The 57358-nt window shown below is 67.2% G+C and carries 50 protein-coding genes and 1 pseudogene (2 of these 51 running past the window's edge); 19 read left to right on the top strand and 32 right to left on the bottom strand.

Features of this window, described 5'->3' with window-relative positions; translation table 11 throughout:
• The 3 genes from FBZ89_RS04965 to FBZ89_RS04975 all read right to left on the bottom strand — a co-directional run.
• Window positions 1–199, bottom strand: the start of a protein-coding gene (locus tag FBZ89_RS04965; protein ID WP_145748893.1) for an FAD:protein FMN transferase. It extends 665 nt beyond the left edge of the window; the window shows 199 of its 864 coding nt (coding positions 1–199); the start codon lies at window positions 197–199; its stop codon lies off the left edge, out of view.
• On the bottom strand, window positions 180–701 hold the full coding sequence (locus FBZ89_RS04970; RefSeq protein ID WP_145748894.1) for an FMN-binding protein: 522 nt from the start codon (window positions 699–701) through the stop codon (window positions 180–182). Before FBZ89_RS04970 ends, FBZ89_RS04965 begins: the two co-directional genes overlap by 20 nt.
• Before the next feature lie 84 nt (window positions 702–785).
• A complete protein-coding gene (locus FBZ89_RS04975; RefSeq protein ID WP_145748895.1) occupies window positions 786–1763 on the bottom strand; it encodes a DUF6662 family protein in 978 nt (325 codons plus the stop codon).
• Between the two features lie 573 nt (window positions 1764–2336).
• On the opposite strand from FBZ89_RS04975, the gene FBZ89_RS04980 reads away from it, so the two are divergent.
• The 10 genes from FBZ89_RS04980 (at window position 2337) to FBZ89_RS05025 (ending at window position 14494) form a co-directional block, all read left to right on the top strand.
• Window positions 2337–3452: an FAD binding domain-containing protein gene (locus tag FBZ89_RS04980; protein WP_145748896.1), complete on the top strand. Its 1116-nt coding sequence runs from the start codon at window positions 2337–2339 to the stop codon at window positions 3450–3452.
• A 5-nt stretch (window positions 3453–3457) separates the two neighbouring features.
• Complete coding sequence (locus FBZ89_RS04985; protein ID WP_246172041.1) at window positions 3458–4546, top strand: HlyD family secretion protein; 1089 nt, start codon at window positions 3458–3460, stop codon at window positions 4544–4546.
• Complete coding sequence (locus tag FBZ89_RS04990; RefSeq protein ID WP_145748897.1) at window positions 4543–6102, top strand: MFS transporter; 1560 nt, start codon at window positions 4543–4545, stop codon at window positions 6100–6102. Before FBZ89_RS04985 ends, FBZ89_RS04990 begins: the two co-directional genes overlap by 4 nt.
• Before the next feature lie 13 nt (window positions 6103–6115).
• Complete coding sequence (locus tag FBZ89_RS04995) at window positions 6116–6337, top strand: hypothetical protein (protein ID WP_145748898.1); 222 nt, start codon at window positions 6116–6118, stop codon at window positions 6335–6337.
• A gap of 80 nt (window positions 6338–6417) precedes the next feature.
• Window positions 6418–7113 carry a helix-turn-helix domain-containing protein gene (locus FBZ89_RS31860; protein ID WP_145748899.1) on the top strand — a complete coding sequence of 232 codons (696 nt, stop codon included), beginning with the start codon at window positions 6418–6420 and terminating at the stop codon, window positions 7111–7113.
• A 268-nt stretch (window positions 7114–7381) separates the two neighbouring features.
• A complete protein-coding gene (poxB, locus tag FBZ89_RS05005; protein WP_145748900.1) occupies window positions 7382–9118 on the top strand; it encodes a ubiquinone-dependent pyruvate dehydrogenase in 1737 nt (578 codons plus the stop codon).
• 55 nt (window positions 9119–9173) lie between these two features.
• The gene (locus FBZ89_RS05010) at window positions 9174–10697 is read left to right on the top strand and encodes an FAD-dependent oxidoreductase (RefSeq protein WP_145748901.1); all 1524 of its coding nucleotides are present in this window, start codon (window positions 9174–9176) and stop codon (window positions 10695–10697) included.
• On the top strand, window positions 10690–10935 hold the full coding sequence (locus FBZ89_RS05015) for a DUF2783 domain-containing protein (protein ID WP_145748902.1): 246 nt from the start codon (window positions 10690–10692) through the stop codon (window positions 10933–10935). Before FBZ89_RS05010 ends, FBZ89_RS05015 begins: the two co-directional genes overlap by 8 nt.
• A gap of 70 nt (window positions 10936–11005) precedes the next feature.
• Complete coding sequence (locus FBZ89_RS05020; RefSeq protein WP_145748903.1) at window positions 11006–13582, top strand: excinuclease ABC subunit UvrA; 2577 nt, start codon at window positions 11006–11008, stop codon at window positions 13580–13582.
• 39 nt (window positions 13583–13621) lie between these two features.
• Window positions 13622–14494 (top strand): CPBP family intramembrane glutamic endopeptidase, encoded by an 873-nt coding sequence (locus FBZ89_RS05025; RefSeq protein ID WP_145748904.1) that lies wholly within the window; start codon window positions 13622–13624, stop codon window positions 14492–14494.
• Between the two features lie 289 nt (window positions 14495–14783).
• Here the strand turns inward: FBZ89_RS05025 and FBZ89_RS05030 are convergent, their stop codons facing one another.
• The 7 genes from FBZ89_RS05030 to FBZ89_RS05060 form a co-directional block, all read right to left on the bottom strand.
• Window positions 14784–15626 (bottom strand): hypothetical protein, encoded by an 843-nt coding sequence (locus FBZ89_RS05030; protein WP_145748905.1) that lies wholly within the window; start codon window positions 15624–15626, stop codon window positions 14784–14786.
• Between the two features lie 2 nt (window positions 15627–15628).
• The gene (gene trxA, locus FBZ89_RS05035; RefSeq protein WP_145748906.1) at window positions 15629–15952 is read right to left on the bottom strand and encodes a thioredoxin; all 324 of its coding nucleotides are present in this window, start codon (window positions 15950–15952) and stop codon (window positions 15629–15631) included.
• A gap of 15 nt (window positions 15953–15967) precedes the next feature.
• Window positions 15968–17419 (bottom strand): metalloprotease TldD, encoded by a 1452-nt coding sequence (gene tldD / locus FBZ89_RS05040; protein WP_145748907.1) that lies wholly within the window; start codon window positions 17417–17419, stop codon window positions 15968–15970.
• A complete protein-coding gene (locus FBZ89_RS05045) occupies window positions 17416–18774 on the bottom strand; it encodes a TldD/PmbA family protein (protein ID WP_145748908.1) in 1359 nt (452 codons plus the stop codon). The genes tldD and FBZ89_RS05045 overlap by 4 nt, the downstream gene beginning before the upstream one ends.
• On the bottom strand, window positions 18771–20345 hold the full coding sequence (locus FBZ89_RS05050; protein WP_145748909.1) for an ABC transporter ATP-binding protein/permease: 1575 nt from the start codon (window positions 20343–20345) through the stop codon (window positions 18771–18773). Before FBZ89_RS05050 ends, FBZ89_RS05045 begins: the two co-directional genes overlap by 4 nt.
• Before the next feature lie 224 nt (window positions 20346–20569).
• Window positions 20570–22840, bottom strand: a complete 2271-nt coding sequence (locus FBZ89_RS05055; RefSeq protein ID WP_145748910.1) for a TonB-dependent siderophore receptor — start codon at window positions 22838–22840, stop codon at window positions 20570–20572.
• Window positions 22841–23100: 260 nt separating this feature from the next.
• Complete coding sequence (locus tag FBZ89_RS05060) at window positions 23101–24075, bottom strand: LysR family transcriptional regulator (RefSeq protein ID WP_145748911.1); 975 nt, start codon at window positions 24073–24075, stop codon at window positions 23101–23103.
• A gap of 647 nt (window positions 24076–24722) precedes the next feature.
• Between FBZ89_RS05060 and FBZ89_RS05065 the strand changes: the two genes are divergently transcribed.
• The 6 genes from FBZ89_RS05065 (at window position 24723) to FBZ89_RS05090 (ending at window position 33010) form a co-directional block, all read left to right on the top strand.
• The gene (locus FBZ89_RS05065) at window positions 24723–26393 is read left to right on the top strand and encodes a methyl-accepting chemotaxis protein (RefSeq protein WP_145748912.1); all 1671 of its coding nucleotides are present in this window, start codon (window positions 24723–24725) and stop codon (window positions 26391–26393) included.
• A gap of 100 nt (window positions 26394–26493) precedes the next feature.
• Window positions 26494–27825 (top strand): carbohydrate porin, encoded by a 1332-nt coding sequence (locus tag FBZ89_RS05070; protein WP_145748913.1) that lies wholly within the window; start codon window positions 26494–26496, stop codon window positions 27823–27825.
• 144 nt (window positions 27826–27969) lie between these two features.
• Window positions 27970–29439 (top strand): sensor histidine kinase, encoded by a 1470-nt coding sequence (locus tag FBZ89_RS05075; protein WP_145748914.1) that lies wholly within the window; start codon window positions 27970–27972, stop codon window positions 29437–29439.
• Window positions 29424–30803, top strand: coding sequence for a sigma-54-dependent transcriptional regulator (locus FBZ89_RS05080; RefSeq protein WP_145748915.1), 1380 nt, complete (start codon window positions 29424–29426; stop codon window positions 30801–30803). The genes FBZ89_RS05075 and FBZ89_RS05080 overlap by 16 nt, the downstream gene beginning before the upstream one ends.
• Before the next feature lie 90 nt (window positions 30804–30893).
• A complete protein-coding gene (locus tag FBZ89_RS05085; protein WP_145748916.1) occupies window positions 30894–31610 on the top strand; it encodes a hypothetical protein in 717 nt (238 codons plus the stop codon).
• Between the two features lie 149 nt (window positions 31611–31759).
• Window positions 31760–33010: an MFS transporter gene (locus tag FBZ89_RS05090; RefSeq protein ID WP_145748917.1), complete on the top strand. Its 1251-nt coding sequence runs from the start codon at window positions 31760–31762 to the stop codon at window positions 33008–33010.
• A gap of 65 nt (window positions 33011–33075) precedes the next feature.
• Here FBZ89_RS05090 and hypF read toward each other — a convergent pair whose 3' ends face one another.
• From hypF to FBZ89_RS05200, 22 genes are all read right to left on the bottom strand, one after another.
• Window positions 33076–35427 (bottom strand): carbamoyltransferase HypF, encoded by a 2352-nt coding sequence (gene hypF / locus FBZ89_RS05095; protein ID WP_145748918.1) that lies wholly within the window; start codon window positions 35425–35427, stop codon window positions 33076–33078.
• Entirely contained in the window at window positions 35427–36881 is a 1455-nt protein-coding gene (locus tag FBZ89_RS05100; RefSeq protein WP_145748919.1) for a nickel-dependent hydrogenase large subunit, read from the bottom strand. Before FBZ89_RS05100 ends, hypF begins: the two co-directional genes overlap by 1 nt.
• Window positions 36878–37903, bottom strand: coding sequence for an NADH-quinone oxidoreductase subunit B family protein (locus FBZ89_RS05105; protein ID WP_145748920.1), 1026 nt, complete (start codon window positions 37901–37903; stop codon window positions 36878–36880). Before FBZ89_RS05105 ends, FBZ89_RS05100 begins: the two co-directional genes overlap by 4 nt.
• On the bottom strand, window positions 37887–39227 hold the full coding sequence (locus tag FBZ89_RS05110) for a sensor histidine kinase (protein ID WP_145748921.1): 1341 nt from the start codon (window positions 39225–39227) through the stop codon (window positions 37887–37889). Before FBZ89_RS05110 ends, FBZ89_RS05105 begins: the two co-directional genes overlap by 17 nt.
• Window positions 39228–39230: 3 nt before the next feature.
• Window positions 39231–40733, bottom strand: coding sequence for a sigma-54-dependent transcriptional regulator (locus tag FBZ89_RS05115; protein WP_145748922.1), 1503 nt, complete (start codon window positions 40731–40733; stop codon window positions 39231–39233).
• Between the two features lie 12 nt (window positions 40734–40745).
• Window positions 40746–41735: a hydrogenase expression/formation protein HypE gene (hypE, locus tag FBZ89_RS05120; RefSeq protein ID WP_145748923.1), complete on the bottom strand. Its 990-nt coding sequence runs from the start codon at window positions 41733–41735 to the stop codon at window positions 40746–40748.
• 71 nt (window positions 41736–41806) lie between these two features.
• Window positions 41807–42949 (bottom strand): hydrogenase formation protein HypD, encoded by a 1143-nt coding sequence (hypD, locus tag FBZ89_RS05125; protein WP_145748924.1) that lies wholly within the window; start codon window positions 42947–42949, stop codon window positions 41807–41809.
• Window positions 42946–43218, bottom strand: a complete 273-nt coding sequence (locus tag FBZ89_RS05130; RefSeq protein ID WP_145748925.1) for a HypC/HybG/HupF family hydrogenase formation chaperone — start codon at window positions 43216–43218, stop codon at window positions 42946–42948. The genes hypD and FBZ89_RS05130 overlap by 4 nt, the downstream gene beginning before the upstream one ends.
• A gap of 11 nt (window positions 43219–43229) precedes the next feature.
• Window positions 43230–44123, bottom strand: a complete 894-nt coding sequence (gene hypB / locus FBZ89_RS05135; RefSeq protein WP_145748926.1) for a hydrogenase nickel incorporation protein HypB — start codon at window positions 44121–44123, stop codon at window positions 43230–43232.
• Complete coding sequence (gene hypA / locus FBZ89_RS05140) at window positions 44123–44464, bottom strand: hydrogenase maturation nickel metallochaperone HypA (RefSeq protein ID WP_145748927.1); 342 nt, start codon at window positions 44462–44464, stop codon at window positions 44123–44125. The genes hypB and hypA overlap by 1 nt, the downstream gene beginning before the upstream one ends.
• A complete protein-coding gene (locus FBZ89_RS05145) occupies window positions 44464–45426 on the bottom strand; it encodes a hypothetical protein (RefSeq protein WP_145748928.1) in 963 nt (320 codons plus the stop codon). The genes hypA and FBZ89_RS05145 overlap by 1 nt, the downstream gene beginning before the upstream one ends.
• Entirely contained in the window at window positions 45423–45995 is a 573-nt protein-coding gene (gene hybE, locus FBZ89_RS05150) for a [NiFe]-hydrogenase assembly chaperone HybE (protein ID WP_145748929.1), read from the bottom strand. Before hybE ends, FBZ89_RS05145 begins: the two co-directional genes overlap by 4 nt.
• Window positions 45992–46216 carry a rubredoxin gene (locus FBZ89_RS05155; protein WP_145748930.1) on the bottom strand — a complete coding sequence of 75 codons (225 nt, stop codon included), beginning with the start codon at window positions 46214–46216 and terminating at the stop codon, window positions 45992–45994. The genes hybE and FBZ89_RS05155 overlap by 4 nt, the downstream gene beginning before the upstream one ends.
• Window positions 46213–47064: a hydrogenase expression/formation protein gene (locus FBZ89_RS05160; RefSeq protein ID WP_145748931.1), complete on the bottom strand. Its 852-nt coding sequence runs from the start codon at window positions 47062–47064 to the stop codon at window positions 46213–46215. The genes FBZ89_RS05155 and FBZ89_RS05160 overlap by 4 nt, the downstream gene beginning before the upstream one ends.
• 10 nt (window positions 47065–47074) lie before the next feature.
• Complete coding sequence (locus FBZ89_RS05165; RefSeq protein WP_145748932.1) at window positions 47075–47518, bottom strand: thioredoxin domain-containing protein; 444 nt, start codon at window positions 47516–47518, stop codon at window positions 47075–47077.
• Window positions 47515–47847: a HypC/HybG/HupF family hydrogenase formation chaperone gene (locus FBZ89_RS05170; protein ID WP_145748933.1), complete on the bottom strand. Its 333-nt coding sequence runs from the start codon at window positions 47845–47847 to the stop codon at window positions 47515–47517. The genes FBZ89_RS05165 and FBZ89_RS05170 overlap by 4 nt, the downstream gene beginning before the upstream one ends.
• Window positions 47847–48596, bottom strand: a complete 750-nt coding sequence (locus FBZ89_RS05175) for a HyaD/HybD family hydrogenase maturation endopeptidase (protein WP_246172043.1) — start codon at window positions 48594–48596, stop codon at window positions 47847–47849. The genes FBZ89_RS05170 and FBZ89_RS05175 overlap by 1 nt, the downstream gene beginning before the upstream one ends.
• A gap of 239 nt (window positions 48597–48835) precedes the next feature.
• Window positions 48836–49558, bottom strand: a complete 723-nt coding sequence (cybH, locus tag FBZ89_RS05180; protein ID WP_145748935.1) for a Ni/Fe-hydrogenase, b-type cytochrome subunit — start codon at window positions 49556–49558, stop codon at window positions 48836–48838.
• A 14-nt stretch (window positions 49559–49572) separates the two neighbouring features.
• A complete protein-coding gene (locus tag FBZ89_RS05185) occupies window positions 49573–50154 on the bottom strand; it encodes a HupE/UreJ family protein (protein WP_145748936.1) in 582 nt (193 codons plus the stop codon).
• Between the two features lie 18 nt (window positions 50155–50172).
• The gene (locus tag FBZ89_RS05190) at window positions 50173–51972 is read right to left on the bottom strand and encodes a nickel-dependent hydrogenase large subunit (RefSeq protein WP_145748937.1); all 1800 of its coding nucleotides are present in this window, start codon (window positions 51970–51972) and stop codon (window positions 50173–50175) included.
• Window positions 51972–53072, bottom strand: a complete 1101-nt coding sequence (locus FBZ89_RS05195; protein WP_145748938.1) for a hydrogenase small subunit — start codon at window positions 53070–53072, stop codon at window positions 51972–51974. The genes FBZ89_RS05190 and FBZ89_RS05195 overlap by 1 nt, the downstream gene beginning before the upstream one ends.
• Window positions 53073–54561: 1489 nt before the next feature.
• Window positions 54562–55455 carry a LysR family transcriptional regulator gene (locus FBZ89_RS05200; RefSeq protein WP_145748939.1) on the bottom strand — a complete coding sequence of 298 codons (894 nt, stop codon included), beginning with the start codon at window positions 55453–55455 and terminating at the stop codon, window positions 54562–54564.
• Between the two features lie 93 nt (window positions 55456–55548).
• Here FBZ89_RS05200 and FBZ89_RS05205 point away from each other — a divergent pair, with 93 nt between their 5' ends.
• The 3 genes and pseudogenes from FBZ89_RS05205 to FBZ89_RS31440 form a co-directional block, all read left to right on the top strand.
• Window positions 55549–56370 (top strand): NAD-dependent epimerase/dehydratase family protein, encoded by an 822-nt coding sequence (locus FBZ89_RS05205; RefSeq protein WP_145748940.1) that lies wholly within the window; start codon window positions 55549–55551, stop codon window positions 56368–56370.
• Entirely contained in the window at window positions 56367–57107 is a 741-nt protein-coding gene (locus FBZ89_RS05210; RefSeq protein WP_145748941.1) for an SDR family NAD(P)-dependent oxidoreductase, read from the top strand. The genes FBZ89_RS05205 and FBZ89_RS05210 overlap by 4 nt, the downstream gene beginning before the upstream one ends.
• Window positions 57108–57276: 169 nt before the next feature.
• Window positions 57277–57358 (top strand): annotated as a pseudogene (locus FBZ89_RS31440) (IS3 family transposase); its annotated part runs 463 nt beyond the window's last position; the annotation flags it as partial.

The following is a 57358-nucleotide window of genomic DNA, read 5'->3' on the forward strand; positions in this document are numbered from 1 at the left end:
GCCGGTTCAGGCGCGACAGCTCGCTGTCCGGGTCATGGAAACTCATCAGCGCCTGCACTTGGGTGACCGCCGCGAAGGCGGCCGCCAACGCCGCCTCGACGCCACCGCCATGGGAGCTGTCGCAGGCGTCGATGCGGACCTCGACCAAGGTGCCCAGCAAGGGGCGGGCGCGGCGCGCCTCAGGGCTTGAGGGCGACATTCCAGGTGGCCAGCAGGCGGCGCACGCCGTCCGTCACATGCTTGGACGACAGGGTGGCGCCGGAAATGTTGGTGATGTCCCGGTCCAGCTTCAGCGGGCTGGCGGCCGTCTTACCGGTGAACTGCGCCCGCCAATCGCCGCCGCGCACTTCATGGCCATAGCTTTCCTTGTATTCCAGGATCTCCAGCCCCTGCACCGCGCCCGCCTGGGTGATGGCGAGCGCGATGGTGATGTACTCGTGCTTGCCCAGCACCTCATCGACGATGAAGGTGCCGCCGTCGCCGGCCCGCCAGGCCTGCACCGTCTTGTTGCGCACGTCCACGCCGCTCTGGCTTTCGATGGCATCGGCCTGGGCGCTGGTCAGGGTGACAGGCAGCGGTGTCAGCGCCTGGCCGGGGAACAGGGCCGCCTGGGCCTGTTCGGTAGTGAGGTAGACGGTAGCGGCCGCCGGTTGGGTCAGGACCAGGGCCGGGACCGCCAGGGCCAGGAGGGTGGCACGCATGGGCAAGGACACTCCCGCAAGGAAATAAGGCCGGCCCCGGGGATGCCGCCATCCCCAGGGCCGGTGGATAATGGAACGCCGCCGTCAGAAGGTCACGCCGACCTTCAGCCGCAGGCGGCGCTTTTCAAAATCATCGGCATAGGTCCGGCCGCTCTTCACAAAGCCCGGCGACGGGTTGGCCAAGTCTTGAGCGAAGGGCAGCTGTTCCAGATACGTCAGGTTCACAAAGAAGCGCTCGCCACCATAATGGATGGTGGGGCCGGCATAATAAGCGACGTTGGTGGCCGAACCCGACGTCCAGAAATGGAAGTTGGAGAACTCGCGCTCATTCTGAAACTCGACGCCGGCGTACCAGTTGGGCGCGAAGCGGTAGGAGGCGGCGAGCCCGAAATTGACGTCGGTCTCGTGGTCCCAGTGTTCCGACGCGTCGTTGGACAGCGGATCGGCGTCCGGGTCGCCGTTCAGGCGGCGCAATTCCTGCTCAACCGTCACGTTGGCCGCCACAACCAGCTGATCGTCCAGGAAGTTCTTCTGCACGATCAGACGGGATTCCAGTTCGCGCGTCTTGGGCCCCACCAGGGGCTCCACATACAGTGCCAGGCCGATGGGATCGGTGTAGGGGCTGAGCAGGCGCCAGATCAACTCAACCGAGGTGCCCTCGTACTTCGTCCCGTGGAAGCTGGCGGTGTCGCTGGCAGGGGTGTACTCGGCGAAGGTCTCGGGCACGGCGGTGTTGCCGTCCACGCCGTCCTGGCGGGCATGGGTCCAGGCGTAGTTGGCGTAGGCCGCGATCTGCAGATTGTCGGTCAGGCCGTACTCGACCTCCGTGCGGCCCTGCCACAGGCTGAAATCGCCCCCGGCCTTGCCCAGGCGGCCGGTCAGCCACTGCTCCGCCTCCACCTTGCCGGCGGGCAGCAGGTCGGTGGTGTAGATGTAGCCGAACAGCGGCTCCCCCGCCGTCGCCCGCGGCGCCGTGCCCAGGACGGTGCCGGCAAGGGCGCAGGCCAGCGCCATCCCGCACAGGCGGGGGTGAGACTGGGGGCGGGTCGTCTTGCGCGACATGCTGCCGAGGCTCCCTAAAAGTGCGAATAAGTCGCAGGAGCAATGGTCCGCGCCAGACGCCTCTGTCAATTCATAGTTTGGACACGCGACATATTGTCGCCGCAACAAGGGGTGGGCGGGGCATCGATACCCCACTGAGCGACAAAAGGGCGACGAAAGCGCCAAGACGGGCAGTGCGCCCCCCGTCATCCTTTGGCGCCCCTTCAGCCCTATGAGTTCAGATCATGGCCGGCCCTATCGCACGCCCGCTGGCGTTCCTGCTTCCCCTGGCGCTCACCACCGTCCTGGCGCTGGCGGTCCCGGCCGCCTGTATCGCTGGCTGCCGGCCAATTATACGACCGTAGGATTGACGCAGGCACGCTGGCACGCGACGGCGCCAGCCGCGCCGGCCCACGGTCATCGCCATCCGAGGCATGTTCAAATCCGGCGTGGGGTGTCCAAGCCGCGCGGGCGTGGTTCAGGCATCGTTCGGCCATCCGCCCCTTCCCGTTCAAGAGCCCCGCTATGATCCCTGTCCACATCCAGGCCATGCCGCCCCTGCGCCGCCGCAGCGGCCGAAAGGGGGCCTGAGCCATGGGCCCCTTGCGCATCCGCGTCGTCGGCGGATCCATCGGCGGGCTGTCGGCCGCCGCCCTGTTGCGGCAGGACGGGCATGAGGTCCGCATTTACGAGCGGTCGGCCGGCGGCCTGGCCGGTCGGGGCGCCGGCTTGGTCAGTCAGCGGGAACTGTTCGCCCTGCTGCGCGCCGTGGGATGCGAGCATGTGGCCCGCATCGGCGTGGTCGCGTTCGAGCGCATCTATTTCGACCGTGACGGCGGCATCGCCGAGCGCCACGCCACCCCGCAAACCCAGATCTCCTGGGATCATCTCTACCGGACCCTGCGGGCCAAGGTGCCCGACGACAGCTACATCCTGGGCCGGGCCGTGCGCGCCGTGACTCAAGGCCCGCGAGGCGCCCGTCTGCTGTTCGGCGACGGCGGGGAAGAAGAGGCCGACCTGGTCATCGGCGCCGACGGCCTGGGGTCGGTCGTGCGCCCGGTCGTGACCGGCGGCCCCGCGCCCAACAGCTATGCCGGCTATGTCGCCTGGCGCGGCCTGTTCCCGGAGGACCGGCTGCCGGCGGAGGCCGCCGTGTTGCGCGACCGGTTCGCCTTCTACACGATGCCCCGGTCCCACGCCCTGGGCTACCTGGTGCCGGGACCGGGCGGCGAGACGGTGCCGGGCCAGCGGCGGTACAATTGGGTCTGGTATCGGCCAGTGCCGGTGGCGGCCCTGGAGGCGACGCTGACCGATGTGGAGGGCCGGCCCCACCCCCATTCCCTGGCCCCGGGCCAGGTGCGGGCGCAGGCAGCGGCAGCCCTGCGGGCGGACGCCGCGCGGCTGTTGCCGCCCCCCTTCGCCGCCGTCGTGGTGGCGGAACCCGAACCCTTCATCCAGGCCATTTTCGATTACGAGGCGCCGGTGATGGCCACGGGTCCTGTCGCCCTGCTGGGGGACGCCGCCTTCGTGGCGCGGCCGCACACCGCCATGGGCGTGGCCAAGGCCGCCGGCGACGCCATGGCGCTGCGCCGCCATCTGGCCGAGGCACCCGGCGTCACCGACGCCCTGGCGCTGTACAGTCATGAGCGCTGTGCCGCCGGTTCCGCCATCACCGCCTATGGTCGCCGCCTCGGCGCGGCATTGGAGTGATCCCCATGGATACGACCGCGACGCCCCCTGGAAACGCCCCGGCCGGCCACCCCTGGCTGCCTTCCGTGCTGCGCACCCTGGTCCTGGCCGGCGCCGGCGTGCTGGTGTGGGTGGTGGCCGGGCACTGGGACCGCTGGCTGGGCGGCGCCCGCCACCAGTCATCTTCCGACGCCTACTTGACCGGCGACCTGACGCCCCTGTCGGCCAAGGTCGCCGGCTATGTCCAGACGGTCGCGGTGGATGATTTCCAGGCGGTGCGCAAGGGCGACCTGATCGCCCAGATCGAGCCGTCGGACTATCAGGCCCAGCTGGATCTGGCCCAGGCCAGCCTGGCGGCGGCCCAGGCGGCGCTGGCCAACCTGGCCAACCAGAAGGACGTGCAGCGCGCCCTGGTCCATCAGGCGGAGGCCGGCATCGCCGGCGCCACCGCCGACGTGACCCGCACCCGGCTGGAAGCGGCACGCCAGCGCGACCTGCTGCGCACCAGGATCGCCGGGACGGAACAGAAGGTGGAGCAGGCCGACGCCGACGCGGCCAAGGCGGTGGCCCAATCGCAACTGGCCACCGCCCAGCTGGCCCAGCAGAAGGCCCAGCTGGCCAGCCTGGACGTGCAGGAGCGGCAGCTGACGGCACAGGTGCGGGAGGGTGAGGCGCAGTTGGCCCTGGCACGCAACAACCTGGCCTATACCCGCATCGTCGCCCCCGCCGACGGCATGGTGGGCCAGCGCCAGGTGCGACCAGGGCAGTTCGTCAACGTCGGCACGCAGGTCATCGGGGTCATGGCCCTGCCCAAGGTGTGGGTGGTGGCCAACTACAAGGAAACCCAGATGACCCACGTGCGGGTGGGCGACCCCGCCACGGTGACGGTGGACGCCTTCCCCGACCTGAGGCTGCACGGCCATGTCGATAGCTGGTCCCCCGGCACCGGCAGCGTCTTCACCCTGCTGCCGCCGGACAACGCCACCGGCAACTTCACCAAGGTGGTGCAGCGCGTGCCGGTGAAGATCGTTCTCGACCCCGTGCCGGCCCTGGGCACCCTGGTGCGGCCGGGCATGTCGGTCGTCTCCACCATCGATGTGAATGACCGTCAATGACCGCCGCCGCGCCCGCCGCACCGCACCCCTGGCCGACGCTGGACGGCGCGCGGGCCTATATCGGCATCCTGGGGGTGCTGCTGGGCGCGCTGCTGTCCACCCTGGGCGCCCGCGTCACCACCTTCGGCCTGAGCGACCTGCGCGGCGGCCTGCACGCCGGCTTCGACGAGGGCGCCTGGATCACCACCGCCTATGGCGTCGGGCAGATGGTGGTCGGGGTGGCCTGCCCCTACCTGGGCACCATGTTCGGTGCCCGCCGGGTGCTGTTCGCCGGCATCGGCCTGTTCTTCGTGGCCAGCCTGCTGGCACCGCTGTCGCCCAACCTGTCGGCCTATCTGGCCATGCAGTTCCTGTCGGGCCTGGGGGCCGGCACCTTCATTCCCCTGACCATCCGCTTCATCGTGCTGAACCTTCCGGCGCGGCTGACGCTGTACGGCCTGGCCGCCTATGCCATGAATTCGGAGTTCTCGCAGAACATCGGCGCGGCGCTGGAGGGCTGGTACGCCGAGAACTGGTCCATCGCCTGGCTGAACTGGCAGTACTGCCTGGTCCTGCCCCTCATGTTCCTGTGCGTGTGGATCGGCGTCCCCCGGGAGCCGCTGAATACCGACCTGCTGAAGCAGCACGACTGGCCGGGTGTTGCCTACGCCGCCGTGGGCTTCGGCCTGCTGTACGCGGGATTGGACCAAGGCAACCGGCTGGACTGGACGGGCAACGGCCTGGTGGTGGGCCTGTTGGTGGCGGGCGGCCTGGTCACCGCCTTGTTCGCGGTGCGCGAGCTGATCATCAGCCGCCGCCCCTTCCTGAACCTGCGCCTGATGCTGCGCGGCAACCTGTTCGTGCTGATGCTGCTGCTGGCCGGTTTCCGCTTCATCATCCTGTCCACCGCCTACATCATCCCCGTCTATCTGCAAGTGGTGCAGAACTTCCGCGAGCTGCAGGTGGGCCCGGTGCTGCTGTTCATAGCATTGCCCCAGTTCGCCCTGATCCTGCCGCTGGGCTGGCTGCTGGCGCGGATGGATGGTCGCTGGGTGCTGGCCGTCGGTGCCCTGCTGATCGCCATCGCCTGCCTGCAGGCCACCAGCCTGACCAGCCAGTGGGCCACCCTGGACTTCCTCCCGTCCCAGGCCTTGCAGGCAGTGGGGCAGTGCCTGGCGCTGACCGCCCTGGTGGTGCTGGTGGTGCGGAACATCACGCCGGCCGACGCCATTTCCATCGGCGCCCTGCTGCAGGCCGCCCGCCTGTTCGGCGGCGAGATCGGCGTCGCCTTCATGCAGACCTTCGTGCGCATGCGCGAACAGTTGCATTCCAACCTGCTGGGCCTGCATGTCGACCCCTTGGCCGGCGCCACGGCCGACCGGCTGGCGCGATCACAGGCCGTGCTGTCCGCCCATGGCGTCGACCCCGTTTCCGGGGCCACCCGGCTGCTGGCCGGCACGGTGGCGCAGCAGGCCTCGGTCTTGGCCTATATCGACGGTTTCGCGGCGGCGGCGGCCGGCGCCTTCGCCTGCGTCGCGCTGGCCGCCTGGCTGCGACCACCGCCGGCCAAGGCTTGAACACAAGGCGAGCGTGCGCGTAACGCACGGACTGTCCGGCCTGCGCAAGGCCCTGGGCGACGACGGCCAGGTCCAGGACGCGGCCACCCTACTGTCCTATCCCGCCGCCGCCCTGTTCTTCGAGCGGGCCTGTCACACCCTGGCCGGCGCCTACGCGGACAGCCTGGCAGCGGCCTTCGCCCGCCGCGTCGGGTCCGATGGCGGACCGCCCCCACAAACCGGCGTAGGGGGCTAGCAAACCTAGGTATGGGATGTTCCAGGGCATGCGAAGGGGCACCGTAGCGGCGTCAACACGCCCTGCCAGGAGCCTGTCCCATGCAAGCGCACCTCCGGACCCCGACGCGGCCCCTTCCCTTCGCCACCGCCCCGCTGGCGTCATCCCCCTTGGCCCCCTTGGCCCCCTTGGCCCCCTTGGCCCCCTTGGCCCCCTTGGCCCCCTTGGCCCCCGTGGCCCCCCGGTCCCATGCCGCCCCGTGGGACGACCGCCGCATCGTCACGCTGGTCACCGCCGCCCAGGCGGCGCTGGACCACGACCTGGAACGGGCGCGCGGCTGCCTGGACCAGCTAGCCGCGCTGCTGGACGGCACGGAAAAGGCGCCGGTGGATGAGGCCATCCTGCTGCCGGCGGCGGGCGCGTCCAACACCGGGGCCAGCAAGGGCGGCCTGGCCCCCTGGCAGTTGCGCTGCGTCATGGGCCATATCCAGGCCAACCTGGGCCGGCCCCTGCCGGTGGACCAGCTGGCCGGCCTGGCCAACCTCAGCACCAACCACTTCACCCGGGCCTTTCGTGCCAGCGTCGGCGAGACGCCGCACACCTATGTGGTCAAGCGCCGCGTGCGGCAGGCCCAGATCCTGATGCTGACCACCGACCAGCCGCTGAGCGAGATCGCCTATGGCTGCGGCATGGCCGACCAGGCGCACCTGACCCGGCTGTTCCGCCAGTTCGTGGGGGAAACGCCGCTGCGCTGGCGGCGCACGTGGCGGCGACCACCGCACGGCCGGGACAATTGACGGCGCCTGTTCCGGTTTACGGTGGCGGTCGCAGCGTTCCGGACAACGGCCGCCCCTTGCCGGCCTAACCTTCAAAGCATCGGCACCTCCAACAAGACCGACAACCGTCCATCGGCGAAAGATCACCGGGATGGTGATGTTCCGCCCGGCGCCAGATGCGCGACCCCGATGCGCGCCCCGGATGCGCGCCCCGGATGCGCGACGGGGAACACCCGGTTACGGGACCGGCTTTACCCACACCCGCCAACCCCCCGTGAGGTGATCCCCCATGTCCATGACCGTAGCCGACCAATTCGCCGCCACGCTGGCCGCCGCCGGTGTCAAACGCATCTATGGGGTCGTGGGCGACAGCCTGAACGGCCTGACCGACGCCCTGCGCCGGCGGGGCGACATCACCTGGATCCCCGTGCGGCATGAGGAGGTGGCGGCCTTCGCCGCCAGCGCCGACGCCCACCTGACGGGCACCATCGCCGTCTGCGCCGGCAGCTGCGGGCCGGGCAACCTGCACCTGATCAACGGGTTGTTCGACTGCCACCGGTCCCGCGTGCCCGTGCTGGCCATCGCCGCGCACATCCCCTCGCCCGAGATCGGATCCGGCTATTTCCAGGAAACCCATCCCCAGGACCTGTTCCGGGAATGCAGCCATTATTGCGAGCTGGTGTCCGACCCGGCGCAGATGCCGCGCAGCCTGGAGATCGCGCTGCGCACCGCCATCGGCGAGCGGGGCGTTTCCGTCGTCGTCATCCCCGGCGACATCGCCTTGAAGGAGGCCGTGACGGAGGTGCGGCCCAAGCCCGCCGGCCTGGTGCCCAAGCCGCCCCTGGTCGTGCCGGCGGACGCGGAGCTGGACGCCCTGGCCGACCTGCTGAACCGCAGCGGCCGCGTCACCCTGCTGTGCGGCTCGGGCTGCGCCGGCGCCCATGACGCCGTGGTGGCGCTGGCGGAAGCGCTGAAGGCCCCCATCGTCCACGCCCTGAAAGGCAAGGAGCATGTGGAGTACGACAATCCCTATGACGTGGGCATGACCGGCCTGATCGGCTTTTCCTCCGGCTATTACGCTATGCTGGACACCGACATGCTGCTGATGCTGGGCACGGACTTCCCCTATCGCCAGTTCTATCCGAAGGGGACGGGCGTCGCGGTGGCGCAGGTCGACATCCGCCCTGGCCAGCTGGGCCGCCGCGCCTCGCTGGATCTGGGCGTGGTGGGTGACGTCGGCGCCACCGTGCGCGCCCTGCTGCCCCGCCTGGCGCCCAGGACGGACAGCGCCCACCTGGACAAGGCGCTGCGCCATTACCGCCGCACCCGGGCGGACCTGGACGCCCTGGCCACCGCCGACGCCGGCCGCGGCGTCATCCACCCGCAACAGGTGGCCAAGGCCGTCAGCGACCTGGCGGCCGGGGACGCCGTCTTCACCTTCGACGTCGGCCTGCCCACGGTATGGGCCGCGCGCTACCTGGCCATGAACGGCCGGCGGCGCCTGATCGGTTCCCTCTGGCATGGGTCCATGGCCAACGCCATGCCCATGGCCCTGGGCGCCCAGGCGGCCTTCCCCGGCCGGCAGGTGGTGTCCCTGTCGGGTGACGGCGGCTTCACCATGCTGATGGGCGATTTGCTGACCTTCAGGCAGCAGGGGCTACCGGCCAAGATCATCGTCTTCAACAACGGCGCCCTGGGCTTCATCGAGGTGGAGCAGAAGTCCACCGGCTTCCTGCCCTTCGGCACCAGCCTGGACAACCCCAACTTCGCCGCGCTGGCGGAAGCGGTGGGCATCAAGGGCATCCGTCTTGAACGCCCCTATGAGGTGGAACCCGGCCTGCGCGAGGCCTTCGCCCATGACGGCCCCGTTCTGGTGGACGCCGTGGTGGCGCGCACCGAGCTGCCCATCCCGCCGGCCATCAACGCCGAAATGGCCAAGGGCTTCACCCTGTACATGCTGAAGGCGGTGATGAGCGGCCGGGGCGACGAGCTGGTGGACCTGGCCAAGACCAACCTGTGGCGGTAAGGCCTTTGCCCGCCCTCCCCCGGGCGTCTACAGTGCGCCCCGGGGGGATCGGGGAATGGATCGGAACGAGAGGCGCCCGCCAGTGGCCATCGTGGGCGCCGGACCGGTGGGCTTGGCGGTCGCCATCGACCTGGCGCTGCGGGGCGTGGCGACCGTGGTGCTGGACGACAATGACCGGCTGCCCGCGGGCTCCCGCGCCATCTGCTGGGCCAAGCGCACGCTGGAGATTTTCGACCGGCTGGGCGTCGCCGGGCCCATGGTGGACCGGGGCGTCACCTGGAAGGTGGGGCGCCTGTTCCATGGGGCCCGCCAGGTCTGCGCCTTCGACCTGTTGCCCGAGGCCGGTCACCGCATGCCGGCCTTCATCAACCTGCCCCAGCATGAGGTGGAACGCCTGCTGGTGGCGCGCTGCGCCGACTTCCCCGGGCTGATCGACCTGCGCTGGTGCCACCGGGTAGTAGGCGTCACGCCGGAGGACGCGGGCGTGGCCGCGCGGGTGGAGGCGCCCGACGGCGCCTATGACCTGGTGGCGGACTATTTGATTGCCTGCGACGGCGCCAGGTCGCCGGTGCGCGGCCTGCTGGGCCTGGCCTTCGCCGGCCAGGCCTTCGAGGAACGCTTCCTCATCGCCGATGTGGAGATGAAGGCCGACTTCCCGGCGGAGCGCTGGTTCTGGTTCGAGCCACCCTTCCACGGCGGCCAGTCCGCCCTGCTGCACAAGCAGCCCGACGACATCTACCGCATCGACCTGCAACTGGGCCCCGATGCCGATCCGGCGGAGGAAATGCGGCCGGAGCGCATCATCCCCCGCGTCCGCGCCATGGTCGGTGACCGTCCCTTCCGCCTGGTCTGGACCTCCGTCTACACCTTCCAATGCCGGCGGTTGGCGCGCTTCAGGCACGGCCGGGTAATCTTCGCCGGCGACAGCGCCCATGTCGTCTCCCCCTTCGGCGCCCGGGGCGGCAACGGCGGCATCCAGGACGCGGACAACCTGGCCTGGAAGCTGGCCCTGGTGGTCCAGGGCCGGGCGCCGGCCGCCCTGCTGGACAGTTACGATGAGGAGCGCGGCCGGGGCGCGGACGAGAACATCCTGAACTCCGCCCGCGCCACCACCTTCATGACGCCCAAGAGCGCCATGGAACACCTGTTCCGCCAGGCGGTGCTGGACCTGGCGGTCGACCACGCCTTCGCCCGCCGCCTGGTCAATTCCGGCCGCCTGTCCCTGCCCTGTTCCCTGGCCGGCCTGTCGCCGCAAACCCCAGCCGAGCCCGGCGCCCCCGGCCTGGTGGCCCCCGGCACACCCTGCCCCGACGCGCCGCTGGATGATGGTTTCCTGCTGGACCATCTGGGGCAGGGGTTCACCCTGCTGGCGGTGGGCGACACCGTGGTCCCGGCGGAAACGGGCCTGCCCCTGCTGCGCCTGCCAGCCGGCGGTGTGGTCGCCCAGCGCTACGGCGCCGGCGCCCTTTATCTCATCCGCCCCGACCAGCATGTCGCCGCCCGCTTCCCCGCCGGGGCCGACGCCGCCGCCATCCGCCGCGCCCATCGGCGCGCCCTGGGAGAAACCGCCTATGACTGACATCGATCCCTTGGCCGAGGACAGCCTGGCCCAAGACCGTCTAGGAGGCCGGGGGGATGACATCTACGCCTCCCTTCTAGCCGCGCACGAGGGCCTGGCGTTCGAGGCCAGCGCCGCCCTGAACGCCCGCCTGGTCCTGCTGCTGGTCAACGCCGTGGGTGACGTATCCCTGGTGCTGGCCGCCATCGAGCGGGCCCGTACGACGGGGCCCCACCAAGGTTGCCCCCACCAAGGTTGAATGCCACCCGCCGGCCGGCTGTGGCACCTTGACCCTGGCCCGGGACCTTGCCCGGCGCGAGGAGGCATGGATGCACGACCGTCATGATCCCGAAGACACCGCCGACACGGACACGGCCAAAGCCGGCTTCGTCCGGGTGCGGGGCGCGCGGGAGCATAATCTGAAGAATGTCGATGTGGACATTCCGCGCGATGCCCTGGTGGTGTTCACCGGCGTCTCCGGCTCCGGCAAATCCTCCCTGGCCTTCAGCACCCTCTATGCCGAGGCGCAGCGCCGTTACCTGGAATCGGTATCGCCCTACGCCCGCCGGCTGTTCCACCAGATGAGCGTGCCGGACGTGGACACCATCGAGGGGTTGCCACCGGCCGTGGCCCTGCAGCAGCAGCGCGGGTCGCCCACCGCGCGCTCCTCCGTTGGCAGCGTCACCACCCTGTCCAACCTCTTGCGTATGCTGTACTCCCGCGCCGGCGACTATCCGCCGGGCCAGCCCCTGCTGGAGGCGGAGGCCTTTTCCGCCAATACGCCGGAGGGGGCGTGCCCCACCTGCCATGGCCTGGGCCGGGTGCATGAGGTGACGGAGGCCAGCATGGTGCCCGACCCGTCGCTGACCATACGCGAACGGGCGGTGGCGGCCTGGCCCACCGCCTGGGGTGGGCAGAACCTGCGCGACATCCTGATCACACTGGGCATCGACGTCGATACGCCCTGGCGCGACTTGCCCCGCGAGACGCGCGACTGGATCCTGTTCACCGAGGAACAGCCCGAGGTGCCGGTCTATCCCGGCTTCAGCGTGGCGGAGGTGCGTGAGGCCATCCGGCGCAAGCTGCCGCCCAACTACATGGGCACCTTCTCCAGCGCGCGCCGCCACGTCATGCACAGCTTCGCCACCACGCACAGCGCCATGATGAAAAAGCGCGCGGCCAGCTTCATGGTCAGCAGCCCCTGCCCCACCTGCGCCGGCCGCCGCCTGCGGCCGGAATCGCTGTCGGTGACCTTCGAAGGCCTGGACATCGCGGCCATGGGCCAACTGCCGCTGAAGCGCATAGCGTCCCTGTTCGCCGCCTATGCCGACGATGGGTCGGCGCGGCTGGCGCAATTGCGCCGGACGCGGCCGGAAACGGCCATCGTCATCGCCCGCATCGCCGCCGACCTCTGCCGGCGCCTGGCCGTGCTGCTGGATTTGGGCCTGGGCTACCTGACGCTGGAGCGCAGCACGCCCACCCTGTCGCCAGGGGAATTGCAGCGCCTGCGGCTGGCCACCCAGGTGGTCTCCAATCTGTTCGGCGTGGTCTATGTGATGGATGAGCCGTCGGCGGGCCTGCACCCGGCCGACACCCGGGCGCTGCTGCGGGCGCTGGACGGGCTGAAGGCCGTGGGCAATTCCCTGTTCGTGGTCGAGCATGACCTGGACGTGGTGCGCCACGCCGACTGGATCGTCGATGTCGGCCCCGCCGCTGGCGAGGGTGGCGGGCGCATCCTGTACAGCGGGCCGCCCAAGGGGTTGCGCCGCGTGGCGGCCTCCGAGACCGCCCGCCACCTGTTCGCGGCGGAGGGGGGACGGCGGCGGACGCCGCGCGATCCGCAGGGCTGGCTGCGCCTGGTGGGTGTCACCCGCAACAACCTGACCAACCTGGACTGCGCCTTCCCGCTGGGCGTCATGACCACCGTCACCGGCATCTCCGGCTCCGGAAAATCCAGCTTGGTCAGCCAGGCGCTGGTCGATCTGGTGGGCAAGGCCCTGGGCGCGCCGGTAGCGGTGGAGGAGCCGCCGGCCGACGCCGAGGCCATGCTGGAACAGGAACCGATGGCCGAGACTGAAGGCCGCCTCGAGGGCGGGCCCAAGGACGCGCTGGGCGGCATCAAGCGCCTGATCCGGGTGGACCAGAAGCCCATCGGCCGCACGCCCCGGTCCAACCTGGCGACATACACCGGCCTGCTGGACCATGTGCGCACCCTGTTCGCAGAGACGCCGGAGGCCAAGCGGCGGCGTTACGACGCCGGCCGCTTCTCCTTCAACGTGGCCAAGGGGCGCTGTCCCCGCTGCGAGGGCGAGGGATTCGTCATGGTGGAACTGCTGTTCCTGCCCAGCGTCTACGCCCCCTGCCCAGTCTGCCATGGCACCCGCTACAACGCCCAGACGCTGGAGATCACCTATCGCGGCAAGACCATCGCCGACGTCCTGGGCCTGACGGTGGCGGCGGCATCCGACTTCTTCCATGACGTGCCGGCCATCCAACGGTCGCTGACCGTGCTGCGTGACGTGGGGCTGGATTACCTGCGGCTGGGGCAGCCGGCCACCGAGTTCTCCGGCGGGGAGGCGCAGCGCATCAAGCTGGCGACGGAACTGCAGCGGGCCCAGCGGGGCGGCGCCCTTTACGTGCTGGATGAGCCCACCACGGGCCTGCATCCCACGGATGTGGAGCGGCTGGTGGCCCAGCTGGATGCCCTGGTCGCGGCCGGCAACACCGTGGTGGTGGTGGACCACGACATGGGCGTGGCGGCGGCCAGCGACTGGGTGATCGACATTGGCCCCGGCGCCGGGGACGAGGGCGGGCGCGTGGTGGCGGCCGGGGTGCCGGCGGCGGTGGCGGCGTCGCCCGACAGCCGGACAGCACCCCACTTGCGGCCCTTCCTGCGCCTGGGTTAGGGAAGGCAAAGCCGCCCCGCCACCCAAGACCGGACGCCGATGACCCCCCTTCCCTGGATCGCGCCCTGGATCGCGTTGGCGCTGGCCACGGCCGCCGCCTGGACGGATCGTTTCCGTCTTTGGGCCCTGGGCTTCCTGGCCGTGGCTTACGCGGCGGCGGCCGTGGATGGACAGCTGGGCTGGCCGGCGGGCGGGGCTTTGGCCTTGCTGGGGCTCGCGGCGTGGGCGGTGGGTCCGGGGCGCCCGCCCCTGCTGCGGTCCCTGGGGCATGGCCTGTTCCTGGCGCTGGCCGTCGCCTTGTCCGCCCACCTATGGCCAGGCTTCCACAACCCGCGCGTCATGGGGCCGGCACGCATCACGCCGGATGCCGTGCCTTTCAGCCTGTACCTGAATCTGGACAAGCCACTGGCGGGGCTGTGGCTGTTGATGGTGGTGCCCACGATCCGCGACCTGCGGCCGCCGCGCGCCACGCTGACCGCGGCGGCGGCCGGCTGGCTCGGCGCCTCGGCCGCCTGCCTGGCGGCGGCCCTGGCGCTGGGAGCCGTCGCTTGGGCGCCCAAATACCCGGCCGGCGCCGGCCTCTGGCTGGTCGACAACCTGGCCTTCGTGACCGTGGCGGAGGAGGCGCTGTTCCGTGGCTACATCCAGGGCGGACTGACGCGCCTGCTGGAGCGCTGGCGCTGGGGACGGCCCTGGGGACAAACGGCCGCCCTGCTGGCGGCCTCGGCCCTGTTCGGGCTGGCCCACCTGGGCGGAGGCCCGCGCTGGGTGGTGCTGGGCACCATAGCCGGCGCCGGCTATGGCCTGGCCTACCGCCGGGGCGGGTTGCCGGCGGCCATCCTGGCCCACGTGGGCCTGAACGCCACCCACTTCTTCCTGTTCACCTACCCCATGCTGCAAGCGGCGGGATGACGCGGTCCGCCATGCGAGGTCACACGGTCGCCTGACGCCGATCAAAGCCTTGTTTAGCTGGAGCAAGCTGCGATCAGCCCTGATCACATCTTGCTCCCGGCCTGTTCCACTCCAGGCCCCATTATCCTGAGCCCCCCTCCTTGGAAATCACGGATCTGCCGAGAGCGGCCGGCTTCGCTCTGGCCGCGGCGAGGGGGGCGTGACCCGGGCGACACTCGGCCGGTTCTCATGCCGGGCTCGCGGCGACGCCTTCTTCGATCCTTGCGTCACCACGGCATCAAGCGTTCCGTCAAACCTGATCCGTGACGCCCTGGCGCGTGAACAGCATCGCCAGATAGTTGACCGCCTCGATCCACCGCGCGCTGGCGCCCGCGTTGGCCCGGGCCAGATGGGCTTCAAACCGGCCGGCCAAGTCAGGCTCACGCGCGCTGAACAGGGCCGGATAGTTCAGCCGTTCCCCTGCGGTGCGCGCCGGGGCCTGTTCCTGCCAAATCTCGTTGAGCACCTGGTCCTTGCGGGCCTCGTCGGCGTCAGACCATTCCGGATCCGGCACCAGTTCGCTCAGAATTCCCCAGCTTCTGAACATCTGAACCAATATGCTGGGGGAACTGCTCAGCGGCCACGCCGCCGCTTCCCACACGGAATATTGCAGTTTGCGCCGATCGCCCGGTGGGAACTTTTCTTCCGACAGGGCGACCAACTCGTTCCGGAGGCTGGCCCATTCGGCACGCGCCACCGCCTCCCCGGCCAAAAGCCTCTGGTGAAGTTTCGACAGACGACCAGTGATGTCCGACGGATCGATGTCATCCCGTGGCGGGACCATCATCATCATCAGGAAACCATACAATGGCGGGTTCAGATCCGCCCCCGGCTCGATGGCCGCCACCAAATCCCGCCACGCCGCGATCGCGGCCGCTTCACCGGCATAGGCCGGCATAACATCCAGCAACAGCACCAGGGACGGGGGCAGGCCGTAGACCTCTGAAAACTCCTCACAGTCAATGGACATCAGGCCCGTCAGGGACTTGGCATTCCGTTTGCCCGTGATATGCCCCTGGTCGATCAGTGCGTCGATGCCGTCGATCAGCCGCCGCTTCAAATCCGGACGGCCATGGAACGCGGAGGTGCCCACCGTCATAATTTCTGCTCGATGATGGCCGTGAGCTGGGTGCGCGAGAGGGTGCCGACCCGGCGATGGATCTCCTCGCCGCCCTTGAACAGGATCAGTACGGGCACGGTCTGCACGCCGAAGCGCGCGGCCACGTCCGGCTCCGCCTCGATATCAACTTTATAGACATCCATGGTGCCGTCAAAATCGGAGGCCACCTCGTCAAGTATCGGGGCCAGTGCGCGGCACGGCCCGCACCACGGTGCCCAGAAATCCACCAGGACGGGGCTTCCGGCCTCAAGAACTTTCGAATTGAATTCCACGGTATTCACATTAGTCGCTTTTTTCATTTTGATTCCTCCAGGTCACACACTGCCACTTACAACCATTTCATCGATCCGCAGGGTCGGCTGTCCCACGCTGACGCTTACCGTCTGGCCCGCTTTGCCGCAGGTCGCGATTCCCTCATCCAGCGCCCAGTCATGGCCGACGGCACGGATGTGGCGCAGCGCCTCATGCCCCACGCCCACCAGCGTCACCCCCTTCACCGGGGCGGTGATCTTGCCGTCCTCGATGAGATAGGCCTCGACGGCGGTGAAATTGAAACGGCCGCTGGTGATATCCACCTGACCACCCCCCATCCGGGGGGCGTAGATGCCGCGCGCCACCGACGCGACGATGTCGGTCGGGTCCTCCTGGCCGGCCAGCAGGAAGGTGTTCGTCATCCGCGGCATGGGGAGATGCGCATAGGACTGGCGCCGCGCGTTTCCCGTTGGCGTCATGTCCATAAGGCGGGCGTTCAGGCGGTCCTGCATCAGCCCGGTCAGCACGCCGTTCTCGATAAGGGCGGTCCTCTGCCCCGGCGCCCCTTCATCATCGACGCCCACGCTGCCCAGGCGGCCGGGCAGCGACCCGTCGTCCAGGACCGTCACCATTTCGGGCGCGATGCGTTCCCCCATGCGGCAGGCAAAGACGGAAAGGCCCTTGCGGTGATGGTCCCCCTCCAGGCCGTGGCCGACCGCTTCATGGAACAGGACGCCGGCATAGCCCGGCCCCAATACGACCGGCATCACCCCGCCCGGGGCCGGCCGCGCATCCAGGTTGACGGTGGCGACACGCACGGCCTGGGACACGACCGATGCCACCGCCTCATCCGTCAGGCCCTCCAGCCCGTACCGTCCACCAACGCCAGCACTTCCCTGGGCACGCGTCCCGGCACGCTCCAGCACGACATGGATGAACAGCCGCGTCACCGGGCGCGCGTCGGCAACCAGCTGCCCATCGGTATTGGCGATCAGCACCACGCGATGCGCGGACGACAGCGACGCGTTGACCTGGCGCACGGCGGGATGCGCCGCCCTGGCCTGCATGTCCACCTTCTCCAGCAGTTGGACCCAGGACAACAGGTTGGCGGATGCCAAGGGGTCCTTGCGGGAGTAGAGCCCATGGTCCGTCAACTGCGGAACGAGCGGCACCGAGGGGGCGGCCACCGCCCCGCCGCCCAGCCGGGTCAGAGCCTGCACCGTCCGGTGCGCGGATCTTATGGCCTCCGGGCGAAGGTCACTGGTATGCGCGAAGGAAACCTGATCGCCACGCACCGCGCGGGAGCCCAGCCCCTGGCCGATGGAAAAGCTGCCCGCCGAAACCTTGCCGTTGTCCAGCCGCCACTCGCGCGACTTGGTGCTTTCGAAGAACATGTCGGCGAAGTCGGCCCCCGCCGCCAACTGCTCCAGCGCGCGCGACAGCTCGACCTCATCCAACTGATTGGGATGGAGGATGAGACGCCGGGCCCAATCCATGTTTGGCGGATTGTTCATGCCCGTCCTCCGATATGCATCGCGTCAACCAGAATGGATCCCGTGCGAAAGGCGCCAAATCGCTCGACATCGTCGCCGACATGGGTGATTCCCCGCAGCATCGTGCGCATATCCCCGCTCAAGGTGATGCCGGCAACGGGAAACCCCGGGACGCCGTCCTCGACCCAATATCCCTCGACCGCCCGGTTCCAATGCCCCGTCGCCGGGTCGGTCCGTCCGCCGGTGATCGCGGTGACCAGCAGACCGGTGCCGAGGTGCCGCCGCATCGCCAAGCCATCGCCGCCGGGGCGCCGGCTGGAAAGCGTCAGGTTGTACGGGCCGCTGGCGTTGCCCGTGGTCCGCATCCCCAGGCGCCGGGCGTTCAGGCTGTTCAGGAAGTAGCCGCCGACCACCCCGGCATCGAGGATCGGGCGGCGGCTGCCGGCGACGCCTTCGGCGTCGTAGGCGCCGCTGGCCAGTCCCCAGGGCTCGAACGGATCCTCGATCAGGTCGATATGGTCCGCCGCCACCTGTTCCCCCAGCGCACCGGCCAGGAAGCTGGCACGCCGGTACTGGGCGGCACCCATCAGCGCGCCGACCAGATCCTCGATCAGCACCTGCGCGGTCCGCGGACTGAACAGGACCGGCCCGGTGCCGGATGGCACGGTGCGGGCGCCCAGTTGCCCAGTGGCCCCCCGCAGGGCCCATTCCGCCAACCACGCCGCCGGGCGAAGGTCGCTTCGCCGGCAGGCCATGGACTGCGCGTAGTCCCGGGCCATGGCGCCGTCCCGCGCAGCCAACGCCGAACACCAACGCGCCTGGGTGGAAGCCAGGGTCGCACGGCAAAAGCCGGACGAGGTGACCATCACCGACAAGGCCTCAGAGCAATTGAGCCCCACCTCCGACGTCCGCAATTCCGTCCCGGCCGGCATTTCGACGGCGTGCAACGCCCGCTCCATGCCCGACGCCTCCTCGGCCATCGCCGCGGCATCGTCGCCGGCCGGCTCGTACCGCAGGGGCTGCGGAACGTCATGGGCCAGGTCGGCGGCGTCCGCCAAGCCGTTGTCGGCGTCCGGCTGCGCCCATTGCATGATGCTGACCGCTTCCTGGACCAGGCGCTTGATGGCCTCGGCGTCCAAGGTGGTCGTTGATGCCGACCCAACCCGGCCGTCCTTGAAAACCGTCAGGTTGAGGGACCGATGGCCGCTGCGCACGGCCGTTTCCAGCCGCCCATCCCGCAAGCCAAGCTGAAGTCCCCCACCGGAGACGGCGCTGGCGCTGGCCTGCTTGCCGCCGGCGCATAGAGCCAGCTCGACGGCCTGCTGGCTGGCCGCGCGCAGGTCCGCCTCGCTGTCGCTGATGTAGGCGCTTATCATACGATTTCCTCTTTCGGGGCCAGCGCGGACTGGGTCGCCCCATCCACCGCCAACCTCAGGCAATGGGTATGGAACGGCTTCAGGCGCTCATCATGGACGACGCTGATCAGGGTGACGGACGGCAGCCGCTCAAGCAGGGTGGTGTAGAAGTGGAGCGCGTTCGCCGTGTCCAAAGCGCTGGTGGCCTCATCGAGGACCAAGCGGTCCGGCCGGTAGAGCAGGATGCGAACCAGAGCCAGCCTCTGCTGCTCCCCGGGGGAGAGCTGGTCGGCCCAGGGGCGGGATTCATGCAGCCGCTTGGCATGCTTTTCCAACCCGGCGATGCTGAGCAAAGAGGTGACCTGGCCGTCGTCGTATTGCTCCGGCGAGGCGGGAAAGCAGATGGCGTTCTTCAAGGTCCCGATGGGTAGATAAAGGCGCTGCGGCACGAACATCGTCAGGCCCTGGGACGGCACCCGGACCACCCCGGCGCCATCCGGCCACAAGCCGGCGATGGCCCTCATGGTGGAGCTCTTGCCAACGCCCGATGGCCCCACCACAACCCAGCGCTGCCCGGGCAGGATCGTCCAATCCCCGATGGTCAAGGATGCGTTGTGGTAGAAATCCAGCCGAAGATCCTGGGCGGAGATGGTGCCGCTATCTTCCCTTATAACTTCAATACCCGCGCCTCTTTTCAACTCCAGCGCCTGATCGAAAGCCCAGATACGGTTGACGTTGGCGATTTGCTGAGCGAATGACTGGAAGGCCTGTTGGAAGAACGAAAGGGATGAGGTCATGTGGCTGAAAGCATCCTTGGCGGCCATCACCCCGCCGAATGTCAGCGCACCGGCGAAATACTTGGGAATGGCCAAAAACAACGGCAACACCTGGCCGATGTTGCCAAACGCATGCTGGGTCGCGTTGATGCCCATCTGCGCCAGGATCAGCCGATGATAATTCTTCTTAATGTGATCGAATGCTTCCCGTAGGGACTGCTGTTCCGTCGACGCCGCATTCAGGAAGGCGATTTGCTCCGCGTTGCGACGAATATAGATCAAACCGAACCTGAAATCGGCCTCCAGCTGCTGCTGACGCATGGTGCGGAAAATCAGCGGTCGGCCAACCCAGATGACAGCCCCGGTGGACAGCGCCGTGTACAGCAGGGAATACCAGAGCATATCCCCGGGGATGGAGATGTGGTGGCCCGCGATGAAAAACCGTATCGGCTCCGCCGTATTCCAAAGCACATAGCCAAAGCTTATGCTGGACGTAATGCAGCCAAAAAACCCGATTACTATCGTCAATACGCTCGCAGTAAAGTCCTTTATATCTTCCGCTATTCGTTGATCTGGATTGTCAATCAATCCAGCCCTTTCCAAAGAGTAGAACCCGTTGCCCTCCAGCCATCGCGACACGTACTCCGTCGTCAGGAACGTCCGCCACCTCATGGCGAACATACCGTTGACGTACAGGGTGAAGACGATGGCCAGGGCCCAACAGCCATTGATCAGAAAGAATTTCAGCACCAATGGGAAAAACAAATCGACCTGTTTATTTTGAACGACATCATAAAAAATTATGCTGCCAGTCATTCGACATGACAGCGGTATAGATAACAATAGATTGACTTGCCAAAAGAAATGCAACGCCAGACCAAGCAAACACCCAGTCCGAGGACAGCCAGTACGATGTCAACAGCTTCAGAAAATGACGTAGCCGCACCCCTGTGCTGACGGTTGGGAGCCCGGCCTGTGGCCGGGCTCCCTGCACTGTATCGTTGGATATGCTCATTCAGGCGACACTCGATCTCAGCGAATTAGAAGAATTTGTAAGACAAGGTGGCGCGCCAGGTGCGCGGCTCCAGGATGGGGATGTAGCTGTCGGCAACGGAGACGCCGTAATTGCGGCGGTCGAAGAGGTTCTTGACGCCCACATTGAGCTGCCAGGACTTGTAGGCGCCAATGACATTGACATCGAATTGATTGACGCTCGGAACCTGCTCCGTCCCCTTTGTATTGACGTAAGAGCTGGAATTTCCGTAAAGACCGCCCGAAGCGGTCACCGTCATATCTTCATCGACATGGTAGGCATAGGATGTGTACAGGCTGTACTTCACACGCGGCTGACCGGCCACATAAGCGCCCAACTTGGCGTTCAACTGATCAAACTTGCTGTAGGTGAAGGTGGAAACGACCGTCCAGCCGGGCAGGATGGTGCCCCGCAAATCGAGGTCGACGCCTTTGCTTTCCTGGCCAGGAGCGGCGAGGTAAAAGCCAGGGTGGGCCGGGTCGGAAATCACCACGTTGCTTTGCTGAAGCCGGAACACCGACGCCACCAACTCCAGCCTTTGATTCAGCATGGACAGCTTCACGCCGCCTTCAAGATTCTTGGTATCCATGTCAGGCAGACGATTTTTTTGATAATCCAAAGAAAAATTTGGATTGAAGCCAAGCGCATAGTTACCGAACAACGACAAATTGTCGGTGATCTCATACACCGCGCCGTAACTGGGCACCGCCGACGTGGCAGACGTTTGGCTGGTCGATGGGCGCGGCCCATAAATATGGCTGGTAGTATCGTACCAATTCTGCCGTACGCCGCCGATGAAGTGTACCGGCCCCCAGGTCATGATGTCCTGAAAGTAGAACGCCTTTTCGTTATACTTCAGGGTGTAGGACATCTCATCGATGGACGGGAGCGGTTTGACGACACCGGTCGTCAAGTCGAAGGGGAACATGCTGCCCTTCGACGAGTCCAGCGCATCATCATGCGTCTGAACATAGCTATAGCCGATATTGATATTGTGGTTGATGACAGAGGTGTCGAACTTCAGCCGGGCATAGTTATCCAGGGACCAGGTCCTGTTGCGCTGCTCCTGCGGGTTATTGGATACCAGCAGGTTCGTGGGCGACAACACGACGAAAGGCGCGTAGAACCCGAAACTGAGATCCTGGTTCTGATACTGCCCGCGGCTGACGAGCGTGAGCCAGTCGGTGGCCTTGTGCTCAACCGAATAGCCGACCTCCTTGTCATTCACGTCGAAGCCGGCGTCGGCGGGGCCGATGGGCTGGCTTCTCACCGGGACGATTTGCCCCTTGTACATATAGGTGTAGGGATTGACGCCGGTGGACTGGTCGTAGATCTGGGCGCTCAGGATCGCGTCGGTCTTCTCATCCTTGAACCGCAGGCTGGGGGCGATGAGGTAATTCTGGTCCCCCCGGTAATTCTGCCAATTGTGATCGGCATCGGCACCGGACAGGATCAGACGGCCACTGAGTCTATCGTCGTCGCTCAGCGCGTCGGAGGCGTCGATCGTTCCCTTGCGCCCCTGATAGCTGCCATATTCCAGCGAGGCGTTCAGCAAGGGATCCGCCGTCGGCTTCTTGGTCACCAGGTTGATGGTGCCGCCAAGGCTGGAGGAGCCGTTCAACAGGGCGTCCGGCCCCTTCAACACCTCGATGCGCTCCAACCCCGCCACCGGCTGCGATGCCCCCGCGATGGAGCTGCTTCCCACGGAGGAGGCAAGACCGTTCGTCAGGCCGGTGGACGCAAAACCACGGACGCTATAGGTGTTGCCGCCCTGGACGGTGGCCAGGTTGGGGATGACGCCACCGGCATCCCGAAGCGCATCCTCCACGTTCTGCGCCTGCTGGTCTTCCATCAGCTTGCTGGAAATGACCGTCGTATTGCGCGCCTGCTCACGCAGGGAGGCGCCGCTGCGGCTGGAGGTTGAGGCGTCACGGACCAGCAGGCTGGTCTCGGCCTCATCGCGGTGCGCCATGACCACGATATAGCTGATGATGGTGGGAATGCCTTTGACATCGATAAGCACCAGCCGCGTCCCCGCGATGGCGGCCTCGATGGCGCTGTCGGCGCTCTTTCCACCGGTCACGGCGACGGACGTCAAGCCGCGCACCGCGTCCGGGTCGTAGTCGACCTTCTGGCCCGACTGCCGGCCGATTTCATCCAGCGCCCGCTCCATCGGCATGGACGGCACGTTGATCTGCATATCCCCCGCAATTGCCGGCGCCGCCGCGACAAAGGCCGCAACGGCCGAGACACCGGCCAACAAGTCCCAGCCCTTCATTCCCCTGCTCCTGTTCCGCCAGCCGCCATCGTTGCCGGAATCTTCAAATGATTCCAGACTACAATGTTATGCAGGCTGACTATTATTATCTCGTGTCACCAAATCCTTAAGGAATGGTGCACACTCGCCCGAATTTTGTTTTTCAGTATTTGGCCATTCACCTCTGTATCAGAGGCGATTGGCGGCTTCTTCGCGAGAAGCTAAGAGTTAAATTGGGAGAATAATGCCTACCTGGCAAATCAGTTCTGCCAATGCCCGCATCATTTCAATTTATGAAGGGGAAAGCGCGACGCCTCGTCATGCAGGATGGACACCAGCCAGCGCATAAGCGGTTCCTGGTCGCGATGGGGATGCCATTGCGCCATGATGGACGTGTATTCGCTCGGGAATGGGGTTGCGAGAACCTTCAATGGCAATATACTGGCAAAGAATTGTGCAAACCGGGAGACGGTTGTGACAATCAAATCGGTTCCTATAACAATATTAGGCAGCATCGCATAGCGCGCAGTCCGGACCGCCACGTGACGGCGATCCAGAATATCCAGCGTTTCGGCATTTACATTTACTAATATTTCCATCGACTGGAACATCGCCGCATGGCGGCCCATTAAATACGTCTCCAGTTCCATTTCATGATCAACTACCGGATGATCGTTCCAAACCATGCAGGAGAGCTGTTCGTAGAACAGATGAATCTTCGATAGGCTGTTTGATTGAAAATTTTCCGAGACGATCACCAAATCGATATCTTTTTCCAGCAATACTTCCGCATTCGCATACTGGAAGGGGGCGATGTGGATATCAACGCCCGGCGCCTCCTTCTGAAGGCGCCGAATGACGAGGGGCAGGAAGGTGATCTCCACCATGTCCGGCGCCGCTATGCGGATGGTCCTCCGGTCCGTCGCCGGATCGAAGCTCAGGGTCGTGCCGAAAACGTCCGCCGCTTCCCGCAACAAATGGCGCACGCGGGGACGAAGGGCCTCCGCCAATGCCGTCATTTGCCTTTGGCCGTTACTGTATACGACAAGCTCATCACTAAAGTGCTCCCGCAATTTTTTGAGAGCGAGACTCATCGCAGGCTGACTAATATGCATGCGGGTCGCGGCCTCCGTTATGGAGGCTGTGTTTAGAATGGCGTCGAGGGCGTAAAATTGGTTTAAATTACTTCTCTTGAGAAAATCCAGCCCGCCATTAACCATAACAGCCCTCACGAAAATTTCGACCACCAGCTTCACTCCTCACCACAAACGCTGGCAAGGGGAAAAAATGTCGCCACGATCACTCAGGTCATGCGTTGAATATCTGGTGGTATGAACATCGCCATTGGCGTATTCGCGCTTCAATACACCCAAATGACCCGTTGGCCCTGACATCAATTGGTGAAACCCTCGCGGTGAACTGCCTTTACACCTATACACGGTGGCAGCCGAACCGACGGGAATGCGGAAGTGGGTATAGTCTTTGTGTTCCAGTTCAGGGGGCATGCGGCCATCAACGCCAATATAGAGAGGCCGGAAGGCGCCGACGTTTCCCGCCTTTTTATGTCTTTGCATGGGCATCCTCAGCCGCCGTGGCACGCGCCAACTAGCCGCCGCCACCGCCTCGACCAAGCCAAAATTTATAGCTACAGGCCGAGGACTTCCAAATAGATACGTCCTTGTTGCCACGCATTTGCTGTAATTCTATCTAATAGAGGACGATTTCTCTATAATTGAAACTTATTATTTCATAACTTCGTCATTTCAATGGTCGCCATTTATATCCTTCAGCATACAGACAAGCCTGAAGGCCCAACATTAGCACTTTATTAATCCATAAGGTCTAATCCGAAAGGGATAACACCAACCAACTCCAACGGTACGAAATGAACCTTTTCTCTTCCATGAAGGTCGGTCGGAAGCTGGCCGCCGCCTTCGCGGTCATCGTCGCCGTGACGCTGATCGCCTCCGGCATCAATTACCGGGCGCTGTCCACCATCCACGAAACGACCGGGTGGGCGGACCACACCCATAAAGTGCTGGAGCGCCTCAGCAGCGCCATGGCCGCCATGGTGGACGGGGAAACAGGTTTACGCGGCTATCTTATCGGCGCCGACAGCAAATTCCTGGAGCCTTACCAGAAGGGCCAGGCAGCGTTTGAGGCGGCCTTCCTGGAAGTGAAATCCCTGACGGCGGACAATCCTGCGCAACAGGCGCGCCTTGATGATTTGCGCCGCTTTGAACAGACGTGGCGCCGGGACGTGGCAGAAAAGGAAATCAGCCTGATGGGCAAGCCAGAAACGGTGGAGCAAGCCCGCAAGCTGGAGGCCAGCGGCACCGGCAAGGCGTCCATGGACGGGATACGTGCGAAGGTCGCGGAAATGGACAAGGTGGAACGCGACCTGCTGGCGCAACGCGCCGTGCTTCAGGCCGACGCGCTCAGCACAGCCACGTCGGTGGCGCTGGTCAGCAGCGGTCTGTCCATCCTTCTCGCCGCCATTATGGCGTGGGGCCTTACTCGGGCTGTGGCCAGGCCCATCGTGGACATGACGGCGGCAATGCAGACCCTGGCCGGTGGCAACACCAGCGTGGAAATTCCCGCCCGTGATCGTCAGGACGAGATCGGCGGCATGGCCCAGGCCGTCGGCGTGTTCAAGGACAACATGATCGAGGCGGAGCGCCTGCGGTCGGAGCAGGAGGCGCTGAAGCGGCGCGCGGAGACGGAACGCCGTCAGGCGATGCTGGATTTGGCCAGCGCCTTCGAGAACCGCGTGGGCGGTGTCGTCAACGGCGTGACGTCGCAGGCCACGGAATTGCTGGCCACGGCCCAGACCCTGAGTTCCTCGTCCGACAACGTCGCCCGCCAGGCGGGAACGGTGGCGGCCGCCTCCATGCAGGCGACGCAGAATGTGCAGACGGTGGCGGCCGCCACGGAAGAGCTGTCCGCCTCCATCCAGGAGATCACGGCGCAGGTGTCACGCTCGACCCAGATGATTTCCAGTGCCGTTACTCAGGCCGACCGCACCAATGGCGAGGTGCAGGGCCTGATGCAGTCGGCCCAGCGCATCGGCGAGGTGGTGACGCTGATCAACGACATCGCCAGCCGCACCAACCTGCTGGCCCTGAACGCGACCATCGAGGCGGCGCGCGCCGGGGATGCCGGCAAGGGCTTCGCCATCGTCGCGTCCGAAGTGAAGTCGCTGGCCACCCAGACGGCGCAGGCGACGGACGAGATCCGTGCGCAGATCACCGGCATGCAGACGGCGACGGAAGCGTCGGCGAAGTCCATCCAGGGCATCGCCGATATCATCAATCAGGTGAATCAGGCCGCCACCACCATCGCCGCGGCGGTGGAGGAACAGGCCGCGACCACGAACGAGATCACGCGCAACGTCCAGCAGGCCGCTCAAGGCACCAACGACGTCTCTCAGACCATTGCGGAAGTCAGCGGCGCGGCCCAGGAAACCGGCGGCGCCGCGGGCGAGGTGCACTCGGCCGCCAACGACCTCAGCAAGAACGGCGAATTGCTGAAGCAGCAGGTCGACACCTTCCTGCGGGAGATCCGCGCCGCCTGAGGCGGCGGCCCCTTCCGTCTCCCTCTTTTTCTCCTGGCGAAGGCGCGCCCATGGCGGCGCGTCCAAGCCCCGGCTCAGTCCCAAGGACGGTGGAGTTTCCATGCGCCCGTATTCTTTGCCCCGTATCACCGGCTTGCTGGTGACCGCCGGCCTGTTCATACATGCCTCGGCGGGCGCCGCCGAACCCCCGGGCGCACCGGCCCTGGGCGACCGTCTCGCCAATGCGGGCCTGTCCCTGACGTTGGACTATACCGGCGAGGCTGCGGCCAATCCCAGCGGTGGCCTGCGGCAGGGTAGCGCCTATGCCGGCCAGCTTCATGCGGGCGCCGACGCCGATCTGGAGCAGGTCCTTGGCCTGGACGGCACCGTCCTTCATGTGGCGCTGACGCAAAGGCATGGCCGCAACCTGGCCGCCGACGCCATTGGCAACAACACGTCGGTGCAGGAGGTCTATGGCCTGCAGAATTTGCACCTGCTGACCCTGACCTTGGAAAAAAGGCTGCTCGACGGACGCGTCGACATGGAGGTGGGTCGGATGGTGGCCAACGCGGCCTTCCTGAACAATCCGCTCTATTGCCACTTCCAGACCAACGCCATTTGCGGCAACCCGGTTTTCGTCAACCACGTCAGCAACTACACCTCGGCGCCGGGCAGCAGTTGGGCGGGGCGGGTCAAGGCCGACCTGACCGATACCCTCTACGCCCATGTCGGCGCCTATGAGGCCAATCCCCGGGATCAATCACCCACCGGCCATGGGCTGCATTTCGGTACCGACGGCGCCACGGGCGTGGTCGTACCGTTCGAATTGGGCTACGCCCCCGGGGGCCGGGCGTCGGGCCTGCCTGGGCATTACCAGGTGGGCGGCTGGTACGACAGTTCGACCTACAGCGACCCCTTGAACGATGCGATGGGCCGCCCGTCCGTGCTGACGGGCCGGCCCGGCATGAACCAAGCAGGGCGCTGGGGCGCTTCCGGCCGCTTCGACCAGGTCGTCTGGCGCTCTCCGTCGAACCCGGCACGGGCGCTGTCCGTCTTCGGTGTGGCGATGGCCAGCGTGTCGGGGCGCGCGGTTGAGGATCGGTATTTCGCGCTGGGCGTGGTGCAGACCGGCCTGATCGAGGGCCGCGACCAGGACACCCTGGGCTTCGTGGTCACCGACCAGCGGTTCAGCGATTTGACATTGGCCCGGATCGCCGCGGCGCGCGCCAGCGTCGGCAGCACCGTGTCCGCCGCCCGGCATGAGGTGATGATGGAATTGGCCTACGGGATGCAGGTCACGTCCGGCGTCCGCGTTTCACCCAATCTGCAATACATCGTGAATCCTGATGTCACCGCCCGGCCGTTCACGCGCGACAATCCGGCGGATGCCTTCGTCGTGGGGCTGAAGTTCACGGTGGATATCGCCCATATCCTGCGCGGGGTCTCTTTATGATGGTCGTTGCGTAGGCGACCGGGGGTCGAGCGAACGGGTCGGTTCCATTCGGGGGGCTGGCCTTTTCGGCCGCGTAACCTATTTCCTCATTCACGCATCGCAAGAGCGTTCCATCCTTCGGTCAGGATCTGCGAGCGCAACCACGTGTTCCAATCCCTACGTACCCGCCTGGTGGCGCTACTCCTCATCGTTGCCTTCGCCGCCGTCGCCATCGGCGCCTTGATGACCGGCCTGTTCCAACGGTCGGCCGCGGCTCAAGTCGGGCAGATGGAAGCGGAAGCCGCGCGCGCCTGTGAGGCGCAGTCCGGCGCCTTTCGGTTCTACGTGAGCGGCTGGCACAGCCACGACCCATCCTCCAGCCTGTCAACAATTCGCGAGGGACTAGAGCCGGTGGTCCAGAGCGCATTGCATGACCGGCCTGGCATTGAGGGCGGGATATGGCAGGACGGTGAAGGATCATTGGCCTACGCCTATCCCAGCTATGAGGGCGCGGGCCCGAAGACCGACCTGCCGCGGGCGGAATTGACCCGCATCAAGGCGATCAACCAGGCAGCCTTGGGTGAGGGTCATACCGTCACCGCGCGCTACCGGGCGTCGACCGAGGTCCTGATCCTCGCCGCCTGTCCGTTGCCGGGCCCGCTGCCGGGACTGACGGCATGGACCATGACGCGGGTGCGGACCCTGGAGGGCCACGGCTACCAGCAACTCATGACCGGCCTTGGGCTGCTTCTCATCATCGTCCTGGCTGCCGGCGGGCTGCTGACGCAGCTGACCATGACCTGGTCGCGGCACATAACGCGCATTGAGACGACACTCGCCACGCACGATGTCAACGACCTTCCCGTCCTGCCCTCGACGGGGGAACGGGAACTGGACCGCATCGTGCGGGCCCTCAATGAGGCGGGGGAAAGGCTGGCGACGGCCCGGCGGCGGGCGGAAACCATGGCGCGGGAGGTGGCGACCAGCCAGCGTCTCGCCGCCATCGGGCGGGTCACGGCCGGGGTGGCGCATGAGATCCGCAACCCCATCGCCGCGATGAAACTGAAGGCGGAAAACGCCCTGGCCGGCGATGCCACCCGCAAGGAACAGGCATTGGGCGCTATCCTTGAGCAGATCGACCGGCTGGACGCCCTGCTTCACCGTCTTTTGAGCGTCACCGAACAGGACACGCCGGCCTATCAGCGGGTTCACCTGGCGGATTTCCTGGATCGCATTGTGCGGCGGCACGCCGACGTCGCCGCCACCCGGGGCGTCGCGGTGAAAAGCGAGGCCGCCGTGCAGCACGCCCGGTTCGATCCCGGCCAATTGGAGCGCGCATTGGACAACCTGATCCTGAACGCCCTGCAGGTGGCACCCCAGGACAGCACCGTCCATGTCCGCGCGCGCCTTGCCGAAGATCACCTGATCCTGGCGGTGGAGGACAGGGGGGCCGGGCCGCCGCCCCATCTGCGCGACGAGCTTTTCGAACCCTTCGTCACCGGCCGCGCCGACGGCACGGGCTTGGGCCTGTCCATCGTCCGCGAAATCGCGGCCGCCCATGATGGCGTCGCGCGCTTCCATCACACCAACGGCGCAACCACCTTTGAGATCGTCCTGCCATGGCAACCGTGCTGATTGTCGATGACGACGCGGCCTTGCGCGACGCGCTTGGCGAAGTGGTCGCGGACTGCGGCCACGCCCCCCGTTTCGCCCCTTCGGGGGAGATCGCGTTGACGATGCTCGCGAACGACACCGTCGATGCCATGATCCTGGACCTGCGCATGCCCGGCCTGGACGGGCTGGAGGTCCTGCGGCGCGTCCGCACCCGTTCCACATCATTGCCGGTCACCGTGCTGACGGCCCACGCCTCGGCGGCAAACACCATCGAGGCCATGCGCCTGGGCGCCTTCGATCATCTGACGAAGCCAGTGGGCCGCGCGGAACTGGTCCGGGTCGTGCGGGGCATGCTGGCCCTCAACGAGGGCTGGGCCGGCTCGAACGGAAAGCCGGCTGTCCAGCCGGAAGGCCTCATCGGCGTCTGCGAGGCGATGCGCGCGGTCCAAAAGACCATCGGCCTGTTGGCCGACAGCGATACCACGGTGCTGATCACGGGGGAGACGGGCACCGGCAAGGAAGTCGTGGCCCGCGCCATCCACGACCACGGGAACCGGGCCGCCGCGCCCTTCGTGGCGGTCAACTGCGCCGCCATTCCGTCGGAACTGATGGAAAGCGAGCTTTTCGGCCATGTGAAGGGCGCCTTCACCGGCGCCTCCACCGACAGGATGGGTGCGTTCCGCCAGGCCGCCGGCGGAACGCTGTTCCTGGATGAGATCGGGGACATGGATATGGCCTTGCAGGCGAAGATCCTGCGGGCCTTGCAAGAGCGCACCGTCACGCCGATTGGGGGCAAGCCCCTGTCGGTGGATGTGCGGGTCGTGGCCGCCACGCACCGCGACCTGCGCCAACGGGTCAGGGAGGGCGGTTTCAGGGAGGATCTGTTCTACCGGCTGCATGTCATCCCCATCCATCTGCCGCCCCTGCGGGAACGGCGGGCGGACATTTTGCCTTTGGCCGAGGCATTCCTGGCGCAAGCCGGAAACAAGGCCCTGGATGCAGACGCCGCGGCCCGGCTGGTGGCCCACAATTGGCCCGGCAATGTCCGGGAGTTGCGCAACGTGGTGGAGCGGGTGGCGGTCCTGGTACGCGGCCCCGTCGTCACCGCAGCCGACATCGATTTCCTGGGCCGGTCGGACCATCCGCGGCCCGCTGACGGGCCGGCGGACCCGCCGGATGATGACCTGGCCTCGGCCGTGGCCAAGCTCGAGACGGCGATGATCCGCCGCGCGCTGGACCGGTGTGCCGGGAATCGCACGGAGGCGGCCCGCCTGCTGGGCATCCATCGCCCGCTGCTGTACGCCAAAATGAAGCGCTATGGCATTGAGGTGTTCGAAGAGCAAACGGCCAGTGTCTCGAATCCGGACGCCGCCGAGGGCGCGTGATGTCCTCAAATAACTGAAATATATAGACTCTTCCCATGGCACGGCCTTTGCCAAACAACGCCTGGTCCCGATACCCAGGAGTAAAGGCTCATGCCCATCCTTCGGAATGTCGGCCTGCTGGCCGGTACAGCGCTGTTGGTCATCCAGGCCACCAGCCACGCCCAAGTGGCGTCCCCCCCTATCCCGCCGCCGCCCGCACAGGGGGCGACCCCGGCGCCGCTCTATGACATGACGCAACTGCCCGCGGTGCGGGGCGTGGTCCGCCAGTTCACGCAAACGCCCCGCGGCGACATCGACGGCCTGATCCTCGCGGACGGCACCGAGGTGAAGACGCCTCCGCACCTGTCCAGCGAGATCGCCTACGCCATCCGGCCGGGCAACACCGTGATCGTGCACGGCCTGAGGGCGGCGGCGCTGCCCCTGGTACGCGCTATCTCGATAACCGACGAGGCGACGAAGTTCACCATCAGCGATGACGGCCCTGGGCCCGGCCGCCGGCTGGATGCCGCCGGCGGCACCCCCACCGTGTCGAGCGGACGGGTGCGCATGCCGCTGCATGGGCCGGAGGGGCAGGTCGATGGCGCCTTGCTGGAGGACGGCACCGTCCTGCGGCTGCCGCCCGATGCCTACCGCGCCGTTACGGAGCTTAAACCCGGCCAAACCGTGTTCGCCGAGGGACCCGTCCTCACCACCGCCTTCGGCCGGGTTGTCGAGGTGAGCGCCATGGGAACCACGCCTGACCGCCTGGAACCCGTCACCCCGCTGCCGCCGGCGCCCCCCGGTCCGCCGCCACCGCCCAGGCCCTGACGCCGTCACCCCCTGCTTCTTTCATGGGAGGCGGCCCTGCGCCGGGAAAAGAAGGAGATCAGCGGGTGGCGGTTCATGCGCCTGGGTGCCGTGACGATGCCCCCCGCCCTCTTGCCGGCCCTGCTCGCGCTTCTTTTCGGAGGCCCCCCGTGACGCCGAACCTTTCACCGCTCAAAAACCTGAATGCCCTGGATGCGCTGAATTTCCTGCTTGCCGACGTGCGGGGTGCCCTGGGGCCGTTCCTCAACGTCTTCCTGGTCACGCAGCAGGGGTGGAGTCAGTCGGCGGTCGGCGTCGTGACCATGGTCGGCGGATTGCTGGGCCTGCTCGCCCAGGGGCCGGCCGGCGCGCTCATCGACGCCGCGCGCGCCAAGCGCGAGCTGGTGGCCGCCGGCCTGGGCATGCTCGCCATCGGCAGCCTTGTCATCTTCGCGGTTCCCACTTTCTGGCCCGTCATGGTGGCCAACGCCACGCTGGCGGTGGTGGGCGATATTTTCGGCCCTGCGGTGGCGGCCCTCACCCTGGGTCTGTACGCCCGGGCCCAGTTGGCCGGCCGCATGGGGCGCAACGGCGCTTTCGACCATGCCGGCAATGTGTTCATCGCCATCGCCGCCGGGATCATGGGCCGCCTTTTCGGCCAGCGCGCCGTTTTCCTGCTGGGGCCCGTTTTTGCACTGCTCGCCATCTGGGCCGTCCTGTCCATTCCGGCCGCGGCGATCAATCATGACCATGCCCGGGGGCATGACCAGCCGGCCCGAGAGCCGCGCGAGACGCATCTGTCCGCCTTCATCAGGTGCCGGCCGCTCATGATCTTCGCCGGGTGCGGGCTGCTCTTCCACTTCGCCAACGCCCCGCTGCTTCCCCTGGTGGGCCAGAAGCTGGCCAACGCGAATCCGGAGTGGGCGACCGCGATGATGTCGTCCTGCATCGTCGCCGCTCAGCTGGTCATGCTGCCCATGGCGCTGTTCGCCGGTCATTATGCGCAGAAATGGGGTCGCAAGCCGGTTCTGCTCATCGCGTTCGCCATCCTGCCGGTCCGGGCCTGCCTCTACGTCGTTTCCGACAACCCGGCCTGGCTTATCGGCATCCAGCTTCTGGATGGGGTCGGTGCCGGTCTGGTCGGTGTCCTGACGCCGCTGATCGTCTCCGACCTGACAGGCGCCACCGGTCATTACAACCTGGCCTTGGGCCTTATCATGTCCGCCCAGGGTGTGGGTGGGGCGATCAGCGGACTGGCGGCAGGCGCGATTGTCGATAGGCTGGGATACCCGCCGGCATTCATGAGCTTGGGACTTGCCGCTGGTGTGGCGGCAGTGGCGTTGGCGATGTTCTTTCCCGAAACCGGCACTCCAGCCGCGCCACCCGAGCGGATGAAGGCCGGGAGGAAACCTGTCTCCTGATGTCGTAACCCATTCATGACAGGGGAATTTACACGATCAGGTGACTTCATCAGATCGCGTTCGCTTCAAATGCCCGGCGGCTTCGCCCGATCATCTCCCCGGCCGTCAGCGATGAGGGCGGCCAGCACGGCTTGGCCCAGCGCCAAGCCGCCATCGTTGGCCGGCACCTGGCCGTGTATCACGGGCCGCCAGTCCGCGGCCCGCAGGCGGGCTTGAAGTTCATGCAGGATGATGCGGTTCTGCAGCACACCGCCCGACAGCGCGACCAGGGCGCCGGGACCGGCCCCCGCCCGCCCCGTCGCCTGCACCAGCGCCTCCACCAGGCCAAGGTGGAAGCGGGCGGCGATCAGCCCCGGCGCCTCTCCGGCGGCCAAGTCATCCAGTAGCGCCCGCCACATCGGGGCCCAGCCGACCACCACAGGATCGGCGCCCCCAAACGCCGCCGGATAAGGACGCGCGGTGGCGACGTGGGGACGCGCCAGCGCCTCCAGCGCCATCGCCGCCTGCGCCTCATGCCCGATGCGCGCGGGATGGATACCCAGCGCCGCCGCGACCGCGTCGAACAGCCGGCCCGCCGAGGAACAGGGTGGCGCGTTGGTGCCGGTTTCCAGCATGCGTTCCAGCACGGCCACAGGCGCGGCAGGCGGCAGGTGGTTCAGCACGGGCGCGGCCTGGTCCCGCCACGTTTCACCGAAGGCTTGACGTAGCTGGGCCACCAGGTTGCGCCACGGCTGGCGCATCGCGGCGGCCCCGCCGGCAAGGGCCACGGGCGCGATATGGCCGGCGCGGGTCACGCCGCGATATCCCCCGCGCAGGATCTCGCCGCCCCATAGCGTTCCATCCGGGCCCAGGCCCAGGCCGTCCAGGATAAGGCCGAAGGCGCCGTCCCCCCCCTCCGCCAGCCCGATGCCGGCGTCCGCCAGGCAGGCGGCCATATGGGCATGATGGTGGCCCACGGACACCAGCCGGGCGCCGCATTCCCGCGCCAGCCCGGCGCCCAGCGTGGTCGAGAGATAATCCGGATGGATGTCGACCGCGATCACCTCCGGTGTGAAATCGAACAGGTCGCGGTAGAGGCGCAGCAGGACCCGGTAGTCATCGAGCGCGGCCGCGTTCTCCAGATCGCCGATGTGCTGGGACAGGATGGCCTGCCCCTCCCGCAGCAGGCAGAAGGTCGCCTTCAGTTCGCCGCCCATGGCCAGGGTGGGCGGCAGGCCTTCGAAGCCCGACGGTAGAGCCAATGGTGCCGGTGCGTAACCCCGGGCCCGGCGCAGGAGGGCGGGCGCACCGCCGGTGGCGGCGACCACGCTGTCGTCCAGGCGGTTGAGAATGGCCCGGTCGTGCATCAGCCAGGCATCGGCCAATCCGGCCAGGCGAACCCGCGCGTCCTCGTTGGTGATGACTTGCGGTTCATCCGACCGGTTGCCCGACGTCATCACCAGGGGGCCGTCCACCCGGGCCATCAGCAGGTGGTGCAGCGGCGTGTAGGGCAGCATGAAGCCCAGATGGTCCTGGTCCGGCGCCAACCCATCCGGCAGCGGCGCGCCATCGGGCCGCCTGGGCAGCAGCACGATGGGTGCCGCGGGCGACAGCAGCAGGGCACGGGCCGCGTCGTCCAGCCGGCAATACCGCCCGACCTCCTCCACCGATCCGGCCATCACCGCGAACGGCTTGGCATCGCGCGCCTTGCGCCGCCGCAATTCCGCGACCGCCTTCGTGTCAGCGGCATCACAGGCCAGGTGGAAGCCACCGATACCCTTCACGGCGACGATGCCGCCCGCGCGCAGCAGCGCCGCTGCCGCGTCCAGCGGATCCACCCCCGTCTCTGGGGCGGGTTCCAGCCACAGCCGGGGGCCGCAGGCGGGGCAGGCCGTCGGCTGGGCATGGAAGCGGCGGTCAGCGGGGTCGGCGTATTCGGCGGCGCACGCCGGGCACAGGGTGAAGGCCGCCATGGCCGTGTTGGCGCGGTCATAGGGGATGGCGCTGACGATGGACAGCCGGGGACCGCAATGGGTGCAGTTGCCGAAGGCATAGCCCTGGCGCCGGTCGGCGGGGTCGAACAGTTCCGCCCGGCAGGCGGGGCAGGTGGCCGCGTCGGGCACGATGCCCGTCCGCGCTAATCCAGCGGCACTGGCGGCGATAGTGAAGCCACGGGGCGCCGGACCACGGTGGGGGAAGACCTGGATGGCGTCGATGCGCGCCAGGGGCGGCGCCTCACGGCGTAGCCGGTCCTGAAAGCCGTCCAGCGCCGCAGGATCGCCCCAGGCGTGGATGATCACGCCTTCACCGTCATTGGCGACATCACCGGCAATATCCAGCATGCGGGCCAGGCGCCACACATGGGGCCGGAAGCCCACCCCCTGGACCAGGCCCCGCACGCGGATGCGACGGCCCGCCATGGCGCCGGCGGCCTCCATCAATGCACCGTGCAGACCATGCACGGGTCGAAGGAACGGACGATGTGCTGCACGGCCACCGGCTCGGCCTCGCCCTCACGGACAGGGGCGCCGCGCAGCGCCTGCTCCAACGGCCCGGGCGTACCGGCGGCGTCGCGGGGGGAGAAGTTCCAGGTGGTGGGGGCGATGATCTGGTAATTGGCGATACGGCCCCCCTCGAGCGTGACCCAATGGCCCAGCGACCCCCGGGCCGCCTCCGTCAGGCCGGCCCCCTCACCCGCCGCCGGCAGGGGCGTGTGATCGATGAAGGGGGCCGCCGGATCGATGGCGCGCAGCCAGCGCTCCATGGCCATGGTGACCAGGGCGACCTCCAGCAGCCGCGCCACCACCCGCGCCTCGACCGTCGCGCCATCCCGTGCCACCAGGTCACGCGGCAGCGGATGCCCGGCGACCAGTTGGCGCGACAAGGCGCCCACCTCCGCCACCTCGCCGTCCAGCCGCGGCGCCTTGCACCAGGAATAGGCGTCATCCCGCGTGGCATCGGGCGGCAAGCCGGGGTCGCGGGGGGACCGCGGCGCCCCGTCCGGCGCGGCCTGATACCAGGCGTGGCTGACATCCTCGGTGATGCGGTCCACCGGCAGGACGCCACCGACGCCCCGCCTGAACAGGCCCCGCGGGAACAAGGGCCCGTCCGATGACGGATAGGCGCCGAAACTCATGTGCCGCAGGTCGGTACGGCCCAGGCGATTCAGGCCAACCGCCTGGGACACGGCGACGAAGCGGGCGAAGTCACCCCGGTCGGCCTTCGCCTCCGCCCAGGCCAGCAAAGCGTCGCGGGTCGACAAGGCCGCCACCGCCTCCAGCGCATCGGCGAACAGGGTGCGCTCCAGGAAGCGGCGGAAGGCGGCCAGCAGGGCGCCCAGCCGTGCCAGTTCGGCCCGCGATACGGCGCGCGTCGATCCGCCGGGCTGAACCGCCAGGGTATGGGGCCACTTGCCGGCCAGGATACCCAGCAGGTTCATCAGCTCCGCCCGGGCGGGCAGGAACTCCTGCGCCGCGCCGCCCTTCACCGCCGTGAACCGCGCGGCCGTGTCCGCATGCCAGGGTTCCCCCGCGTAAACGGCGCGGGCGAAATCGGGCATGAAGAACAGGTAGAAGTGCGTCAGGTGGTCGGCGACGTTCTCCACCGCGTGGATCAGATTCATGGCCAGACCGCCATTGGCCGGCAAGGGCCCGGAACCGGTCGCCGCCAGCGCGCGCGCCGCGGCCACGGATTGCGACACGGAACAGATGCCGCAGATGCGCGGCGCGTAGACCAGCGCGTCCAGCGCCGGCTTGCCCACCAGCATGGCCTCGAACCCGCGATAGAGCGGGGAGACGACGCGGGCATCGGCCACCATGCCGGCGCTGATGTCGAGGCGCACCTCAAGATCCCCCTCGACACGGTTGAAAGGACCGACGATCAGGCGGCTCATGCGCTGTCCTTGCGCTTGTCATGGGGAAGAAGGACCGGTGCTGGCCGCGCGGCGTTGTCGCGCAACCGCTTGGGCGTCGCCGCCTTGGAGAGGGATGCCAGCGCCACGAACCACGCCTTGGGCATGTCCGTCGGCAGGCCGATGGGTATGCCGGCCACCTTGGGTGTGACGGCGAAGGCGTGGCCCGGTTCCTCAAACCCCGGGGCCGTGCAATTGATGCACGCATAATTGCCGTCCAGGCAGGAGCCGCCGCCGTTCCACGGCCGGATGTTGCAGTCGGCCCGTGCCTGCGTGCCCTTGCAGCCCAAATTCTCCATCATGCAGCCCAGGTCGCCCGGCTGTTCCGCGCTGGCCTTGAACTCATAGAATTCATTGCGGGCGCAGCCGTGGTGGACCAGGTGGGCGGTATAGGCCAGGGGGCGCTCCCACTCATCCAGATCCGCCCCGGTCAACGTGCCGGCGCCGATCTGCAGCAACGTGTCGGTGAACCAGCCGGGGTGGATGGGGCAGCCGGCGATATTGATGACGGGCAGACCCTTGGCGGAGCGGAATCCCGCCCCCAGCAGGCCGCCGGCGCGGGTGCCGTCATAGGCCAGGCCGCACGCCTCCACCTCGTTACCGCCGGCGGCGGTGATACCGCCGAAGGCCGCGCAGCTGCCCACGGCCACGACATAGCCGGCCCGGCGGGCGATGGCGGCGACCCAGTCGCGCATGGGCTTGCCCGTCCCGGCCATCAGGTGGAAGCGGCCGGTGCCGCCGGGCCCGTTGATGACCGACCCCTCCAGGCACAGGATGTCCACCGGCTGGTCGCCCGCGGCCACGGCTTCCAGGATGGCCCGCGCTTCCCCGCCCGTCGCCTCGCTGAGGGACGGGTGCCACAGCAGTTCGACGTTGGCCGCCGCCAGGGCCGTCAGCAAATCCGGCTTCTCCGCCCCCAGCAGGGACAGGGTGCAGCCGCCGCAGCCACCGGATTGGAGCCACAGGAGCCGCAGCGGGCGGGCCGGTTCAGATATTGCGGTCATCGACGGGCACCTTCAGGGTGAAGGCGGCGCCACCGCCTTCCGCTTCGGCATGGCTCAGACTACCGCCCAACTTTTCCGCCATGTTGTAGCTGACATACAGCCCCAGGCCGGTACCGCTGCCGATGGGCTTGGTGGTGAAGAAGGGTTCGAAAATCTTGCTCTGGTTCTCCGGCGGGACGCCAGGGCCGTTGTCGGCAACCGTCAGGACGATGCACCCGTCCTGTTCCCCCGCCGTGATGCGGATAAGGGCGCTGTCGCGGCCGTTCACGGCGTCCACCGCGTTCTGCACCAGATTGACCAGGATCTGGTGCAACTGGCCCTTGAGGCCCACCACCTCCAACGCGACCGGCAGCTCCAGCCGCACCTCCGGCTTGGTACGCTGCGTCTTGATCACCCAGTCGGTGGCCGTGTGGATCAGGCGGACCAGGTTGAACGTCTCGGGCTCCTCACGCTGGTTGGAGGAGAAGCGCCGCAGATCCTGCACGATGTCGCGCACCCGCTCCGCCCCCTCCAGCGTGCCGTCGACCAGGGGGCCTATGTCGGCCAGCACCTTGTCGATGCGCAGGCTGTCGCGCAGGGCCGCCAGCTCCGCCCGCGGCTTGCCGGCATCGATGGCCGCGAGATAGCCGGTGATGGCGGCGCCATACCGCTTCAGCGCGTACATGTTGCCGAACACGAAGCTGATGGGGTTGTTGAGCTCGTGCGCCACCCCCGCCACCAGCCGGCCCAGCGCCGCCATCTTTTCCGAGGTCAGCAGCTGCTGCTGGGTCTGCCGCAGGCGCTGGTGCGCCTTGTCCAGATCCCGGTAAGCACGCAGCAGTTCGCCCACGGGCCGGCCGGCCAGGACCATGCCCGCGAACCGGCCGCGCGCATCGCGACGGGGCGCCCCGTTCACGGACACGGCCGCCCGCTGGCCATCCGCCGCCAGCAGGTGCCAGCCCTTGTCCTCGATGGCGCGCCCCTCGGCCAGGCAGGCCCGGATGTCGGCATGGTCGGCAGGATCGAACAGATCCAGCAAGGGGAGCGCCAGCAAATCACCCTCCTCCCGCCCCAGCGCCGCCGTCAGCGCCGCGTTGACCCGCAGCACGGCGCCGGCCGCATCGCAGACGATCAGCACGTCATTCATGGCCCCCAGGACGGAGTGCATGAAGTCGCGCGCCTGCTGCAGGCGCTGGTTCTGTTCCTCCAGCGCCACCTGCGAAGCCACGAGGTCGCTGTAGACCACATCCATGCGGCGGATGACGTCGATCCACAACTGCTCACCCTCGCCTTCGGCCTCGGGCGGCGGGTCCCCGAAGGGCAGCACCGGCTCATGGCTGCCCATGGCTCAGCCCCCCGCCATGCGCTTGGGCGCAAGAGGGTGGACGTTCTCCAGCCCGTAGCGTTCCAGCTTGGCCCGCAACCCCACGCGGGATAGCCCCAGTTCCCGCGCCGCCTGGCTTTTGTTCCAGCGGTGGCGGATCAGGGTTTCCCGGATGATGCGCGCCTCCATGGCGCTGACCCGCTCGCGCAGGTCGCCGGCCAGACCGGCTATGTCGGCGAAATCGTCCTCGCGCGCACCGGCCCCCTGGGGCTCGGCCCGCAGGATGTGGGGCGACAGCAGGTCCGCCTCCAGCCGCCGCCCTTCCGTGGCCCGCACCATCAGGCGCTGCACCTCGTTCTGCAGCTCGCGGACATTGCCCGGCCAGTCATAGCGGGCCAGGCAGTCCAGCGCCTCCGGCGAAATCCCGGGCACGCGCTTGCCCATCTGCGCCATGGCGCGATCCAGCAGCACCTCCACCAGCAGGGGCAGGTCGCCCTTGCGGTCCTTCAGGTCGGGCAGGCGGATGATCATACCGGCCAGGCGGTAGAACAGGTCGGCGCGGAAGCGCTTGGCCCGGACCTCCTCCTCCAGGTCCCTGTTGGTGGCGGCGATCACCCGCACCTCCACCTTGCGCGTGCGCGTCCCGCCCAGGGGCCGTATCTCCCCCTCCTGCAGCACACGCAGCAGCTTGACCTGGAAGGCGGGGGAAACCTCGCCGATCTCATCCAGGAAGACGGTGCCGCCGTCCGCCCGCTCGAACAGGCCGACATGGTCCTCGATGGCACCGGTGAAGGCGCCCTTCTTATGCCCGAACAGCTCGCTCTCCAGCAGTTCGTCGGGCAGGGCGCCGCAGTTCTCCACCACGAAGGGCTGGTTCCAGCGCAGCGAGCCATAGTGCAGGGCGCGCGCCGCCAACTCCTTACCCGTGCCGGAGGAACCGAACAGCAGGACCGGCACGTCGAAGGGCGCCACCTGGGCCAGGCTGCCGCACACGGCCTCCATGGGGCTGCCCTTGGCGCGGACGATGCCGTCGTCGAAATTATAGGCGCGGCGCAGCTTCTCCTTCCGCTCCCCCACCACGCGGGAGGCGGCGGCCGGCAGCATCTTCATCTCCACCGCCAGCAGCTCGTTCTGCCGCTGCAAGGCATAGAGGCGGCAGGCACCCTTTAACGTCAGCAGCAGGTTTTCCGGGTGCCAGGGCTTGGTGACGTATTGAAAGATGCCGGCCTGATTGATGCCGTCGATGATGTCATGGGCGTCGGTATAGCCGGAGATGATCATGCGCACGACCTCCGGCCAGCGCTCCTTGACCTCCGTCAGGAATTCCACGCCGCTGCGTTCCGGCATGCGCTGGTCGCACAGCACCACCTGCACCGGATTGTCGGCCAGCCGCCGCTCGGCCTCGACGGTGCTGGCGGCGGTCAGCACCTCGAAATCCTCCTCCAGGATGCGGCGCAGCGATTCCAGGGAGCGCAGCTCGTCATCGACGATCAGGATGGTGGGCAGATCGGTGGAAGACTCGGCCATCGCTCCTCTCCGCTAGCAGATGCGCGGAAGCTGTTCACCCGACAGCCAGTCGACCACGCGCTGGCCGCCGATGGCCGTCGTCATGCGGACGAAGCCGGGCTGGCCCACGGTAACATGACCGATCAGCGCGGCGTCACGGCCTTCCGCATGGTCCCGCATCACGGCCAGCAGCGTCCCGGCGTCCTCCGGCTCGCAAACACAGACCAGCTTGCCTTCATTGGCGACGTTCAGGGGGTCCAGGCCCAGCAGCTCGCAGGCCGCCGCCACCTCCGGCCGGACCGGGATGGCGCGCTCGTCCAGCAGCATGCCCACGCCGGCGGCATTGGTCAGTTCGTTCAGCGTGGCGGACAGGCCGCCCCGGGTGGGGTCGCGCAAGACGGCGATGCCCGGGACGACCGCGACCATGTCGGCCACCATGCGGTGCAGGGCGGCGCTGTCGGACCGGATCTCCGTGCCGAATTCCAGGCCCTGGCGCTTGGACAGGATGGCGATGCCATGGTCACCGATGGGGCCGGACAGCAGGATGGCCTGCCCTGGACGCAACCGGCGCGGGCCGATGTCCACGCCCGCCGGCACCACGCCGATGCCGCTGGTGGTGATGAAGACGCCGTCGCCCTTGCCGCGCTCCACCACCTTGGTGTCACCCGTCGCCACAGGCACGCCGGCCGCCCGGCAAGCTTGCCCCATGCTGGCCGCGATGCGGTCCAGATCCGCCAGGGGGAAGCCTTCCTCGATGATAAAGGCGGCAGTCAGCGCCACCGGGCGGGCACCGGCCATGGCCAAGTCGTTGAGCGTGCCGTGCACGGCCAGGGAACCGATATCGCCCCCGGGGAAGAACAAGGGCGAGATGACATGGGCGTCCGTCGTCACGGCGATGCGGCCCGACCCGGCGTCGATGCGCGTCGCGTCGTGCCCCTGGTCCAGCAACGGGTTCGCCAGGTGCCGCAGGAAGATGTCGCGGATCAGCCGGGCCATGGCCCGGCCGCCACCACCGTGGCTCATGTCCACGGTACCGGAAAGGTCAGGGGTCCCGGAAAGGTCAGGGGCACCGGAAAGATCGGGGGGCGGGGTGGTCATTCGGCCGCCATCTCCGCCAAGGTCTCTACCCGCCGGTAGGTCCAATAGGCGGCGCACGCCCCTTCGGAGGAGACCATGCAGGCGCCCATGGGCGTTTCCGGGGTGCAGGCCTTGCCGAACAGCTTGCAGTCCTTCGGCTTCTTCACGCCGCGCAGGATGGCGGGGCATTCGCAGGACTTGGTTTCCCGGCTCTGCTTCTCGCTGAGGGCGAAGCGCTTCTCGGCGTCGAAGGCGGCATATTTCGCCCGGATGGCCAACGCGCTTTCCGGCACGCTGCCCAGGCCGCGCCATTCGAAGCTGGGCCGCAGCTCAAAGATACGGGCCACCAGTTCCTGCGCCTTGGCGTTGCCGTCGCGCGTCACCACCCGGGTGTACTGGTTCTCCACCGCCACCCGTCCTTCGTTCACCTGGTGGATCAGCATCAGGACCGACTGCATCACGTCCAGCGGCTCAAAGCCCGCGATGACCACCGGCTTGGCGTAGCGCGCGGCCAGGAACTCATAAGGCCGGGAACCGATGACCGTGCTGACGTGCGAGGGGCCAAGGAAGCCGTCCAGGCGGGCGGCCTGGCTGGGGTCGACCTCCGGTGCCTCCAGGATGTGGCGGATGGCCGGTGGGGTCAGCACGTGGTTGCAGAAGACGGAGAAATTGGCGATGCCCTCCGCCTGGGCCTGGGCGATGGCGACCGCGCTGGGCGGGGTCGTGGTCTCGAACCCGATCCCCAGGAACACCACCTCGCGCCCCGGATTGGCCCGGGCGATGTCCAGCGCGTCCAGCGTCGAATAGACCATGCGGACGTCGGCGCCATCGGCCTTGGCCTTCAGCAGCGACCGCCGCCCGGTGCCCGGCACGCGCAGCATGTCGCCGTAACTGCACAGGATGACGCCGTGCCGCTCCGCCAACTCGATGGCATCGTCCAGTCGGCGGGCCGGCAGGATGCAGACGGGGCAGCCGGGGCCGTGGACGAAGCGCACGTTGGCCGGCACCAAGTCCTGCACGCCATAGCGGAAAATGGCGTGGGTGTGCCCGCCGCAGAATTCCATGAAGTTGTAATCGCGCGCCGGGTCAACCGCCGCGGCGATGGCGGCGGCCAGGGTGCGCGCCAGGTCGCGGTCGCGGAATTCATCAACGTATTTCATGTCCCCACCCCCGCCCGTTCCGGCAGCCCCGCCATGTCAGCCACCTCGGCCTGCAGCAGCCCCGCCTCGGCCATCATGGCCAGGGTTCGCCGCGCCTCTTCCTCACTGACGCGGTGCAGGGCGTAGCCGACGTGCAGCAGCACGTAGTCCCCGACTGCGACTTCCTCCAGCAGGGCGACGGAGATCTGCTTGGCGATGCCGCCGACCGAGACGCTCGCCATCGCGCCGTCATGCAGCGCCGTCACCAGCGCGGGTATGGCCAGGCACATGATCCCGCTCCCTATTCCGCCACCTGCGATGGCCGGCCGGACAGCGCCATCAGGCGGGCGCCCCGGATCCAGTCCAGCCAGGCCGCCATGCCTTCGCCTGTGCGGGCCGAAACCTGCAGCAGGCGCACCCGGTGATTGACCTTGCGCGCATTGGCCATGGCCAGCTCGACATCGACATCGAGATGGGGCAGCAGGTCGGTCTTGTTGATCAGCACCAGATCGGCGGCGGCGAACATGTCGGGGTATTTCAGGGGCTTGTCTTCCCCCTCCGTCACCGACAGGATCGCCACCTTGTGCGCCTCCCCCAAGTCGAAAGCCGCCGGGCACACCAGGTTGCCGACATTCTCGATGAACAGGACGGCACCATCGGCGGGACGCAGGTGATCGACGGCATGGCCCACCATGTGGCCGTCCAGGTGGCAGCCCTTGCCGGTGTTGATCTGGATGGCCGGGGCGCCCGTGGCACGGATGCGGTCGGCGTCGGCGCTGGTCTGCTGGTCGCCCTCGATCACCGCGCAGGGGAACTCACCCGCCAGCATGCCCAGCGTGCGGCACAGCAGCGTGGTCTTGCCGGACCCCGGGCTGGACACCAGGTTCAGCGCCAGGATGCCGGCCTCGGCGAACCGCGCGCGGTTGGCGGCGGCATAGCCGTTGTTCTTGCCCAGGATGTCGGCCTCGATCTGGATCAGGCGCGCCTGGCTCATGCCCGGGACGGAGGTGCCGGCGGCGCCGGCGCCGTAATCCAGCGTCCCGCCCGCGCCATGATGATGATCATGGTCATGATGGTGGTGACCATGGGCGTGGCCGTGGTCATGATGATGGTGATGGCCATGGTGGTGATCATGTCCTTGGGCGTCGGCCTCGATCTTGACCTGGCCATCGCCGCATCCGCAGACCGTGCACATCACGTCACCTCCAGTTCGCGTATCTTCATCTCTTCCCCGCCCGTCACCTGGATCTGGTGCGAGCCGCAGCGGGGGCATGGGTCGTAGCGCCGGCCGATCGTCACGGCCACGGCGCAAGGCAGGCACCAGGCGGTGCCGGCCGTCTCGACGATCTCCAGCCGGGCGTCGGCGGCCACGCTGCCGCGCATGACGACATCGAAGCCGAAGCGCAGCGCCTCCACCTCCACACCCGAAAGGGCGCCGATTTCCAGGCACACCCGTTCCACCCGGCTGAAGTGCTGGGTCCGGGCCTGTTCCTCGATCAGGACGCGGATGTTCTCGCAGATGGCCATCTCATGCATCAGGCCACCTCCACCGCGTAGTCCACACAAGGGTCCAGCGCCAGCATCATCACCTCGGCCCATCGTGCGCGATCGGCGGACGGCCACGCGCATAGCCCCTGGATCTGCCGCTCGGCCCACCCACCCGGCGCGAAAGCGCGATCCGTGGGCGACAGGATACGATAGCGCTCCACCCGCCCGGCCACCACGCCGACCTCATGGACCAGGGTGCCCCGGGCGCAGGGCACCGACGCCATCCCCAAGCCCGGCCCGGCCGCCATGCCGCGCAAGGGGGCGGCATCGCCGGCGCGCAACACATCCAGGCGTGCCGGCACGCGGCAAAGATCGATCAGTCGGGCGACATGGCGGGCGATGAGCGAACCGGCGGGCAGGGCGCGGGACAGGAAGGGGTGGTCGGCATGGCGCGCCGCCAGCGACCCCGAATCCCCCTCGGCCGTCGGCGTCAGCATCGACGCATCGAACAGGGTGGCGATGAAGCGCGCGGCCACCGTACGGCCAGCCCCGGCCCAGCGGGCCAGTTCGACCGTCGAGGTCATTGCCAGCCACCGTTCCGGCGGCAGGCCGGTCACCGCCTCCCCGATCAAGGCCGCAGGGTCATCGGCGGCGGACAGCGCCATGAAGGCACGCGCAACGGCCAGATCCGGTGCCTCTCCCACCAGGCGGGCCCAGTCCAGGCTGATGCGCAGGCCGTGCTCCCGCACCACCTCCGTCCATGTCCGGATTTCACGTGCCATCAGCTCACCGGCCGAGGCCTTCAGGCCCAGCGCCGCTTCCATCGCCAGCTCCGCCGCATGCCCCTGCGCGTTGGCGCAGATGGCGAACAGCGTCCGGACCAGAGATGGCACCCGTTCCACCGGCGCGGCCGCCAGCAGGCCCGTGACATCACCGCGTGGCGCGTAACTCAGCGCAGCCGTGCCCCCGGCATCGGCCGGAAGCCGCAGAATGATGGCCGGGCGGGTCATGGTCCCGCCTGCCATGGTCCCGCCTGCCGTGGTCCCGCCTGCCATGGTCCCGTCTGCCCCAGGCCGAACAGCGCACGCCGGCTGGGCGGCACCGCCGGTTCCATCTTGGCGGGCGCGGGAATGGCGGGATTTCCCGCCCAGATCGTGGCCATGCCGTCGTCAGCGGCGCCCGGCTCAGGCGCCACCATGATTTCCGCAAGGGCGGCATCCGCCGTCGCCACCGCCGTCTCCTGATCCGCGAAGTCGAACATGGGCGAGAACAAGGAACAGCTCCAATACCCGCCCAGCTCGTCCTCATGCCCCCAAATGACTTCATAGCTGCCGGACGGCAGCGCCAAGGCCCTTTTCTCCCCCACCCGGCGGGGCTCCTGGTCCGTGGCGGGCAGCAGCAGCAGGTTCATGAACCACGGGGTCACCAGCACGCCCACCCAATGCCCGCCATGGCGGTGCAGCCCCCGCATCGCCACCGACAGTGCCGGGTTCATCACCGGGACGCCGGCCATGCGCGTCGCCGCGATGCGGGCGAAGGCGGTCTCGATGCGGGCGGAAAGGGCGGGCGCGTCGGTCATTCGTCAGCAATCACCATAAAGCCGGCCTTGGCGCTGTCGCACTCGGGGCAGGTCCAATGCTCCGGCAGGTCCGCGAAGGCCGTGCCGGGCGGCACCTGCCAGTAAGTGTCGCCCACCACCGGGTCGTAGACATGCCAGCAGATCTTGCACTCCAGTTTCGTCCCGGGGTTGATCTTGCTGACATCACCCCCGAACGATCCGGCGAAGAAATGATCCGTCACCGGTAAATCTCCATGATCTCGCGCAGTCGTTCGGCGGAATCCGCCAAGTCCTCCACCGCCGCCAGGGCGACCTGCGGGATGGAGCAAATCTCGATGCTGTTGAGAATCAGCGTGTCTTGGGAATTGAAGTACTGCGTCCACCAGCAGCCTCGCGTCCCCGTCGAGCGGATGCGGCAGTTGCCGTAGCCACGCGACAGGATGACCAGGCCGCCGCGCCCCAGCGCCTCATCCAGGAAGGCCAGGTCCTCCTCGGTATGGGGCAGCAGGGACAGGTTGATGACATGGCCCGCCCCACCGGCATCTCCGACGCGGGGGATATGCTCATTGATCTCGGCGATCAGCGGCGGCGCGTTGAAGATGTTGGGGCGTGCCGTTTCCGGCAGGACGGCCGCGCCCCTCGCGTCGTTGAAGGCGCGTTCCACCAGCCCGGCGGGGAAAGGGGCGCAATCGACATAGTCGCGCAGGCGCCGGCCGGCGGCGTCGCTTTCGCGCACCCGCCATACCCCGGCGAGGACGGATTCCTGGGCCTGGACATCGGTTCCGAACACCACCGATACCTCGCCCTCGCCCAGCAACTGGTCCACGAACGCCAGGTTGGCGGCATCCAGCCGCGTCAGGTCCACCCGCTGCGGTCCCGCGCCTTCCGCCACGCGGGTCAAGGCCGCCAGGATGGCGTGACCCGCCGCCACACCCTGCGGCACCGCCTGGGCGGCATCCGCCTCCGGCACGTTGGCGGCGGAGAAGATGGCCATGCCGTCGGGCATCACCATGTAGTCCAGCCGGCCGCCGTCGAAATCCCCGGGCTGGCTGCCGGGCCCGACCAGGGCACCGCCATGGGCGTCGTTCATCAGTCTCTCCTCAATGCACAGCGTCGGTGCCACAGCCGGCGGGCAGGCGGAAGGCAGGGGGAACGCTGGGTTCGCGCCCCAGGATCTCCGGGATCTCACGCATATAGTCCGCCCAGTCGCGGATACCCTCGATGGCGCCCAGATAGTCGCCCAGGCGCAGGAAGACCAGGGCGGGATAGCGGGCGAAGCGGAAGCGCCGCTGCAGCGCGCGCTCGTCCGCCCGTGCGGCGATCAGGGGTACGACGTGGCCGCCCATGGCGCGGTCCAGCTCCGGCAGGATGGCGGCGACGTCGTCGCTCTCCGCCACCCGCCAATGGTCGCCGGACAGGAACAGCATCGCCAGCGGCTGCCCGGCGCAGATATCCGCCAGCTCCGCCTCCCCCACCACCTGGTAGTCGCACCGGGCCATGACGGACCGCAGCAGGGGGGAAAAGTCGTCGCGCGCATCGCTCATGATTCAGGCTCCGGAGTGGGACGCAAATGGGCGGGCAGCAAATGGGCGGGCAGTTGAGGTTCACGGCCGATCAGGTCGGCAAAGGCGGCATCCAGGTCGGCCGGCTGTCCCCGCATGATGGCCTCCAGGGCGCTCAGCGCCGCCAGGGACCGCTGGGCGGCCTCGGGGCTCATCACCTCCCGCGCGGCACCGAGAAAGGTCATCAGCCAGGTGCCCGGGGCGACGTCGCCCACCAGGCTGGTGTCGATGGATAATATCTCCGCGCCGGACCAGCAGCGGGCATGGCCGGCACCGACCTCCATCACCTGCATGGGAATGCCAATGCACATCAGGCGTCCGTCCCGGGCGCGCCCGCCAGGGGGTGGGCCACGGGGTAGGCCGCGGGGGAGCGGGCCACGGGGGGGCGCCCCACCAGGGCCTGCATCTCCACCTCGAAATCCGCGGGCCCGGTCCAGCCTCCGGCGCCCAGCACCCGCGCGTCGCCGCCGCGGAAGGCCGCCGCCTCGTCCGGGCGTTCCGTCTCATAGCGTTCCAGCATCATTTCCAGCGACCCGATGCCCTGCTCGGCCGGCAGCGGCACGGGGCGCGGGTTGGCCGCTATGCCGAAGCCCGCCAGATACTCCAGCGCCAGCGCGATGGCCGGCTCCACCTGGGCCTTCACCTCCGGCCGCAGGCTGCCGCCGAAATCCTCCAGCTCAACCGGTTGCACGCCGATCAGCAGCTGGTGGGCGGGGCTGTCGCCCATCATCTCCGCCATGGCGAGCACCTCCTGGAAGCCGGTCTGGTGCAGGGAGATCTTCTTGGCGCCCAGGAACTTCGGCACCTCGGCCCCCTCCACCCGCTTCAGGGTGCCGGGCGGCAGGGCGTAATCGACGGCGTCGAAGACGACAAGGATGTCGGCCTCGCGGATTTCCTGAACCAGGTAGATGCCCTGCGTACCGCCGTCGATCAGGCGGACGTTGGCGGGAAGGGCATAATGGCGGTGCATGTGCTCCACCGCCCGTACACCAAACCCTTCGTCGGCCCACAGCAGGTTGCCGATGCCCAGCACCAGCACGCGGGGTCCGCTTGCCGTCATCACTTCCACGCCTCTCACTCCCCTGCCATCCGACGGGCCGGATGTTGGGGGTGGTTCAGCAAGGGGCATGCCAGCGCACCGTTCAGCGCCGAAACGGCCGAAGCTTTGGGGGACGGCGGGCCATTCTCACACCTTTACCGGATAGAGTCCTTCCAGTTGGAAGGCGGATTGGAAGTTAATTTTCCAAATGAAAAAGGGGCCGCGAAGCCCCCTTTTCTGACTGGAAACCTGCCTGGACCTCAGTGTTCGTCGGTGGGGCCGCCATCGCGGAAGGTGCGCCAGCCCGAGAACATCGAGGAGATGATGGACTGCCGGGACATGATATCCTCCCGCACGGCGGCGTAGATGTGGACGATGGCGAAGATCACGATCACCCACATGGCCATGTGGTGCCAGGTGTGGACCGTCTGGCTCTGCCCGAACAGGGGAATGACCCAGCTGGTGAACAGCCGGTGGATCCAGCCCGGCCCCTGGCCCTCGCCATACAGGGCCAGGCCGGTGACGATCATGAACAGCGTGCCCCACACGAAAAGGGCGTGCATGGACAGGATGGCCAGCGGGTTGTGCCCGCTGTACTTCTTAGGCTCGCGCTCCAGCATGGCGTACCAGCGGATTTCATGGACCACACCCAGCCAGAAGCTTTTGCGCCACACCGGCGGCCGGAAGATTTCGCGGGCGTGGTCGTTGCCCACGAAGGACCAGTAGAAGCGGAAGACAAAGCCGACGACCAGGATTTGCCCCGCCGAGAAATGCAGGAAGCGGATCCAGCCGAATAGGAAATGGGCGCTGGGCTCACCATGGATGGACGGCGGGGGTGAGCCGATCAGATAGCCCGTGACGCACAGCACCAGGATGGCGGCGGCATTGGCCCAGTGCCACAAGCGCACCGGCGCCTCATAGACGTAAACCGCCTCTTCCTTATGTGTTCCCGCCTTATGAGTTCCCAGGGAGGCCTCGCTCATGGCGTGTCCTCCCTTTACAGCGCGGCGAGCGCGAGGCCCGCTGCGCCCAAGGTAAGGCCGGAGGCCAGGCGCCCCCAGCGGGTGGCCAGCAGGCCGCCGCCCAGGCGCCAACCGGCGGCGTGCAGCAGGGCCGACGCCACCATGAAGCCGGCGAAGTAGCCCAGCAGGCGGCCCCCCGCCTCCATGCCGTGGGCATAGCCGTGCACCAGGGCGAACAGGGCGATGAGGCCCAGGCCCGCGGCGTCCGGCAGCAGGGGAGCCACGATCAGCATCAGGCCCAGCAGGGTCACCGACAGCGCGGCCATCGTGTCCACGGGCGCGAAGGCGCCGCCGGCCACGCCAGCCAGCGCGCCAACCGCCAGCATGGTCACGAACAGCACCGGCGCCTGCCAGGCCCGCACCGCCGGCCGGGTGGCCGCCCACAGGCCGACGGCCACCATGGCCGCCAGGTGGTCCAGACCCGTCAGCGGATGGAGGATGCCGTCGGCGAAGCCCCCGTCATGCCCTGGATGGGCCGACGCCGGGGCGGCGATGAAGCCCGCCGCCAGGACAGCCGCCGAGACGCGGGGGACCGATTTCGTGATGAAGGTCTTCATGGGATCAGTCTCCTTGGTTCAGCGGACTTTGACGTCGGCCAATTCCCGTCCGTCCGGCCCCATGACATGGGTGGAACAGGCCAGGCAGGGGTCGAAGCTGTGCAGCGTGCGCAGGATTTCCACCGGCTCTTCCGCGCGGGCCACCTTGGTGTTCATGAGCGACGCCTCGAAGGCGCCGATGTTGCCCTTGTTGTCGCGCGGGCTGCCGTTCCAGGTGGTGGGCACCACGCACTGGTAATTGTCGATCTTGCCGTCCTTGATGCGGATCCAATGGGCCAGCGCGCCGCGCGGCGCCTCGGTGAAGCCCACCCCCTTCACCTCGGACGGCCAGGTCTTGGGGTCGAACTTCGCCGTGTTGGCGGTAGAGGTGTCGCCCGCCTTGATGGTGGCGATCAGCTTGTCCAGGAAATAGCGCTGCTTGCGCGCCGCCCACTGGGCCTCCAGCGCGCGCGCCGCCGTCCGCCCCAGGGTAGAGAACAGCGCGTCCAGCGGCACGTTCAGCGCCGCCAGGGTACGGTCGACCTGGTCCTTGATCTCGGCATTGCCCTGCATGTAGCCGACCAGGTAGCGCGCCAGCGGCCCCACCTCCATGGCATGGCCGCGCCAGCGCGGCGCCTTGATCCAGCTGTACTTGGCGCCCTCGTCCAGCTGGATGATGTTGGTGCTGGTGCCCTTGGCGTTGGGCCCCAGCTGGTAATGGGGCTCGGTCACGCCGTCCCAGGGGTGCAGGCCCTTGCTCTCGTCCGGGTACTTGTACCAGCTGTGGGGCACGAACTCCTGCACCTGCTCGGGATCGGTGAGATCGACCGGGTGCACCTCCGACAGCTTGCCGTCGATGATGGCGCCATGGGGCATCAGCAGGTTGCGGGGGCTGTAGTCGTTGGCGCGGTCGGGGATGTCGCCATAGGCCAGCACCGACCTGTTCGACAGCCCGCCGCCGTAGAGCCAATCCTTGTAGAAGCCGCCGATGGCGATGATGTCGGGGATGTAGACGTTCTCCACGAACTCGATGCAGCGATCGGTGATGGAGGATACGTAGTTCAGCGACGCCATGTTCACCGGCGCGCCCGCCGCCATGTCGCCATCCAGGTTGATGGCGCAGGGAACACCGCCCACCAGCCAGTTGGGATGGATGTCCTTGCCGCCGAAGATGGTGCGGACGCGCATGATCTCCTTCTGGAAATCCAGCGCCTCCAGATAATGGGTCACCGCCATCAGGTCGGCCTCGGGCGGCAGTCTGTAGGCCGGGTTGGTCCAGTAGCCGTTCTTGAACGGCCCCAGCTGCCCGGACTCCACGAACTTGCGCAGGCGGGTCTGGATGTCCCGGAAATAGCCCGGGGAACTGTTGGGATGGTGGGGCGAGACCGCCTGCTGCAGTTCCGACGTGGCCTTGGGGTCCGCCTTCAGGGCATTGACGGGGTTCACCCAGTCCAGGGCGTGGAGGTGGTAGAAATGGACCAGATGGTCATGCACCTGCAGCGACAGCTGCATGATGTTGCGGATGCTGTTGGCGTTTTCCGGAATCTGGATGTTCAGGGCGTTTTCCACCGCGCGGACGGAGGTCAGCGCGTGGGTGCCGGTGCAGACGCCGCAGATGCGCTGGGTGAAGGCCCAGGCGTCGCGCGGGTCCCGCCCCTTCAGGATGACCTCCAGCCCGCGCCACATCGTGCCTGTGGACACGGCGTTACGGATGACGTTGTCGCCGTCGAGGTTGACCTCGCAGCGCATGTGGCCCTCGATGCGGGTGACCGGGTCGACGACGACGCGCTTGCCGCTGGTGTCGAGCTGGTAGCCGTTGGGTGTCGCAAGCGTGGGCATCAGTCCCGTCCCTCTCTCTTATCGTTGGCACCGCTGTTGGAGCGGGCGCGCTTGACCGCGCTGGCCGCGGCATGCACCGCGGCGGCGGCGCCGACGATGCCGGCGGCCGTGCCTCCGATCTTGTCGGCGTTGGCCTCGACACCGAAGCCGTGGACGTCGCTCAGCCGTTCATAGAAGCCGCCCTTGTCCCAGAAGCCGTCCTCGGAACAGCCGATGCAGGGATGGCCGGCCTGGATGGGAAAGCTGAGGCCGCCGTTCCAGCGCACGGTGGAACAAGCGTTGTAGGTGGTCGGGCCCTTGCAGCCGACCTTGTAGAGGCAGTAGCCGCGGCGCGCCCCTTCATCATCGAAGCTTTCCACGAACTGGCCGGCATCGAAGTGCGGGCGGCGGTAACATTTGTCGTGGATGCGCTGGGAATAGAACATCTTCGGCCGGCCCTGCATGTCCAGTTCCGGGAAGCGGTCGAAGGTCAGGATATAGGCGATGACCGCCGTCATGACTTCGGCGATGGGCGGGCAGCCCGGCACCTTGATGATGGGCTTGGCCGGCAGGCCGGGCACCTTGTGGATGGGGGTGGCCTGGGTGGGATTGGGCCGGGCGGCCTGGACGCAGCCCCAGCTGGCGCAGCTGCCCCAGCTGATGATGGCCTTGCAGTGGTCCGCCGCCTTCTTCAACTGCTCCAGGTACGGCTTGCCGCCGATGATGCAGCTCATCCCCTCCTGGTTCAGCGGCGGGTTGCCCTCGCAGGCCAGGATGAAGTTGCCATCGTACTTCTGGATGGTCTCGTCGATGATGGATTCGGCCTGGAAGCCCGCCGCCGCCATGATGGTGTCGTCATAGTCGAGGCTGATCATCGACAGGATGACGTCCTTGGCCAGGGGATGGGCCGACCGGATGAAGCTTTCCGAACAGCAGGTGCATTCCAGGCCATGCAGCCACAGCACCGGGATGCGCGGCTTGGTTTCCATGGCGGTTTCGATGGCCTGGGCGTAGGAGGGACCCAGACCCAGCGCCGCGGCCGTCAGGCTGCAAAATTTGGTGAAGCTTCGCCGGGTGATGCCCTGCCGGCGCATCACCTCGTAAAACGTCTCGCTCGCCATTCCGGCATTTCCTCCAACGTCCCCGGCGGGGCTGTCTCGCTCCGCATCGGTGACGTTTGGGCAAAAAGCGTGCCAGGCGAAAAATTGAGGGCGCGAAAGGCTTAATGGTATCGGCGCTCCCCTCAGGGGTGGAAAGCACCTTTCCAATTGTAAGGTAACCGCACACGCGGAAGCGATGGCGCCTAATCAGCGGATGAATGAGCCCATGATCGCCGAGGCGCCATTCCCGCAGCCGCCCTTCGCCTCATCGGTCCCTCGGGCGCGGCGTGCGCCGCGATGTGCCGTTCCAGCCGGCCGCGTTCAGCATGGGGGCACGCATACGGCGCGCGGCCATGATCCCCCCGGGGATTCACTATTGGCGGTCCGGCACTTCCCGGCGGTCTTGGTCTGGAAGGCCTTGGACTGGGCGGGGAAAGCCGGTACGGCGGATCCACCTCGTGGCCGACGTCTGGCCATCCGGTTCTTCCGAGGGGAGATCGTCACCATGGGAACGCTGTCTCCGCCGCGTACCCCGCAGAGCCATTTGCCCCACATTGTCCAAGGTGGCGGCAACACCTGCCGCGGCGGCCTGACGGCGCAGGTCATCCAGGTCCATCATGTCCAGGCCATCACCCGCGTCGCCCGATTGGCCGGCGAGGATGGGCTGGCTGCTTTTCCAGCAAATACAACGGCCTACATGCCAGATGGCGTCCCCTACGGGATTCGAACCCGTGTCGCCGCCGTGAAAGGGCGAAATCAGATCTAGGCACCAAGCGGATTATCGGCGGATTTCCTGGATTTCTTGTGCTGTAGAGCGCTGCGAGACACCGGATCTTGCTATGTTGTTTGTCCCGCATTTGTCCCGCGCTCTGGACACCGCCGTCGTGGCCATCCGCTCTTCTTGCCCTACCCGAGCGTTGTCCCGCATCTGTCCCACACTCAAATCGTCACCGAATGGCGCGAATCGGAATCCACATGATCGGCCTTGTCTGGCTTCCGTTCGATGGCGCGTAGGACGCACCTGAGCGCCACCCCAGTAACTCGCGGCTCTGCCAGCCGTTGCAAATACCGTCGAGCAGGCTGAACGCGGCCTGAACCACGTGAATGCGGGTGAACGATTGTCTGAATATGTTCGAAAAAGTCTGAACAAGTTTGAATTTGTCCGAAAAATATGTCTAAAAATTTCCGAATACTCAGAAAAATTTCCACAAATTCCGAAAAATTCAGACTATCGGGGCCGCGCACCCGCTGCTGGCGGGTCGAGATGGTCGAGTGTTAATCGGCGTGCAGCCTGGACGCCGATCGGCAAGGTATCCATTTGATTCTATTGAAGTCTGTAGGGTCACTGGGTCGTGCCGATTTACAGGGTGGTACTCGCCGGCAGGAGCCGGCTGTCAGAACCACGCGGTTTTCCGCGGCAACGTCGATACCCTCCCGATGCGGCGGCCGATCGATTGCGATGAATGCCGGGACAGTCAGATTGCCACCCGAGCTCAGTGAGCGGTGCGGATCAGGCCGGACGTGTGGTGGAGAACTGTCCAAGGAGCCATCGGCCAGCGGGGCCCGGCAGTTGATCTGTGGGATAAATCGCTTGGAAGGGCATCAACCCTGCTGAGGGTCCCTCCATCTCGATGCTCCGAAGTCGGCCGCTCGCCAGATCCTCAGCCACCAGCCAATGCGGCATGTGCCCCCACCCCAGGCCGGCGCGAAGGAATGCGTGCTTGGCGCCAAGATCGGCCATGCGCCAGATATTCTTGCCTTGCACGCCGTAGTCGATCCCATCGGTCATGGAAGAGCGATCGGTCAGGACCAGTTGGGTTTCGTCCAGCACCTCCCGAAGCGTGGTCGGCCCCTCGGACGACGCCAGCGGCGAACCTGGCGCGACAACCGTAACCATTTTCTCGCTGAACAGCCGCTCTGCTGTCACGCCTGGTGGGGCGAACGGAAGCGTTCCCGTGATGCCGAGACCGCATCGGCCGTCAAGCACCATCTGCGCGACCGCGCCGAGGGCCTCGACGTGCAGGCGAAGCGGTGTTGAAGCGAAGCGCTTCTTGAAGCCGGCAAGGGCGTCAGTGAGACAGCCTTGCGGGAACATGACGTCAACGACGATCGAAAGCTCCGGCTCAAGCCCGGCGGAAAAGCTCCGTGCCTTCGCCTTCAACCCATCGGCATCGTTCACCAGGCGCCGGGCATCGGCGAGCAGGTTGCTGCCATGTGGCGTCAGTTGCGGATAGCGGCCGACACGCTCGAACAGCGGCACGCCGAGCTGTGCTTCGAGATTCGCGATCGACTGGCTGACCACCGACTGCGCTCGCCCCAGAGCGCGTCCTGCGGCCGAGAAGCTGCCTTGGTCGGCGGCGGCAACGAAGGTTCGCAGATGATCAAGAGAAACGCCGTCGAGCATGTATCTGTCTGAACGATGGATGGTATCTAGTCATATAGGCTACGAGGAGGGAACGGAAGCGCGTATTTCCCCCGGGGAAAGGAGATCGCGCGCTTGACCCATGTTCTCGTATTAGGAGCCACCGGCTTCGTTGGCGGCGATATTGAAACGGATTTCCCGTCGGTTCTGGCTGCGGCCCGCGCAGCGGATGCGGTCATCTATGCGGCCCAGATCGCGCCGCCAGCCGAGCTGCAGGCCGTCACGGGCCTGCTGGAAGCGCTGGCTGACAGCGGAAAGAGCTTTCTGTTCCTGTCGGGATCGGGGGTGCTCTGCCAACGAACGGGTGGCGCCTGGAGCGCGGACAGCTTTTCCGAAGACGACGCATTTACGCCCGAGCCACTCGCGATCGCGCGCGTAGAGACGGAACGGCGCGTTCGCCACGCCGCGTCGCGGGGCGTGCGGGCGATGGTCGTGCGTCCGCCGCTCATCTGGGGGCCGGGCGACCACGGCCATGTCTCGATGGTCTATCGGTCGGTCTCCATGACCGGGGCCGCCTGCTATGTGGGCGATGGTTTGGCGACCTACGGCAATGTCCACGTCGACGATATCGCGGACCTCTTCGCCCGAGCGCTGCAATCGGGTGAGGCCGGAGGGCTCTACCATGCGGTCGCCGGGGAAACCCCCAATCGCTGGATCGCCGAAGCCGTAGCCCGCGATCTCGGCGTTCCGACCCGCAGTGTCAACATGGCTGAAGCGGCCGAGATCTGGGGCGAGTTCGGCGCGCTGATCATGAGCGTGTCGAGCCGCGTGCGCGACGCCGCAAGCCGTGCGGCGCTCGGCTGGTCTCCACACCATACCGACATGCTGTCGGAAATCGGCGAGCCGCGACTGCGCGCGCTCGCCACCTCTCAAACGAAAAAAGGACCACAGGAATGAGCACTCATGAAGGAAAGGTGGCGATCGTCACCGGCGGCCGGCAGGGCATCGGCCGGGGCGTAGCGGACCTGCTCGCCAGGCGTGGCGCCAAGGTCGTCATCGTCAATCGCAGGGACGCCGCCGATGTGGCCGACGCGATCGGTCATGGCGCGATCGCGATCGCCGCCGATGTCACGAGCGAGGCTGACTGGGCCACGGTCGCGAGCACGGTGGACAGCACCTTCGGTCGTGCCGACATCCTCGTTCACGCCGCCGGGGCCTATCCGATGGCGACGCTGGAGCAAATGACGCCGGAGGCTTGGCGTTCGGTGCTGGCGCTCAATCTCGACGCCCACCTCATGGGCGCACGCGCCATCGTGCCGCTCATGAGGAAGGCGAGCGGCGGCTCGATCGTCGCGATCGGCTCCGACGCGGTCGGCATGGTGACCCCGCCCGGTTTCGGCTTCTCGCACTACATCACTTCCAAGATGGGCGTCGTAGGCTTGGTCCGCGCGCTCGCCAGCGAACTCGCCGCCGACAACATCATCGTCAATGCGGTCCATCCCGGCATTACCGACACCGAGGGCGCGAGCGGCATGCCCAACGAGCAGAAGGCGCAGGTCTACATGCAGCAGGCGATTAAGCGTCTCGGCACGCCCGCCGACATCGCCGGGCCGGTCGCCTTCCTCACCAGCGACGACGCCCGCTTCGTCACCGGCCAGACGCTGGTGGTCGACGGGGGTTGGCTCCGGCTTTGAGGACAATGCGATGAGCACCACCCCTTCGGCGCCGACAAGCGCCTCGTCGACTATCAAACGGGTTGCCGACTGGATTGGGCTGCCGCCGGATTGGATGACACCGGGATAAGGTGCTAGTCCAACCGGAGGACAAAACTCGGAGCGCAAACAGTACAGCCGCGAATTCAAGATCGAAGCGGTGAAGCTTATCGAGGAACGGGGTGTCAACGTGGCGCAGGCTGCGCGGGATCTCGGGGTTCACGCGACCATGC

The sequence above is a fragment of the Nitrospirillum amazonense genome (assembly GCF_007828045.1).
GTDB classification, from domain to species: domain Bacteria; phylum Pseudomonadota; class Alphaproteobacteria; order Azospirillales; family Azospirillaceae; genus Nitrospirillum; species Nitrospirillum amazonense_C.

Excerpts from the sequence above, each read along its gene's own strand:
- FBZ89_RS05055 (WP_145748910.1), bottom strand. The coding sequence starts at position 22,840 with ATGAAGGGCTGGGACTTGTTGGCCGGTGTCTCGGCCGTTGCGGCCTTT.
- trxA (WP_145748906.1), bottom strand. The coding sequence starts at position 15,952 with ATGAAAAAAGCGACTAATGTGAATACCGTGGAATTCAATTCGAAAGTT.
- FBZ89_RS05115 (WP_145748922.1), bottom strand. The coding sequence starts at position 40,733 with ATGGCCGAGTCTTCCACCGATCTGCCCACCATCCTGATCGTCGATGAC.
- FBZ89_RS05050 (WP_145748909.1), bottom strand. The coding sequence starts at position 20,345 with ATGACTGGCAGCATAATTTTTTATGATGTCGTTCAAAATAAACAGGTC.
- FBZ89_RS05110 (WP_145748921.1), bottom strand. The coding sequence starts at position 39,227 with ATGGGCAGCCATGAGCCGGTGCTGCCCTTCGGGGACCCGCCGCCCGAG.
- FBZ89_RS05175 (WP_246172043.1), bottom strand. The coding sequence starts at position 48,596 with ATGACGGCAAGCGGACCCCGCGTGCTGGTGCTGGGCATCGGCAACCTG.
- FBZ89_RS05185 (WP_145748936.1), bottom strand. The coding sequence starts at position 50,154 with ATGAAGACCTTCATCACGAAATCGGTCCCCCGCGTCTCGGCGGCTGTC.
- cybH (WP_145748935.1), bottom strand. The coding sequence starts at position 49,558 with ATGAGCGAGGCCTCCCTGGGAACTCATAAGGCGGGAACACATAAGGAA.
- hypD (WP_145748924.1), bottom strand. The coding sequence starts at position 42,949 with ATGAAATACGTTGATGAATTCCGCGACCGCGACCTGGCGCGCACCCTG.
- FBZ89_RS05015 (WP_145748902.1), top strand. The coding sequence starts at position 10,690 with ATGACTGACATCGATCCCTTGGCCGAGGACAGCCTGGCCCAAGACCGT.
- FBZ89_RS05085 (WP_145748916.1), top strand. The coding sequence starts at position 30,894 with ATGCCCATCCTTCGGAATGTCGGCCTGCTGGCCGGTACAGCGCTGTTG.
- FBZ89_RS05025 (WP_145748904.1), top strand. The coding sequence starts at position 13,622 with ATGACCCCCCTTCCCTGGATCGCGCCCTGGATCGCGTTGGCGCTGGCC.
- FBZ89_RS05080 (WP_145748915.1), top strand. The coding sequence starts at position 29,424 with ATGGCAACCGTGCTGATTGTCGATGACGACGCGGCCTTGCGCGACGCG.
- FBZ89_RS05010 (WP_145748901.1), top strand. The coding sequence starts at position 9,174 with ATGGATCGGAACGAGAGGCGCCCGCCAGTGGCCATCGTGGGCGCCGGA.
- FBZ89_RS05130 (WP_145748925.1), bottom strand. The coding sequence starts at position 43,218 with ATGTGCCTGGCCATACCCGCGCTGGTGACGGCGCTGCATGACGGCGCG.
- FBZ89_RS05190 (WP_145748937.1), bottom strand. The coding sequence starts at position 51,972 with ATGCCCACGCTTGCGACACCCAACGGCTACCAGCTCGACACCAGCGGC.
- FBZ89_RS31860 (WP_145748899.1), top strand. The coding sequence starts at position 6,418 with ATGCAAGCGCACCTCCGGACCCCGACGCGGCCCCTTCCCTTCGCCACC.
- FBZ89_RS05065 (WP_145748912.1), top strand. The coding sequence starts at position 24,723 with ATGAAGGTCGGTCGGAAGCTGGCCGCCGCCTTCGCGGTCATCGTCGCC.
- FBZ89_RS05105 (WP_145748920.1), bottom strand. The coding sequence starts at position 37,903 with ATGACCGCAATATCTGAACCGGCCCGCCCGCTGCGGCTCCTGTGGCTC.
- FBZ89_RS05160 (WP_145748931.1), bottom strand. The coding sequence starts at position 47,064 with ATGAACGACGCCCATGGCGGTGCCCTGGTCGGGCCCGGCAGCCAGCCC.
- FBZ89_RS05165 (WP_145748932.1), bottom strand. The coding sequence starts at position 47,518 with ATGAGCGATGCGCGCGACGACTTTTCCCCCCTGCTGCGGTCCGTCATG.
- tldD (WP_145748907.1), bottom strand. The coding sequence starts at position 17,419 with ATGAACAATCCGCCAAACATGGATTGGGCCCGGCGTCTCATCCTCCAT.
- FBZ89_RS05200 (WP_145748939.1), bottom strand. The coding sequence starts at position 55,455 with ATGCTCGACGGCGTTTCTCTTGATCATCTGCGAACCTTCGTTGCCGCC.
- hybE (WP_145748929.1), bottom strand. The coding sequence starts at position 45,995 with ATGACCGACGCGCCCGCCCTTTCCGCCCGCATCGAGACCGCCTTCGCC.
- FBZ89_RS05100 (WP_145748919.1), bottom strand. The coding sequence starts at position 36,881 with ATGAGCCGCCTGATCGTCGGTCCTTTCAACCGTGTCGAGGGGGATCTT.
- FBZ89_RS05020 (WP_145748903.1), top strand. The coding sequence starts at position 11,006 with ATGCACGACCGTCATGATCCCGAAGACACCGCCGACACGGACACGGCC.
- FBZ89_RS04970 (WP_145748894.1), bottom strand. The coding sequence starts at position 701 with ATGCGTGCCACCCTCCTGGCCCTGGCGGTCCCGGCCCTGGTCCTGACC.
- hypB (WP_145748926.1), bottom strand. The coding sequence starts at position 44,123 with ATGTGCACGGTCTGCGGATGCGGCGATGGCCAGGTCAAGATCGAGGCC.
- FBZ89_RS05210 (WP_145748941.1), top strand. The coding sequence starts at position 56,367 with ATGAGCACTCATGAAGGAAAGGTGGCGATCGTCACCGGCGGCCGGCAG.
- FBZ89_RS04990 (WP_145748897.1), top strand. The coding sequence starts at position 4,543 with ATGACCGCCGCCGCGCCCGCCGCACCGCACCCCTGGCCGACGCTGGAC.
- hypE (WP_145748923.1), bottom strand. The coding sequence starts at position 41,735 with ATGAGCCACGGTGGTGGCGGCCGGGCCATGGCCCGGCTGATCCGCGAC.
- FBZ89_RS04975 (WP_145748895.1), bottom strand. The coding sequence starts at position 1,763 with ATGTCGCGCAAGACGACCCGCCCCCAGTCTCACCCCCGCCTGTGCGGG.
- FBZ89_RS05195 (WP_145748938.1), bottom strand. The coding sequence starts at position 53,072 with ATGGCGAGCGAGACGTTTTACGAGGTGATGCGCCGGCAGGGCATCACC.
- FBZ89_RS04985 (WP_246172041.1), top strand. The coding sequence starts at position 3,458 with ATGGATACGACCGCGACGCCCCCTGGAAACGCCCCGGCCGGCCACCCC.
- FBZ89_RS05045 (WP_145748908.1), bottom strand. The coding sequence starts at position 18,774 with ATGATAAGCGCCTACATCAGCGACAGCGAGGCGGACCTGCGCGCGGCC.
- hypF (WP_145748918.1), bottom strand. The coding sequence starts at position 35,427 with ATGGAGGCCGCCGGCGCCATGGCGGGCCGTCGCATCCGCGTGCGGGGC.
- FBZ89_RS04980 (WP_145748896.1), top strand. The coding sequence starts at position 2,337 with ATGGGCCCCTTGCGCATCCGCGTCGTCGGCGGATCCATCGGCGGGCTG.
- FBZ89_RS05145 (WP_145748928.1), bottom strand. The coding sequence starts at position 45,426 with ATGACCCGCCCGGCCATCATTCTGCGGCTTCCGGCCGATGCCGGGGGC.
- FBZ89_RS05170 (WP_145748933.1), bottom strand. The coding sequence starts at position 47,847 with ATGTGCATTGGCATTCCCATGCAGGTGATGGAGGTCGGTGCCGGCCAT.
- hypA (WP_145748927.1), bottom strand. The coding sequence starts at position 44,464 with ATGCATGAGATGGCCATCTGCGAGAACATCCGCGTCCTGATCGAGGAA.
- FBZ89_RS05070 (WP_145748913.1), top strand. The coding sequence starts at position 26,494 with ATGCGCCCGTATTCTTTGCCCCGTATCACCGGCTTGCTGGTGACCGCC.
- poxB (WP_145748900.1), top strand. The coding sequence starts at position 7,382 with ATGTCCATGACCGTAGCCGACCAATTCGCCGCCACGCTGGCCGCCGCC.